The organism is Sphingobium indicum BiD32, from assembly GCF_000382885.1.
Classification (GTDB): domain Bacteria; phylum Pseudomonadota; class Alphaproteobacteria; order Sphingomonadales; family Sphingomonadaceae; genus Sphingobium; species Sphingobium japonicum_C.
Genome location: NZ_CAVK010000152.1, coordinates 1 through 40,844, shown reverse-complemented (window position 1 = coordinate 40,844; position 40,844 = coordinate 1). Strand labels below are relative to the sequence as shown.

Annotated in this window: 32 protein-coding genes; 18 read left to right on the top strand and 14 right to left on the bottom strand. The window is 64.1% G+C overall.

The window, feature by feature from the left end; genetic code table 11:
- Nucleotides 1–36: 36 nt before the first annotated feature.
- Nucleotides 37–1,242, bottom strand: coding sequence for a multidrug effflux MFS transporter (locus EBBID32_RS15610; RefSeq protein WP_006960193.1), 1,206 nt, complete (start codon nucleotides 1,240–1,242; stop codon nucleotides 37–39).
- Between the two features lie 140 nt (nucleotides 1,243–1,382).
- Here EBBID32_RS15610 and EBBID32_RS15605 point away from each other — a divergent pair, with 140 nt between their 5' ends.
- Nucleotides 1,383–2,702, top strand: coding sequence for an MFS transporter (locus EBBID32_RS15605; RefSeq protein WP_006960191.1), 1,320 nt, complete (start codon nucleotides 1,383–1,385; stop codon nucleotides 2,700–2,702).
- A 54-nt stretch (nucleotides 2,703–2,756) separates the two neighbouring features.
- On the opposite strand, the gene EBBID32_RS15600 is transcribed toward EBBID32_RS15605, so the two are convergent.
- Genes EBBID32_RS15600 through EBBID32_RS15585 form a run of 4 tightly spaced genes read right to left on the bottom strand, consistent with a single transcriptional unit; the run spans nucleotide 2,757 to nucleotide 5,725 of the window.
- Nucleotides 2,757–3,113, bottom strand: a complete 357-nt coding sequence (locus tag EBBID32_RS15600) for a dihydroneopterin aldolase (RefSeq protein WP_006960188.1) — start codon at nucleotides 3,111–3,113, stop codon at nucleotides 2,757–2,759.
- A complete protein-coding gene (locus EBBID32_RS15595; RefSeq protein WP_006960187.1) occupies nucleotides 3,106–3,969 on the bottom strand; it encodes a bifunctional methylenetetrahydrofolate dehydrogenase/methenyltetrahydrofolate cyclohydrolase in 864 nt (287 codons plus the stop codon). Before EBBID32_RS15595 ends, EBBID32_RS15600 begins: the two co-directional genes overlap by 8 nt.
- A 2-nt stretch (nucleotides 3,970–3,971) precedes the next feature.
- Nucleotides 3,972–4,826 carry a formyltetrahydrofolate deformylase gene (purU, locus tag EBBID32_RS15590; RefSeq protein ID WP_006960185.1) on the bottom strand — a complete coding sequence of 285 codons (855 nt, stop codon included), beginning with the start codon at nucleotides 4,824–4,826 and terminating at the stop codon, nucleotides 3,972–3,974.
- 29 nt (nucleotides 4,827–4,855) lie between these two features.
- Entirely contained in the window at nucleotides 4,856–5,725 is an 870-nt protein-coding gene (locus tag EBBID32_RS15585) for a methylenetetrahydrofolate reductase (RefSeq protein ID WP_006960183.1), read from the bottom strand.
- A 116-nt stretch (nucleotides 5,726–5,841) separates the two neighbouring features.
- Between EBBID32_RS15585 and EBBID32_RS15580 the strand changes: the two genes are divergently transcribed.
- Both EBBID32_RS15580 and desA read left to right on the top strand, forming a co-directional pair.
- Nucleotides 5,842–6,615 carry an alpha/beta fold hydrolase gene (locus EBBID32_RS15580; RefSeq protein WP_006960181.1) on the top strand — a complete coding sequence of 258 codons (774 nt, stop codon included), beginning with the start codon at nucleotides 5,842–5,844 and terminating at the stop codon, nucleotides 6,613–6,615.
- Nucleotides 6,616–8,016 carry a syringate O-demethylase gene (desA, locus tag EBBID32_RS15575; RefSeq protein WP_006960180.1) on the top strand — a complete coding sequence of 467 codons (1,401 nt, stop codon included), beginning with the start codon at nucleotides 6,616–6,618 and terminating at the stop codon, nucleotides 8,014–8,016.
- A gap of 157 nt (nucleotides 8,017–8,173) precedes the next feature.
- Here desA and EBBID32_RS15570 read toward each other — a convergent pair whose 3' ends face one another.
- From EBBID32_RS15570 to EBBID32_RS15555, 4 genes are all read right to left on the bottom strand, one after another.
- Nucleotides 8,174–8,935, bottom strand: coding sequence for an IclR family transcriptional regulator (locus EBBID32_RS15570; protein ID WP_006960177.1), 762 nt, complete (start codon nucleotides 8,933–8,935; stop codon nucleotides 8,174–8,176).
- A 6-nt stretch (nucleotides 8,936–8,941) separates the two neighbouring features.
- Nucleotides 8,942–9,340, bottom strand: a complete 399-nt coding sequence (locus EBBID32_RS15565; protein ID WP_006960175.1) for a nuclear transport factor 2 family protein — start codon at nucleotides 9,338–9,340, stop codon at nucleotides 8,942–8,944.
- The gene (locus EBBID32_RS15560; protein ID WP_006960173.1) at nucleotides 9,337–10,464 is read right to left on the bottom strand and encodes an epoxyalkane--coenzyme M transferase; all 1,128 of its coding nucleotides are present in this window, start codon (nucleotides 10,462–10,464) and stop codon (nucleotides 9,337–9,339) included. Before EBBID32_RS15560 ends, EBBID32_RS15565 begins: the two co-directional genes overlap by 4 nt.
- A gap of 115 nt (nucleotides 10,465–10,579) precedes the next feature.
- Nucleotides 10,580–11,428, bottom strand: a complete 849-nt coding sequence (locus EBBID32_RS15555; protein ID WP_006960171.1) for a p-hydroxycinnamoyl CoA hydratase/lyase — start codon at nucleotides 11,426–11,428, stop codon at nucleotides 10,580–10,582.
- A gap of 211 nt (nucleotides 11,429–11,639) precedes the next feature.
- On the opposite strand from EBBID32_RS15555, the gene EBBID32_RS15550 reads away from it, so the two are divergent.
- From EBBID32_RS15550 to EBBID32_RS15535, 4 genes are read left to right on the top strand one after another with little or no spacing between them, the layout of a single operon-like run.
- Entirely contained in the window at nucleotides 11,640–12,407 is a 768-nt protein-coding gene (locus EBBID32_RS15550) for an SDR family NAD(P)-dependent oxidoreductase (RefSeq protein ID WP_006960169.1), read from the top strand.
- Between the two features lie 32 nt (nucleotides 12,408–12,439).
- Entirely contained in the window at nucleotides 12,440–13,972 is a 1,533-nt protein-coding gene (locus EBBID32_RS15545) for an FAD-binding oxidoreductase (protein WP_006960167.1), read from the top strand.
- The gene (locus EBBID32_RS15540) at nucleotides 13,969–14,382 is read left to right on the top strand and encodes a c-type cytochrome (RefSeq protein WP_006960165.1); all 414 of its coding nucleotides are present in this window, start codon (nucleotides 13,969–13,971) and stop codon (nucleotides 14,380–14,382) included. Before EBBID32_RS15545 ends, EBBID32_RS15540 begins: the two co-directional genes overlap by 4 nt.
- Complete coding sequence (locus tag EBBID32_RS15535) at nucleotides 14,379–14,897, top strand: hypothetical protein (RefSeq protein WP_006960163.1); 519 nt, start codon at nucleotides 14,379–14,381, stop codon at nucleotides 14,895–14,897. Before EBBID32_RS15540 ends, EBBID32_RS15535 begins: the two co-directional genes overlap by 4 nt.
- 91 nt (nucleotides 14,898–14,988) lie before the next feature.
- On the opposite strand, the gene EBBID32_RS15530 is transcribed toward EBBID32_RS15535, so the two are convergent.
- Nucleotides 14,989–15,486, bottom strand: a complete 498-nt coding sequence (locus EBBID32_RS15530) for a nuclear transport factor 2 family protein (protein WP_006960161.1) — start codon at nucleotides 15,484–15,486, stop codon at nucleotides 14,989–14,991.
- 95 nt (nucleotides 15,487–15,581) lie between these two features.
- Between EBBID32_RS15530 and EBBID32_RS15525 the strand changes: the two genes are divergently transcribed.
- The 5 genes from EBBID32_RS15525 (at nucleotide 15,582) to EBBID32_RS15505 (ending at nucleotide 24,455) form a co-directional block, all read left to right on the top strand.
- Entirely contained in the window at nucleotides 15,582–16,496 is a 915-nt protein-coding gene (locus EBBID32_RS15525) for an SDR family oxidoreductase (RefSeq protein WP_006960158.1), read from the top strand.
- The gene (locus tag EBBID32_RS15520) at nucleotides 16,493–18,664 is read left to right on the top strand and encodes a PQQ-dependent dehydrogenase, methanol/ethanol family (RefSeq protein WP_006960156.1); all 2,172 of its coding nucleotides are present in this window, start codon (nucleotides 16,493–16,495) and stop codon (nucleotides 18,662–18,664) included. The genes EBBID32_RS15525 and EBBID32_RS15520 overlap by 4 nt, the downstream gene beginning before the upstream one ends.
- An 8-nt stretch (nucleotides 18,665–18,672) precedes the next feature.
- The gene (locus EBBID32_RS15515; protein ID WP_006960154.1) at nucleotides 18,673–20,295 is read left to right on the top strand and encodes a GMC family oxidoreductase; all 1,623 of its coding nucleotides are present in this window, start codon (nucleotides 18,673–18,675) and stop codon (nucleotides 20,293–20,295) included.
- Nucleotides 20,296–20,381: 86 nt separating this feature from the next.
- Entirely contained in the window at nucleotides 20,382–21,842 is a 1,461-nt protein-coding gene (locus EBBID32_RS15510; protein WP_006960153.1) for a carotenoid oxygenase family protein, read from the top strand.
- A gap of 219 nt (nucleotides 21,843–22,061) precedes the next feature.
- Nucleotides 22,062–24,455: a TonB-dependent receptor gene (locus tag EBBID32_RS15505; protein ID WP_006960151.1), complete on the top strand. Its 2,394-nt coding sequence runs from the start codon at nucleotides 22,062–22,064 to the stop codon at nucleotides 24,453–24,455.
- Between the two features lie 75 nt (nucleotides 24,456–24,530).
- Here the strand turns inward: EBBID32_RS15505 and EBBID32_RS15500 are convergent, their stop codons facing one another.
- On the bottom strand, nucleotides 24,531–27,335 hold the full coding sequence (locus tag EBBID32_RS15500; protein WP_006960149.1) for a TonB-dependent receptor: 2,805 nt from the start codon (nucleotides 27,333–27,335) through the stop codon (nucleotides 24,531–24,533).
- A gap of 300 nt (nucleotides 27,336–27,635) precedes the next feature.
- Here EBBID32_RS15500 and EBBID32_RS15495 point away from each other — a divergent pair, with 300 nt between their 5' ends.
- Both EBBID32_RS15495 and EBBID32_RS15490 read left to right on the top strand, forming a co-directional pair.
- Nucleotides 27,636–28,976, top strand: a complete 1,341-nt coding sequence (locus EBBID32_RS15495; protein WP_006960147.1) for an MFS transporter — start codon at nucleotides 27,636–27,638, stop codon at nucleotides 28,974–28,976.
- Entirely contained in the window at nucleotides 28,973–30,802 is a 1,830-nt protein-coding gene (locus EBBID32_RS15490; protein ID WP_006960146.1) for a hypothetical protein, read from the top strand. Before EBBID32_RS15495 ends, EBBID32_RS15490 begins: the two co-directional genes overlap by 4 nt.
- A gap of 118 nt (nucleotides 30,803–30,920) precedes the next feature.
- On the opposite strand, the gene EBBID32_RS15485 is transcribed toward EBBID32_RS15490, so the two are convergent.
- Genes EBBID32_RS15485 through kdgD form a run of 3 tightly spaced genes read right to left on the bottom strand, consistent with a single transcriptional unit; the run spans nucleotide 30,921 to nucleotide 34,325 of the window.
- Nucleotides 30,921–32,471, bottom strand: coding sequence for a carboxylesterase/lipase family protein (locus tag EBBID32_RS15485; RefSeq protein ID WP_156022586.1), 1,551 nt, complete (start codon nucleotides 32,469–32,471; stop codon nucleotides 30,921–30,923).
- The gene (locus EBBID32_RS15480; protein ID WP_006960141.1) at nucleotides 32,468–33,358 is read right to left on the bottom strand and encodes a LysR family transcriptional regulator; all 891 of its coding nucleotides are present in this window, start codon (nucleotides 33,356–33,358) and stop codon (nucleotides 32,468–32,470) included. Before EBBID32_RS15480 ends, EBBID32_RS15485 begins: the two co-directional genes overlap by 4 nt.
- Nucleotides 33,359–33,386: 28 nt before the next feature.
- Complete coding sequence (kdgD, locus tag EBBID32_RS15475) at nucleotides 33,387–34,325, bottom strand: 5-dehydro-4-deoxyglucarate dehydratase (protein WP_006960139.1); 939 nt, start codon at nucleotides 34,323–34,325, stop codon at nucleotides 33,387–33,389.
- Nucleotides 34,326–34,642: 317 nt separating this feature from the next.
- Here kdgD and EBBID32_RS15470 point away from each other — a divergent pair, with 317 nt between their 5' ends.
- The 4 genes from EBBID32_RS15470 to EBBID32_RS15455 are packed head-to-tail and all read left to right on the top strand — an operon-like array spanning nucleotide 34,643 to nucleotide 40,736.
- Nucleotides 34,643–35,002, top strand: a complete 360-nt coding sequence (locus EBBID32_RS15470) for a hypothetical protein (RefSeq protein WP_006960135.1) — start codon at nucleotides 34,643–34,645, stop codon at nucleotides 35,000–35,002.
- Between the two features lie 58 nt (nucleotides 35,003–35,060).
- The gene (locus EBBID32_RS15465) at nucleotides 35,061–36,329 is read left to right on the top strand and encodes a TolC family protein (RefSeq protein ID WP_006960133.1); all 1,269 of its coding nucleotides are present in this window, start codon (nucleotides 35,061–35,063) and stop codon (nucleotides 36,327–36,329) included.
- The gene (locus EBBID32_RS15460; protein WP_006960131.1) at nucleotides 36,329–37,573 is read left to right on the top strand and encodes an efflux RND transporter periplasmic adaptor subunit; all 1,245 of its coding nucleotides are present in this window, start codon (nucleotides 36,329–36,331) and stop codon (nucleotides 37,571–37,573) included. Before EBBID32_RS15465 ends, EBBID32_RS15460 begins: the two co-directional genes overlap by 1 nt.
- The gene (locus EBBID32_RS15455; protein WP_006960130.1) at nucleotides 37,563–40,736 is read left to right on the top strand and encodes an efflux RND transporter permease subunit; all 3,174 of its coding nucleotides are present in this window, start codon (nucleotides 37,563–37,565) and stop codon (nucleotides 40,734–40,736) included. Before EBBID32_RS15460 ends, EBBID32_RS15455 begins: the two co-directional genes overlap by 11 nt.
- Nucleotides 40,737–40,844 lie beyond the last annotated feature (108 nt).

Below are 40,844 nucleotides of genomic sequence, written 5' to 3'. Positions count from 1 at the left end.
ACTTCGATCGAAACGAACGGCGAACGGGTTTGTCAATTAGCGTCGTTGCCCCAGCACCATCAGTGCAGCAAAGATGATAACAAACGCCCCCCCCAGCACGCTCACCAGCGGCAGCACCGTAAAGGATGGCAACAGCGACACGACGCCGCTTGCCAGCGCGGTAATCGCCAGTTGCAGCGTGCCCAGCAACCCCGCCGCCGCACCCGCACCGCCCGCCGCCGCATCCAGCGCTGAAATCGCCGCAGGGGTCAGGATCAGGCCCGCAATCGCGAACAAGAGCATGGAATAGATCTGGAACAGCGGCAACGGCATATTCTGTCGCGTCGCCACCAGTGCTATCATGGCCGTCGCAGCAATTGCGACGCTCGCGACGCTCAGCACCAGCCGCCGCGCCCCCAACCGCTGCATCAGTCCCGGCGCAAACTGGGTCGCGACCATCGACGTCACGGCATTGAGCGCCAGCAATAGGCTATATTCGTGCGCGCTCAGGGCAAAGCCGATGCTGAACACAAAGGGCGCTGCGGTCACGAAGGCGAAGGGAATGGTCGTTGCCAGCCCCGCCACCAGCGTCCAGCCGACAAAGGCCGGGGTTGCGAGCAACTGCCCATAGGATTGCAGCATCGACTGGCGCACCACCCGCCGCTCCGGCGGCAGCGTTTCGGGCAGGAACAGCAGCACCGCCGCTATCGCCACCAGGCCGCCGCCCGCCAACAACCCGAACAGCCCGCGCCATGACGTGAGCTGCAACAAATAGCTCCCCGCCAGCGGCGCCAACACCGGCGAAATGCCGATCACCAGAAAAGTGAAGGCCATCAGTTGCGCCGCGCGATGGCCGCTATGCCGGTCGCGGATCATCGCCCGCACGCTCGACGTTCCCGCACAAGCACCCATCCCCTGCAAAAACCGAAAGGCGACCAGCTGCTCCAGACTTGTCGCCAGTGCGCACGCCGTTGACGCGGCGATAAACAGCGCCAGCCCACCGATCAGTGGCCACCGCCGCCCGAACCGGTCACCCAGCGTGCCCAGCGGGATCTGCGCCAGCGCCAGTCCCAGGAAAAAGGCGGACAGGGTGCGCTGCACCGCGCCGCTGTCCGCCGCCATCGCCTGCGCCATACCGGGCATGGCGGGCAGATAGAGGTCGATCGCAAATGGACCAAGCGACGACAGAAAGCCAAAGCCGATCCCCAGCAACAGGCTTGGCTGCGTGGCGTCCCGGCCCGGCACCCGGCTCGCATCGGTCATAAATTATGGCACCCTCTTCCCAATTGATAACGATCGTTACATTTATCATGGGACTGGCGCAAGCAGGGAGGATCGCCTAATTGTGTCATCAGCATACAATAACGCAATTGCGCCGACCCGACGCACAGAAGAGGACATATATGGCCATCGCTACCCTGCCAGCGGATGACCCGCGCAGCATCATGGCCGACAGTCCGATGCGCCTGCCACAGATTGTCGCGGTCGCTGTCTGCTTTCTCCTGAACGCGCTTGATGGCTTTGACGTGCTGGCCGTCACCTTCGCAGCGCCGGGCATTGCGAAGGAATGGGCGATCGGGCCGGGCGCGATCGGTATCATCGTGTCGACGGGCCTGGTCGGCATGGTCATCGGATCGCTGACACTTGGCCAACTGGCCGACCGGATCGGCCGCCGCCGCCAGATATTATTCTGCCTTGGCATCATGACGGTCGGCATGTTCGCCTCCGCCTTTGCCACCGGCTTGGTGTCGCTCGGCCTGCTGCGCGCGCTCACCGGGCTGGGGCTGGGGGCGATGCTGGCGGCGATCAATGCCATGTCGGCGGAGTTTGCCAACCGCCGCCGCCGCGATCTGGCGGTCAGCATCATGGCGGCTGGCTATCCGGTCGGCGGCATCATCGGCGGCTGGGGCGCGGCGCAACTGCTGCGGACACAGGGGTGGGAAGCAATCTTCCTGTTCGGCGGCGTGGCTACGCTCGCCATGGTGCCGCTGGTGCTGGCCTGCCTGCCCGAATCGATCGGCTGGCTGGCGACGCGCGGCGGACCGGACGCGCTGGCGCGCATTAACGCGATATTGCGCCGCCTGGGTCAGCCTCAGGCCGCGCAACTGGTGGCGCTCAATGAACCCAAAGCCTCGATGCGCGCCCTGTTCGCCGATCGCTACCGTGTCACCACCATCGCGCTCATCATCATGTACGGCCTGCATATGATGACCTTTTACTACGCGCTCGGCTGGGCGCCCTCGCTGGTCGTGGCGCTGGGTTTCGATCCGTCGCAGGCGACGATCGTATCGGTGTTCATGAATTCAGGCGGCGCGATCGGCGGCCTGACCCTTGGCCTGCTCTCGCCGCGCCTTGGCCTGCGTCCGCTCGTCATCTTCAGTCTGGCCGGTGCCGCGGCGGCAGTCGCGGTTTTTGGCGCAGTGCCGCCCCAACTGGTCGTGCTTCAGCTTGCCGCCTTCATCCTGGGCTTCCTGTCCAACGGTTCGGTGGTCGGCCTTTATGCGCTCATCGCCAATGTCTATCCCACCACCCTGCGCGCGACCGGCACCGGCGCGGTCATCGGCTTCGGCCGTTTCGGCGCGGCTTTTGGCCCGTTCGCGGCGGGTCAACTGCTCGCGGCAGGGGCAGGGCGGGGCACGACCTCGCTGCTGCTGGCGCTGGGATCAGGCATTGCCGCGCTGGTTCTGCTAGCCTCACGCATCCGGCCTTCGGACGAAAATTGACGTCAAAACACGCAGCCAGGTCATCCTCCCCACAGGGGGGATTGCAAGGTGACGTTACCCCCGCCGCACCGTCACCTCGACCCCCGCCAGCCCCCGCGTCAGCGCGAACGGCTTGTCCACGCAGATCCGTGCCTCGACCACGCAGGCAAATTCCAGGCAGCGCTCGCCCAACTTCTGCGCGAATGTCTCGATCAGCGGGATATGGACCAATGCCAGATCCTCGGCTGCCTGTGCGACCTTGCGATAATCGACCGTGTCGCCAATCCCGTCCACCCGGTCGGCGGACAGCGCCAGATCAACCGAGATGACCAGCGGCTGGCGACGGCCGATCTCGTCGGGGTTGATGCCGATGTCGGCCAGCAAGGGCAGGTCGCGCACCTTCACGCGGGTGGTGCAGATCGTCTCAGGCATCTTGGTTCCTTTCGGCCGCCAGCACGGTGTTGCTCAGCAGGCAGGCGATGGTCATCGGGCCAACCCCGCCCGGCACCGGCGTCACCGCCTTGGCATGGTCCAGTTCATGGGTAGCGCAATCGCCGATAATATGCGTGCTATTGTCGGCCTGGGTAACGCGATTGATACCGACGTCGATCACAATCGCGCCGGGCCGGACCCAATAGCCGCGCACCAGATGCGGCGCGCCTGCGGCGGCAACGATGATGTCGGCCTTGCGCGCAATGTCGGGCAGGTGCAGCGTTTCGATATGGGTGACCGTCACCGTCGCCTCCCGCTCCAGCAACAGCATGGCCACCGGCTTGCCCACAATATTGGACTTGCCGATGACGACCGCGTTCAACCCGCGATAATCGTCGATCACGCTGTCGAGCAGCTTCATGATCCCCAGGGGTGTGCAGGGCACCAGCCCGCCGGTCCCGGTGGATAATCGCCCGACATTGACCGGGTGAAATCCATCCACATCCTTGGCCGGGTCGATCCGGTCCAGCACCAGCGCCGCGTCGATCCCGGCAGGCAGGGGCAGCTGGATCAAGATGCCATGCACCGCCGCGTCCGCGTTCAGCGCGTCGATCAGCGCCAGCAACTCTGCCTGCGGGCAATGGGCGGGCAGCCGATGTTCGATCGATGTGATACCCACGCGCCGACATTCGCTGATCTTGCGCCGCACATAGACATGGCTTGCCGGATCGTCGCCGACCAGCACCACCGCCAGCGCGGGTGGCTGGCCGGTCCGTTCGACCAGCGCCGCCACCCGCGCGGCGGTTTCGTCCGACAGGGCGCGCGCCATCGCGCGCCCGTCAATGATCTGCGCCATGGTCAGGCCTTGAAAACGACGGTACGCGCGCCGTTCAGGAACACCCGACCCTGCAAATGATGCTGCACCGCTGTCGCCAGCACCCGCCGTTCGATATCGCGGCCCTTGCGCACCAGGTCATCGGGCGTATCGGCATGGCCGATGGCCTCGACATCCTGATGGATAATCGGGCCTTCATCCAGGTCCGCGGTCACATAATGCGCCGTCGCGCCGATCATCTTGACCCCGCGTTCATGCGCCTGATGATAGGGCTTGGCTCCCTTGAAGCCGGGCAGGAAACTATGGTGGATATTGATGCACCGGCCGGACACGAACCCGGCCAGATCGTCGCTCAAAATCTGCATGTATCGCGCCAGCACGATCAGGTCCGCACCGGTTTCGTCAACGATCGCCTTGATCTGTGCTTCCTGCTCGGCCTTCGTGTCCTTGGTCACGGGCAGATGGTGGAACGGCACGTCGCCGATCAGCGATATGGTCAGCGCCTCGCGCGGATGGTTGCAGATGATGCCCACCACATCCATGTCCAGTTCGCCGATGCGCCAGCGATACAGCAGGTCGCCCAGACAATGGTCGAACTTGCTGACCAGCAGCAGCACTTTCTGCCGCTCGCTGCGGCGACGCAGGCTCCATTCCATGCCGCGCTTCTGCGCCACATTGGTGAAGGCCGCGCGCAGCCCGTCGACGCTGTCGTCCGCCGCCTCAAATTCCACCCGCATGAAGAAACGGTCGGTCAGCTTGTCGTTAAACTGCTGGGCATCGGTAATATTGCCGCCCTGCTGCGCCAAAAAGCCGGCGACATCGGCCACCAGGCCGGGCCGGTCGTCGCATTGCAGGGTCAGGGTGCAAATCTCGGTCACATCGCTTCTCCGCTCAAGTCGCGCCGCCTTTAGCGGCTTTTCGTATAATCGTTGATCCATTCGACGGTCCGCGCGAGGCCGCCAAATGGATAGAAATGCAATCGCACCTTGCCATGCTGGCTTCCCAGCCCTTTGCCAAGGGCATCGACCAGCTTGTCGGGACCAGCGGTGCCGATCAGCTTGGTGATCGAAATGCCATATTTGGTCAGCACCGACGCCGACGCCCCCACGCCGCAGCGCGCGGCAAAGCGCATCAGCGTCTTGATCCCCGCTGGTCCGGGAATGCCGATCCGCACCGGCGCAACAATGCCGCGCGCGCGTAATTCTGCCAGCCAGGCCAGCACTGGCGCTGCGTCGAAACTGAACTGGGTGACGATCAGCGGGGCCATGCCGCGCGCTTCGATTTCCGCACATTTGGCGATCAATATGTCGAAACACTGGTCGGGCGTCATATTGGGATGGCCTTCGGGATGGCCGCCAATGCCGATCGCCCTGATCCCCGCCCGCTCAAACGCCCCGGTACGGATCAGCGACATGCTGTCAGTATAGGGACCAGCGGCTTCGGGCGGATCGCCCGCGATGATGAAGCAGCGGGTGACACCGGCCTCGCGCACCACGGCGGCCAGATAGGCCTCGAAATCATCGCCCGACTCCAGACGGCGCGCGGAAAAATGCGGCATCGGTTCAAAACCCAGCGCCCGGACCGTGCGCGCCGCCTCGATTCGCGCCTCCAGCGATTCGCCGGGCAGGAAGGTGACGGCGACCGGGGTTTCAGGCGCCATGGCGGGCGCGGCCTCGCGCAGCGCGTCAATGTCTTTCGCCGTGATTTCCAGCGAATAGCCATCGGTCATGCCCTTTGGCGGCAAATCCCAGTTCGGATGGATCGACGGCAAGCTCATGACTCTCTCCCGGTAGCGTTCGATCAGGGGTGGCCCAGGTGAAGAAAGCGGCGTGCCTCTCCCCGGCGCATTTTTCCCCTAGCCTATCCGTAAACATTCGTATAGATGAAAACTTCATGGATACGAAAACATCCGATCAGGGCAGCAAAGCCGCGCCGCTCATCATCCTTCCGGGGTTGATGTGCGATTCGCGCATGTTTGCCGATCTGGTCGATGCTTTCCCCGCCGCCCAGGTGATCGACGGCTTTTACGCCGGGTGCGACCGGATAGAGGCGATGGCCGACTATGCGCTGGCCCGGATGCCCGCGCGGATATCGCTGCTCGGTCATTCCATGGGCGCGCGCGTCGCGCTGGAGCTATTGCGCAAGGCGCCCGACCGGGTTGAGCGACTCGCGCTGGTCGATACCGGCGTTCACAGCCCCAGGCCCGGCGAACGCGAAGCGCGCTACGCGCTGCGCGATATTGGCCGCGATCAGGGCATGGCCGCGCTGGTCGCCGACTGGCTGCCGCCGATGGTCGGCTTTGCGGGTCTGCGCAATGAAGCGCTGATGGACAGCCTCTATACCATGGCCGTCTCGGCGGGACTTTCGACGTTCGAGGCGCAGATTGAAGCGCTGCTCAACCGCCCGTCGGTCGATGCACTGCTGCCAACCATCGCTTGTCCCACGCTCGCCATGGTCGGTCGGCAGGACCAATGGTCCCCGGTTGCCCAGCATGAAGCGATCGTCGCAGCGATTCCCGGCGCGCAGCTGCGCGTCGTCGAAGGCGCGGGCCATATGATGCCCGCCGAAGCGCCACAGGCGTTCAACACGCTGGTGGGGGAATGGCTCGCCATGCCCGCCACACCCGATTTCCGTAACATTTCTTATCATGCCAAAGGAGAGGTTTGAATGACTGACAAGTCCCTGCAACAACTGCTCGTTGAAAAGGGCGACATCGTCGAATTCCTGCGCAACCAGCAGGTCGGCCCCAATGCCTATCCGGGCGTGCCGGGCGAATATAGCAACTGGCGCGACGAACAGCGCAGCTGGGCGGAAAGCTCGGTCCTGTTCAACCAGAGCTTCCACATGGTCGATCTGCTCGTCACCGGTCCCGGCGCATTCGACATGCTGTCCTATCTCGCCCCCAACAGCTTCAAGGGCTTCGTGCCCAACCGCGCCAAGCAGTTCGCGCCCGTCACCCCCGAAGGCTTCGTCATCGGCGACGTCATCCTCTTCTATCTCGAAGAAGAAAAGTTCGAGCTGGTCGGCCGCGCGCCTTCCATCGAATGGGTCGAATATTGGGCCTCGACCGGCAAGTGGGACGTGAAGGTCGAACGCGACGAACGCACCGCCGCCCGCCCGCTCGACCAGCAGGGCTATCGCCGCAACTATCGCTTCCAGCTGCAGGGGCCAAACGCCATGCCCGTGTTGGAAAAGGCGATGGGCCAGACCCCGCCGGACCTCAAATTCTTCCACATGGCGCCGATCATGATCGCGGGCGTCGAAGTGCGCGCGCTGCGTCACGGCATGGCCGGCCAGCCCGGTTACGAGCTGTTTGGTCCCTGGAAGGATTATGACACCGTCCGCAACGCGCTGATCGAAGCGGGCAAGGATTTTGGCCTGACGCTCTGCGGCGGCCGCACCTATTCGTCGAACACGCTGGAATCCGGCTGGATCCCATCGCCGCTGCCCGCCACCTATACCGGCGAAGGCTCCAAGGCGTTCCGCGAATGGCTGCCCGCCAAATCCTATGAAGGCATGTGCTCGCTCGGCGGCAGCTTCGTCTCCGACAATATCGAGGATTATTACCTCAACCCGTGGGAGCTGGGCTATGGCATCATGGTCAAGTTCGACCATGACTTTATCGGCCGCGAAGCGCTGGAAAAGGTCAAGGACAAGCCGCACCGCCAGAAGGTGACGCTGGCCCTCGACAATGAGGATATCGTCCGCGTCATGAGCTCGATGCTCCAGACGGGTGACAAGGCCAAGTTCCTCGAATTCCCCAGCGCGGTCTATTGTATGCACCCCTATGACGCGGTGCTGAAGGACGGCAAGACCATCGGCCTGTCCACCTGGATCGGCTACACCATCAACGCCGGCCGCTTCCTGGCGCTGGCGATGGTCGATGCCGAGTTCGCCGAACCCGGCACCGAAGTGACCCTGCTGTGGGGCGAACCCAATGGCGGCACCTCCAAGCCGACCGTCGAACCCCACGTCCAGACCGAAATCAAGGCGATCGTTTCCTCGGTCCCCTATTCGGAAGCCGCCCGCGACAATTACGCCGACGGCTGGCGCACCAAGAAAGCCTGATCAGACTCTCTGAGCGGGAGGAACGGGGGACACCGAAAGGCGTCCCCCGTTTTCGTTTGGGGGGCAGGTGTGGCCGCCCATCCCGCCTGCGGGTGGGGGTTAAGAAAGCCGACTGTCCGCAATTCACTTATAGCCGCATGCCACTGCCGCCACGCCGCTACTCCGCAGGCACCTCGGCCGCCGCGAACAGTCCGACCGCCTGCTCCAGCCGCGCCACCGCGCGCGCTTCCAGTTCCGCTGTGAAGCGGGGCAGGGGAATGGCGACCGAAAAGGCACCCACTGCGACGCCATCGACCATCGCCGCTATGCCCAGGCCACAAATGCCCGGCGTGTATTCCTCCCGCGTGCGCCCCACGCCCGACGCGCGGATCGCGGCCAGTTCCGCCCGCAACGCCCCCTCGTCTGTCACGCTCTGCGGCGTGAACGGCTCCAGCGCGACCTGCGCGAAATAGGCGTCGATCTCGCTATCGGCCAGCGTCGCCAGCAACGCCTTCCCCGCCGCCAGGCTGTGCATCGGAATCCGCGTCCCCACGCTGATCGAATAGCGCAGCGACTGTTCCGCCGTTTCGGTGACGATCGCCTCCAGCTGCCACCCGTCGCGCACGAAGAAGGACGCCGTTTCATTGGTCTGGGTCCGCAGCGATTTGACCAGAGGCCGCACCTTGTCCGCCAGCGACAGCGCCATGCGCGGCGACGCCAGCCGGGCCAGCGCCGGGCCGGGCAGATAACGCCGTCCCTCCCGCGCCAGATAATGCCGCTCCACCAGCGTCGCGAGCAGATAGGACAGGCTGCTGACCGGAATGGTCAGGCCCGCCGCAATCTCCTGCGCCACCACGCCAGCGGGCCGCGCGACAACATATTCGATGATGTCGATCGTCCGCATCGCCGATTTGACGGTGGACGGCGTGGTGCCATTCATGGGCTGCTAGCTTCCCTGGAAAATCAGGCTGCCCCGCCGTTCGGCAAAGCGCCATCCCGCCGCGCTCAGGATGAAGCGGTCGTGAAACGACCCGACCTTAGGCGCGCTATCGCCCGTGAACAACAGCATCGCGCTTTCCCCCACGGCCTCGGTCGCGCTCACCACGTCGATCACGACATTGGAACAGATATGCCGCGTCACCCGCGCCGGTCGGGCAAGGAAAGCCGCCAGTATCGCCTCGCGCCCCTGCACCCAGTCATCGGGCGCGGTTGGCCGTGCCATTCGCCCGTCCGGCGCGTAGAGATCGGCCACCCCCTGCCAGTCGCCTGCGTCGTTCAAATTGGCATAGAGCGCCACCAGCCGGGCGCAATCCGCCTCGATGGCGCGCCGCTCCTGCGCCGTCACAGTCGCGCGTCCGCCAGATCAGCGCCCGCGCGCAGCGACCGGAGCTTCTTCCAAGTGACCGCCGGGTCGATCTTGCCATAGCCCGCAAAGGTGCCGAACCCGCAATCGGTGCTGCCGATCACCCGGTCCTTGCCGACGATCCGCGCAAAGCGCTCGATCCGCTGGGCGATCAGTTCAGGATGCTCGACATAGTTGGAACAGGTGTCGATCAGGCCGGGCGCCAATATCTTGTGATCGGGAATGGCCGCATCGCGCCACACCGTCCACTCATGCTCATGGCAGGGATTGGCCCCCTCGAACAGCACGGTGGCCGGCCGCGCGGGCAGGATGATGTCGATCACCTTCTCCAGCGGAATGTCATGATCGTGCGGGCCTTCATAATTGCCCCAGCAAATATGCATCCGCATCCGTTCGGGCGGAATATTGGCGGTCGCGGCATTCAATGCCTCGACATTGGCCGCCGCGATCTTCAGAAACTCCTCTTCGCTTGCATCCTGATAGCCAGTGTGCCGCGACATCGCCAAATCCGGGCAATCGAGTTGCAGGTCGAACCCCGCCGCCACGATCGTCTCATATTCCTCGCGCATCGCATCGACCAGATCGGCGAGATAGGCTTCATGGCTGGGATAATGGCGATTGACCTGGAACGCGGTGATCAGCCCCGGCGAAGCGGCATTCATGAACGCCCGCACGCCGTTCCCATGCGGTGCCAGCGCCGTCTTGAACCGGCGAATATCGTCATGCAGCGGGTCCAGCGTTACCTTCCGCACCGGGCCGATGCAGGACGCGCGGGTGAAATCCTGACTGCCCATGATCGCCGCCAGCTTTTGCCGCAGTTCCGGCAGCGGCGCCAGATCGGCGGCGGGGCGTCGGTCGGTATGCCCGCCAAACCCCGACAGCCGCTCGATCATATAGGTGGAGTAGCCGACCTTGCCCAATTCGCCATCGCTGACGATCGACACGCCCGCCTCGATCTGCGCCGTCACGGCCTCCGACACGGCCGCCTGCACCAATGTATCGAACGCCACCGCGTCATAAGGCTCGCCCTTGTCGCGGGCCAGCAGCAGCGGTGTCAGCGCGTCGCCGCGTGGCAGGCTGCCGACATGGGTGGTGGCAATGGGCATGGATATCCTCCTGTTTTGGAGCATCCTGCCACAGTTTCGCGGATATGGATATATCGCGGATATGAAAAAATAGGCGCCGGAGCGCATCCGGCACCTGTCAGGAGGGACGCGGGAATCAGGCCTCGCTGTCGGCCTTTGCCTTGGACAGGTCATAGCTGCCCAGACCCGGCTTGTAACTCTTCTCGTCGATGAACTGGCGGATGCCTTCCTTGCGACCTTCGGTCTTGTCGTGGAAATTGGCTGCTTCCTGCATCCGCACCAGATAATCCTCGGCCTCGTCATAGGTCATGGTGTTGACGCGACGGACGGCATCCTTGGCGAATTTGAGCGCGACCGGATTCTTCGCCAGCAGCTTGTCGGCCACCGCGCGGGTGCGGTCCTTCAACTGGTCGAGCGGCACGCTTTCATTGACCAGCCGCATCGCCGACGCCTGCTGGCCATCGATCAGGTCTCCGGTCAGCGTCAGCCACATCGCGTCGCGCATGGGAAGCAGGTCGACCACCACCTTGGTCACGCCGCCGCCAGGCAATATGCCCCAGTTGATTTCGGACAGCCCGAACTGCGCTTCATCGGCGCAGATGGCCAGATCACAGGCGAAAAGCGGACCAAAACCGCCGCCAAAGCACCAGCCATTGACCATGGCGATGGTCGGCTTCTGGAACCAGCGCAGGCGGCGGAACCAGCCATAGCTTTCACGCTGCGACTTGCGCACGCCGCGCAGGCCGTCAGCCTCGGTCTCGCGGAAATATTCCTTCAAATCCATGCCCGCCGACCAGGCGGTGCCTTCGCCGCTCAGCACCAGAACGCCGACATCGTCGCGAAATTCCAGCTCGTCCAGCACCTCCATCATGCGCCGGTTGAGCGTCGGGCTCATCGCGTTGCGCTTGGCGGGGCGGGCGAAATTCACCCAGGCGATCCGGTCCTCGACATGCACCGACACCACGTCTTTTTCGTTTTCCATCATCCTGCTCCCTGGCTGGTCTTGTGACAGGCGGGCCGGGGGCGGCCTCACCGAATATGTATGCTAGGGATACAATATCGGAGGCGGAATTGGCAAGTGAATTTTATGATGGCGTCAAATGCTGGACATAGCGTTGGCTTGACAACGCCATCGCCCCGTTAGATGATAACGATCGTTATTAAAAATGCCGGCACGACCGGCGGAGTGAGGCGAGATGGATGTGAAGGGCACAGTGGCGCTCGTGACCGGCGGCGCATCGGGCCTGGGCGAAGCGGTGGCGCTGGCCCTGCGCGACGCCGGAGCGCGGGTCGTGGTGCTGGACCGGCAGCTGGCCACACTGACAGACATCGAGTCGATCCCGTGCGACATCACCGATGAAGCGGCCCTTGCAGCCATTATTACCGCCATTGTAGATCGCCATGGCCCGATCGCTATCCTGGCCAATATGGCGGGCATCGGCGGCATTGGTCCCATTGCAACGCCCGCCGGTCCGGGCGACGTTGCCGCTTTTCGTCAGGTGATCGACGTCAACCTGATCGGCGCGCTCGCCGTCACTGCCCATGTCGCCCACGCCATGATCGCCAATGCGCCCGACGGCGCGGATGGCGAACGCGGCGTCATCCTCAATGCCTGCTCGATCGCCTCGTTCGAGGGGCAGGAGGGGATGGGCGCTTATGGCGCGTCGAAGGCGGCGTTGGCTGCACTGACGCTGATTTGGGCGCGCGACCTGTCGCGCCATGCGATCCGCTGCGTCGGGATAGCGCCGGGCTTTTTTGCCACGCCGATGACGGCACATATGCCAAGCGCGTTGGTTGATGAGCTGATCGACGGGATGGAATTTCCCCGCCGCGCTGGCACCGCGCAGGAATTTGCCGACGCCGCGATGTTCCTGATCCGCAGCCCGATGATCAACGCCGAAGTGCTGCGGCTCGACGGCGGCGCACGTCCCCCGGCGCGCACCCGCTGGACGGCGGCGGCCTGAACCCCTTTCCAAGCACAAGGCATATTAGCAGCATGGCCCAACCCCTCCCGCCCGCCACCATCGCCGCCTTCGCCGCGATCGTCGGCAAGGATCATGTGTTTTTCGACGAGGCGGACCAGCTTGCCTATCAGGACAAGTTTGCCATCGACGATGCGCTGCATCACCCCGCCGGTGCGGTCGCCCCCGCCACGGTGGAGCAGGTGCAGGCGATCGTCCGGGTCGCGGCGGAACGCGGCCTGTCGCTCTGGCCGATCAGCCGGGGCAAGAATCTGGGCTATGGCGGCTCCGCCCCACTGCTGGCGGGATCGGTCGTGCTAGACATGAGCCGGATGAAGAAGATCGACTATGACGAGGCGAACGGCACGGTGCTGCTGGAGCCGGGGGTCGGCTTCTACGATCTTTATGATTTCCTGAAGTCCAGGGGCATGAAGCATTGGCTGTCGGTGCCGGGCAACAGCTGGGGATCGGTCGTCGGCAATGCGCTCGACCGGGGCGTCGGCTATACCCCCTATGGCGAACATGCGGCGCGCATCTGCGGTATCGAAGCGGTAATGGCCGATGGGCTGGTCGTGCGCACCGGCATGGGCGCGCTGGACGGCGCACCGACGTGGCAGCTCTATCGCTTCGGCTTTGGTCCCAGTTGGGACCAGATGTTCGTCCAGTCCAATTTCGGCATCGTCACCAAAATGGGCCTGTGGCTGATGCCTGCGCCCGAATCGCTGATGGGCATGGATCTGGAATTTGACCGGCCGGAGGATTTGGGTCCGCTGATCGACGCCATCGCCCCGTTGCGACGGGAAGGGCTGTTGCAGCAGTCGCCCACCATCGGCAACTGGCTGCGCGCCGCCGCCGTGGTGACGACGCGCGACCAGTGGACCGACAAGCCCGGCGCGCTGGCCGATGTTGTGATCGCGGCGATCCGCAAGAAATTCAATGTCGGCTGGTGGGGCGTCAGCCTGCGCCTCTATGGTCGCGAGTCGGTGAACAAGGCGGCCTATGCGGTGCTGGAACAGGCGATGGGCGCATTGAAACCCATGGCGATGCGCCCGACGACATGGAAGGCGGGCGAACCGATGGAGGCGAGCGGCTGGACCGGCACGCCGCTGACCATGCCGATGCAGAACGCCAACTGGCACGGCGGACGCGGCGGCCATGTCGGCTTCTCGCCCATATTGCCGCAATCGGGCGCGGCGGCGATGGCGCAGTTCCAGCGCACCTATGCCCGCTACAAGGAATTTGGCATGGACTATCAGGCCAGCTTTGCGTTCGGCGAACGCCATCTCATCAACGTCAACGCCGTGCTGATCAACAAGGATGATCCCGCGCTGATGGGCCGGGTCGATCCCTTCCTCAAGCAATTGATCACCGATGCCAAGGCCCAGGGCTATGGCGAATATCGCACCCATCTCGACTATATGGATGCGGTCGCCGGCACCTATGATTTCAACAAGGGGGCGCTCTGGCAGATCAACCGCAAGGTCAAGGACGCGCTCGATCCCAACGGTGTGATCGCGCCGGGCAAGAGCGGCATCTGGCCCACCCGCAAAGCAGGAGGCCGGGCATGAGGCGGCGGGGATGGATCGCGCTGGCAGCGTCCGCTTTGGTGCTGGCCGGGGCAGCGTGCGGCCGGGCGAGTGAAAACGCTCCGGCTCCGGCGCAGGCTGCCAAGGGACCGCCTCCCTTGCCAGCGCCTGAAACCCTCTCGTCTCGGCCCCAGGCGGGACCGGGCGAACGGCTTTATCTGGAAAAATGCGCCATGTGCCACGGGCCGGGCGGGATGGGGACCGGACTGCTGGCGCGCCGGACGGAGCAACCGCTGCTCGAAAAGCGCACCGACCTGACGGTCGATTATGTCGTGCAGGCCGCGCGTATGGGTATCGGCAACATGCCTGCCATCCCACGCGGCGAACTGAGCGATGCGGACATGGACCTGATCGCCCGGCATCTGGCGCGGGCCGGGGAGGCGGGGCAATGACCATCGTGACACGGCGCGGCTTTCTGGCGAGCGCTGCGGTGGCGTCCGCTCTGGCAGGATCGGGCGGCGCGATGGCTGCGCGGACCGGCGGGGCGTTACTGCTGCATGATCCCGGCCTTGGCGCAGGACAGCGCTTTGCCGCGCGGGCGGGTGCGCTGGGGGCTGCGTCGCTGGCGCTGGAGGGTGACCGGGTGCGGCAGGTGCGCGGTCTGCTGACCGACGAACCCAGCGCGCTGTTCGGCATCACCCGGCGCAGCGATGAACTGCTGATCGGCGAGATTGCGGCAGAAGCAGGCTATCGCCGCGTCGCGCTGGTCCTGCATCGCGCCGTCGGCGTCATGGTGCCGATCTGCGCGCCCGATGGCGCAACCATTGCCACGCTGGCGCGCCTTGCAGGCGCACGCTGGCCTGAAGCCTTCGCCGAACTGGCGCTGGGCGGGGTGGACCGGTGCGAAATTGCCCCGGTCACGGGAGCAGCGGAACCAGCGCTCAGCTGGGTGCTGGTCCGCCCTTGAAACTCCCCTCCCCTTCAGGGGAGGGGCTGGGGGTGGGGGCTGTCGTCCGATCGACGGGTTGGCCTGATGCTCACCCCAGCTAATCAGCCTGCTACCGCCTGATGATCAGCGACTCCGGCCGCTTGCGCGGCACCCATTCGCCCCGACCGGGGAATTTGCTCAGCACTTGCCCGTCCCACAGCCGCACGGTGCGGCGGCGGAAACGCCACTGGCCGTCCTCGCCCTTGACCGCATGATCGTCATACCAGCCTGTAAAGCGTAGCAGATAGGGCGGCTCGCCCTCACATTCCGTGACGAAGGCGAAGGACCGCATGGTGCAGCTGCCATCCTCCTGCGGCATATATTGAACCTGGGTCACATGATGCTGGCGACCCGGAAAGCCCGGCGCGTTGCGATAATGTTCGGCAATCCCGCGAATCCCCTCATGCCCTTCCCAGATGTCGGGTTCGTCGAACACCTCCTCCACCATGCGCGCATCGGGCGTGAAGCAGGCGACCAGCGCATCGACATCGCCGGTATCCAGCGCCCAGCTATATGCGGCGATCAGATCCTGTAGCGCGATCCGGTCCTCGATGGGCAGGCTTGGCATGATGGTCACTCTCCTGTTTTCACTCTCTTGACGCAACAATAACATTCGTTACTATTATGCGCAACTGGCGATAAGAATGATAGGCGAGAGGGTGCATGGGAAAGATCATCATTTCAGGGGCTTCCGGCGCATTTGGTCGCGCCGCCGCAGCCCTGCTGCTGGACAAGGTCGCGCCGCAGGACGTGATCCTGCTATCGCGCACTCCTGCTAAGTTAGCCGACTTTGCCGCCAAGGGCGCCGACGTCCGCTTCGCCGATTTCGATGATCCCGCGACCCTTCCCGCCGCCATGGAAGGGGGCGAACGGATGCTGCTGATCAGCACCGCCCGCGTCGGCACCCGCGTCGGCCAGCATCGCAATGCGGTGGAGGCGGCGGTCGGCCAAGGGGTGCGCCACATCGTCTATACCTCGATCATTGCCGCCGACGAACCGGGCAATCCCGCCATCGTCAAACATGATCATCGCGCGACCGAGGAAATCATCGAGGCGTCGGGCGCGGCCTGGACCCATTTGCGCGACAGCCAATATGCCGAAGCGGTCGCCGCCGCGATGGTCATCCCCGCGCTGATCGCCGGGACCAAGCCCGACAATTGCGCCGACGGCCCGGTCGCCTTCGTCAGCCGTGACGATTGCGTCGCCACCGCCGTGGGTGTGCTGACCCAGCCGGGTCACGAAAATAAGGCTTATACGCTGACCGGCCCGGACCTCATCACCATTCCGCAGGCGATGGCGATGGCCAGCGACATTGCGGGCAAGCCGATCGTCGTCGAACCGGTCGATGACGAGGCGATGTTTGCCTATTTCGATTCGCTCGGCATCCCCCGCCATGCGTCCGACATCGCGCCCGATGGCCCCATTCCCTGGTCCAGCGATGACATGGTCACTTTCGGCCAGTCGATCCGCGAAGGCTATTTTGCCCAGGCGACCGATTGCGTCGAACGGATCACGGGTCAGAAGCCCAAATCGCTGCACGATGTGATGCTGGCGCACAAGGGGAGTTGGCCGCTGTGAGAGGCGCGATTCTGGCTTTGCTCGCGCTGGCGGGTTGCGCGGCGGGTGACAAAGGCGGGGCAGGCGACGACTGGCCCTTCACCGGCGGTGATGTCGGCGGCAGCCATTTTTCGCGGCTGACCGATATCGACGCGGGCAATATCGCGCGGCTGGGTCTCGCCTGGTCGCATGATCTGGGGACCAGTCGCGTACAGGAAGCCACGCCGGTGATGGTCGATGGCGTGATGTACACCAGCGGCAATCTCGGCCGGGTCTATGCGCTGGACGCCGCGACCGGTGCGTCGCTCTGGACCTTCGAGCCGGAAGTGGACATGCAGGCCAACCGCTCGGCCTGTTGCGACCAGGCCAATCGCGGCGTGGCCGTGGCCGACGGCAAGGTGATGGTCGGCGCGCTCGACGGGATGCTCTATGCGCTGGATGCCAAGAGCGGCGCGATCCTGTGGAAGGTCGATACGGTCACGGATCACACACGCGGCTACACCAGCACGGGCGCGCCCGAAGTGGCGGGCGATCTGGTCATCATCGGCAATGCCGGCGCGGAATATGACACGCGTGGCTATGTCACCGCCTATCGCATCGCCGATGGCAAACAGGCGTGGCGCTTCTTCACGGTGCCGCATGATCCTGCAGCGGGGCCACAGGAAAACCCGGCGCTCGATGCCGCGCTCAAAAGCTGGGACAAGGACAGCCGCTGGGACATTGGCGGCGGCGGCACGGTGTGGGATGCGATCAACTATGATCCCGCCTTCGACACTGTCTATATCGGTGTCGGTAATGGCGGACCCTATGCGATAAAGACGCGCTCGCCCAAGGGCGGGACCAATCTCTATCTCTCCTCCATCGTCGCGCTCGATCGCAAGACCGGTGCAGTCAAATGGCATTATCAGGAAACGCCCGGCGACAGCTGGGATTTTACCGCGACCCAGCCTATGGTGCTGGCCGATGTCGAGGTGGACGGAAAGATCCGCCCCGCCATCCTCCATTCGCCCAAGAACGGCTATCTGTTCGTGATCGACCGCGAAACCGGCAAGCCGCTGCGGATCAATCCGCTCGTTCGCACCAACTGGACCAAGGGGTTCGACAAGGACGGCGTTGCGCAGATGGCGCCCGAAAATGTCGATTACTGGAACGGGCCGCGCATCGTCTATCCAGCCTCGGCGGGCGCGCGCAACTGGTATCCCGCCGCCTATGATCCGACGCGCAAACTCTATTTTGCGCATGTACTGGACATGGGCAACCTCATGTTCGGCCCGCCGCCCGGCACGCCTGAACAAGCCCGCCGTGCCAGGGCGCTCAATGTCCAGACGACCCTGATCTTCACGCCGATGTTGCAACAGGTGCTGCCGACGCTGCCCGCTGCGATCCGCGATCAGGTGGAAAAGCTGCCCGAAATGCAATGGGTGAAGGACAAGCCCTATAGTTCCGAGCTGCGCGCGATCGACCCGCTGACCGGCAAGGCGAAATGGGCCGTGCCGACACAGGGGTGGCAGGACCGGATGGGAACTCTGGCCACCGCTTCGGGACTGGTGTTTCACGGCACGATCGGCGGCAAGCTGATCGTGCGGGACGCCGACACCGGCAAGTTGCTGAAAGAGATCGACACCGGCAGCTCGATCATGGCCGCGCCGATGACCTATCGGGTCAAGGGCGTGCAATATGTCGCGGTCGCGACCGGCTTTGGCGGTGGCGGCTGGAGCTATGTGCCAGACTATGCTGCGGCCTATCGCTATGGCAATGCCAACCGCCTGCTGGTGTTCAAGCTGGATGGCGGGCCGGTCAAAAAGCCCGATCCGCTGCCGCCGCTGGAGGTCGCCTCCGCACCGCCCGCGCAAAAGCCGGGCGTCACCCCCGCGATGATCGCGCAGGGGCAGGGGCTATTCTTCCAGAATTGCGCCATCTGCCACAGCAACCAGTTGCGATCGACCGCACCCGACCTGCGGCGGATGCAGCCTGCGACCCATGAGATGTTCGGCGCGATCGTGCGTGATGGCCTGCTGTTGCCGGGCGGTATGCCGCGCTGGGACGATCTGCTGTCGGTGCAGGATGTCGATGCTATCCACGCCTGGCTGATCGCCGAACAAGGCGCATTGCGGACGCGTGAGACGAAGCTCAAGGCGGCGGGCAAACCGCTCGATGCGCCCAGCATCGCCGTCATGTCCAACTATTAGGATCATCCATGGAAATGACCGACATCATCGTCGTGGGCGGCGGATCGGCCGGGGCTGCGATGACCGGGCGGCTGGCCGAGGCCGGGCTGGCCGTCACCCTGATCGAAGCGGGCAGGACCGACCGGCATATGCGTTCGCGCGTGCCTGCACTGACCAGCGCGATCGTGCAGAACCCGGATTTTGACTGGTGCTATCAGGTCGAACCCGACCCGTCGCTGGGCGGGCGGGCCGATATCTGGCCCGCGGGCAAGCTGCTGGGCGGGGGATCTGCGCTCAACGGCATGATGTTCATTCGCGGCCATCGCTGGGATTATGACCAGTGGGCGGCGATGGGCGCGGACGGTTGGGATTATGCGTCGGTGCTGCCCTATTTCCGGCGGATGGAAGATAATGAGCGTGGGGCTGATGCCTGGCGCGGGACTGGCGGGCCGATCGCCGTGTCGGAAGGACGGGCGCGCTACCCGATCACCGATCAGTGGGTCGCGGCCGCGCAGCAGGCAGGTATCGCGCGTTCGACCGACCTGAATGGCGAAACGGCCGAGGGCGTCGATTATGTGCAGGTGTCGCAACGCAAGGGCACCCGCTGTTCGGCGGCGCGCGGCTATCTGCACGAAAGGCGCGGGGGCAAGGCACCGACGATCCTGCTGGAAGCGCAATTGCTGCGGCTGCTGATCGAGGACAAGCGCGCCGTCGGGATCGTCTATCGTCAGGACGGCGTCGAAAAGACATTGCGCGCGCGCCATGGTGTGGTGCTGTCAGCAGGGGCGATGAATACGCCACGCCTGTTGATGCTGTCGGGTATCGGCCCGGCCGATCATCTGGCGGATATGGGCATAGAGGTTGTGCGCGACCTGCCGGGCGTCGGCCGCAATTTACAGGATCATGTCGGCACCCATGTCGTCAACGAAGTCGACGGCGCGACGCTGAACAGCGATGCGCAGGGGTTGCGCGGGGCTTGGCAGGTGCTGCGCTATGCTCTGGCGAAACGCGGCGCGCTGACCACCGCGATCGGTCATGCGCAGGCGTTTGTCAAAAGCCGGGCCGGTCTGCCCGCGCCGAATCTTCAGATCAGCTTTGCCGCCTTCGCCTTCGACTTTGACGAGCGTGGCCGGTTGATGCTGCGGAAAAATCCGTCCGTTTCCACGCTGGTCGGGTTGATGCGGCCCAGCCATCGCGGGCGGATCACGCTGCGGTCGGCCGATCCGCTCGCGCCGCCGGTGATCGCGCACCGGCAACTCGACAGTGAGCTGGACATAGAGCAGATCGTCGAAGGCATCGGCATCGCCCGCGATATCCTCCGCCAGTCATCCATCGCCGCCCATGTGAAAACCGAGCTGCGGCCTGGCGCGGCGTTTACCGATGCGGCGCAATTGCGCGACTATGTGAAGATGGCGTCGATCCCGCTCTATCATCCGGTCGGCACCGCACGGATCGGGCATCGCGACGATCCCGCCGCAGTGGTCGATGCCGACCTGCGCGTCATCGGCGTGGACGGGCTGTGGGTGGCCGATGCGTCGGTGATGCCATCGCTGCCCGCCGGCAATACCAATGCGACCGCGATCATGATCGGCGACAAGGGCGCGGATCATGTCCTCAAGAGCCTGCGCCGCAACACGCAGCAGGCGGCATAAAGGTTGCCCCGGCATACATTCTGTGCTTGCAATAATAGTAACGAATGTTAGTATAAGGCTCAGGAGAGAATAAGGAACCAAGGGCGATGCCAAGCTATCCCCAGACCATCCATTTCGTCGGGTTGAACACACCGGTGGGCATTGAATGGTCCGCGCGCAATCTGGACGTGATCGGCACAATCCCTGCCGAGATTGACGGCGCTTTCTTCCGCGCCGTGCCCGACCCTGCCCATCCGCCGATGTTCGACGATGATATCGTGCTGTCGGGCGACGGCATGGTCGCGAAATTCGCGATCCATGACGGCAAGGTCGATTATGCGATCCGCTATGTCGAAACCGAGCGCTACCAGCTGGAAAAGGATGCGCGGCGCGCCCTGTTCGGCCAATATCGCAACCCTTTCACCGACGACGCCAGCGTCGCCGGGCGGGACCGCACCGTCGCCAATACCACACCGGTCTGGCACGGCGGGCGGCTGTTCATGACCAAGGAAGATGGGCTGGGCTATCAGGTCGATCCCAACACGCTGGAGACGCTGGGGCGCTGGGACTATTATGGCGCGCTCCGGTCGCAAACCTTTACCGCCCATCCGCGCATCGATCCGGAAACGGGCGAGATGTTCTTCTTCGGCTATGAGGCCGACGGATTATGTTCGACCAAGATTTCCTATGCGATCGCGGATCGCGACGGCAAATTGATCTCCGAACAATGGTTCGACCAGCCCTATTGCTCGACCATCCATGATTTCGCGATCACCCAAAATTACGCGATTTTTCCGATCTTCCCGACCACAGCCGATCTCGACCGGCTGAAAGCTGGCGGGGCGCACTGGGCGCACCAGCAGGATCTGGAAAGCTGGGTCGGCATCATGCCGCGCTATGGCAAGGTGGAGGAGATGCGCTGGTTCAAGGGGCGCAAGGGCGTGTCCGCTTTCCATTTGCTCAACGCTTATGAAGAGGATGGCTTCGTCCATCTGGACCTTTGCCTGTCGGACACCAATGCGTTCGGCTTCATGCGGGAAGCTGGCGGCATCCACCGCGACCAGCGTGACATTCAGGGCGGACTGACGCGCTGGACCTTCGACCTGTCGAAGGAGGGTGAGACGTTCGAGGAGCGTGTGGTCGGGCCACCCGGCGACATGCCGCGCTTGCGCGATTCAGATCAGGGGCGGCCCTATCGGGCAGCCTGGTATCTGTCGATGAACCCGCAGGGCGGCCCGCCGCTGCCGGGCGGCCCGGTCGGCGTCGCGTTCAATGCCTTGCTTCGGATCGAGCCGGGCAATGGTCGCATCGACATGATGGGGCTGGAGCCGGGCATGGCAATCAGCGAACCGGCCCATGTGCCATCCGTGCAGGAAGGGCATGATGGCTGGCTGCTGATGGTCGTCGACAGGCAGGCTGGCGAGGCGGACTTCAAGTCGGAACTCTGGGTTGTCGAGGCAGGCGCGATCGCTGCCGGGCCGATCGCTCGTGTACCGATGCCATTGCCGATGCGGGCGCAGGTCCATGGTGCCTGGGTGTCGGCCAGGCAGCTTGCGGACGCTGCTTGACAAATAGTAACGATCGTTATCTAATGTTGGAGAGGGTCGGGGCCGTAACGGTCCCATCCCCCTCCAAAAAATACTGGCAATGCAGAACAGCCTGACGAGCAGGATCAGAGGATGGCAGCAAAGGCAGGCGCATAAACGTCGCCGGACCGGTATCGCCCTTGGGGCGGTCCAGTGTCGTCCTCCCCGCGCCCTCCGGGCTGACAATAGGGAGGAAAAAATATGACACATATCTGGAAAACCGCATTTAGCAGCAGCACCGCCGGCCTGGCACTGGTGGCGGCGATGATCGCGACGCCCGCCCTGGCACAGGACGCAACCGCGCCTGCGCAGGCCGCCGATCAGTCCGGCCAGCCCGCCGACATCATCGTCACCGCCCAGTTCCGCGCGCAGAATTTGCAGGACACGCCCATCGCGATCACCGCTGTGTCGAGCGAAACGCTAGCCGCGCGCAGCCAGACCAGCGTCACCGATCTTGGCCAGTTCGCCCCAAATGTGGCGTTGGCCCCGGCGACCAGCCTTCAGGGCAATTCGGTCGCGGCCTTCATCCGTGGCGTGGGCCAGCTCGATTCCAGCTTTGCGCTGGAGCCGGGCGTGGGCATCTATATCGACGATATCTATTATGGCACCACCTATGGCGCGGTGATGGACCTGACCGATCTGGAGCGGGTCGAGGTGCTGCGCGGGCCGCAGGGAACGCTGGCGGGCAAGAACAGCGTCGGCGGCGCGGTCAAGCTGTTCAGCAAGAAGCCGGATGCGACGGCGGGCGGCTTTATCGAGGCGACCTATGGCAGCTATGACAAGCTGGAACTGCGCGGCAGCGCCAATATTCCGCTGACCGAAAGCCTGTTCCTGCGCGTGTCGGGCGTGTCGAAAAATGTCGATGGCTATATGAAACTGCTCGACTATGGCTGCGTCAATCCCGCATCGGGCATTGCGCCCACCGGCACCAATGAAAAGGGATGCCAGATAGGCACCGAAGGCGGCATCGACGTCATGGCCCTGCGCGCCGCACTGCGTTACGCGCCTGCTGGATCTCCGCTGGAAATCAACATCGTCGCCGACGTGTCCAAGGATAATAGCGAAGCGGTCGCGACCAAATTGCTCTACGCCAACAACCCTGGGGTGCGCAGTTATGTGCCGGGGGATCCGACCGCCGGTATCCCGTTTGACAGCCGCTTCATCACCGCGTCCAAAAGCTACACCTCCTATGCCACTTATGCCGCGGGCGGCAATTTTACGACGGTGTTCGGCATCCCGACCCAGGTTGCCCCCGGCGGCTTTTCGGCCAACCCGACCAGTTCTGTGAAGAGCTGGGGCATTGCCGGAACGATCGATTATGACCTGTCCGACATGCTCAAGCTTAAGTCGATCACTGGCTATCGCAAGGCGGACGGCACCAGCGCGATCGACGCCGACGGTGCGCCGCTCACCATCCTGTTGCAACAGTTCAACTATGGCCATGAACAATTCACGCAGGAATTGCGCCTGAGCGCCAATTTCAACGATGTGGTCGACCTGACCGTTGGCGGCTTCTATTACAAGGCGACCGATCTGCTGACCGGCCGCAGCGCCATCCCCACGCTGTTGTTCGACTTCCTGGTCGACGACGTCGTCAAAAATCGCAGCGCATCGGCCTTCGCCCATGCTGAATTCCATGTCAGTGATGCGTTCAACGTGATTGCGGGCCTGCGCTACACCGACGACAAGAAGACCTATGATTATTCACGTCGGAATGTTGACGGCACCCTGCCTAGCGGCGCTTTCTTCACCCCCAATTTCCTCCTCGCGGGGCTGGACGGCCTGTCGGGCACGTTCAAGGGCAGCCGCCTCGATTACCGTCTGGGCGTCAATTATCGCTGGAGCGACCAGTTGATGACCTATGCACAGGTGTCCACCGGCTTCAAGGGCGGCGGCATCAATCCGCGCCCGTCTGCGCCCGATCAGGTGCAGACATTCGGCCCGGAAAAGCTGACCACCTATGAAGCCGGATTCAAGGCCGATCTGATGGACCGGATGGTGCGCCTGAACGGCGCTGTGTTCCTGAATGATTACAAGGATATGCAGCTCGTCCGCTATCAGTGCCCGGAAAGCGTGGTATTCTCTTGCTCGGTGCCGTCCAACGCGGGCGACGCCCGCGTGTTCGGCTGGGAACTGGAAGCCTCGCTCCATCCCACCGACGGCCTGTCGATCGACGCATCGGCCGGTTATCTGGACTTTGACTATAGGAAGATCACCAACCCCGCGACGCTGGTGACCAAGGACATGATCGCGCCCTTCATCAGCAAATGGCAGCTGTCGGCGGGTATCCAGTATGAAGCGGATCTGGGTGGGTCTGGCACGCTGACCCCGCGGATCGACTGGTCCTGGCGTTCCAACTATTTTTACAACGCCATCAACAACCCGTTCAACCAGAACAACGCGCCCCATCTGGTCAATGCGCGCCTGACCTATCAGGGACCGGACAAGGACTGGTCGCTCAGCCTTGGCGTCACCAACCTGCTCGACAGCTATTATTATGCGGGCAAGGCGGAAAATGTCGGCAGCTTTGGCGTCGTGACCGGTGTGGTCGGACGGCCGCGCGAATGGTCGCTCACCGCGAAGAAGAGCTTCTGACGCGCCACTAAAAAATGGCCAGTTGCCGTGCAGGGCAACTGGCCATCAGGGCGCTCCGCTTTCAGGAAGGGCGGGTTAGAAGGCGTAGCGCATACCGAAGTTGAACTGGCGACCGCTGTGGGTCAACACGTTCAGACGATTGGTTTCATCCACAAACTGGTCGTTCTTGGTGTCGGTCAGGTTGATCGCCTCGATGCTCAGCTTCATCTTTTCCGTGATGTTGTAGCTGGCTTGCGCATCGACGTTGATGGTGCGGTTGGTGCCATTATAGGCGTTGCCCTCCGTCCCCGGCACGGCGGTCAGATATTTCGACCGATAGGCCACAGACCCGCGGATCTGGAACTTCTTGGTTTCATAATAGAGGGTCGCGTTGGCGGCGTGCCGGGACAGGCCGACCAGTGGCGCGGTCACCGACGTGCTGCCATTGGCGGCGGTCAGATACTCAATGTCGGACTTCACGAACGTATAGTTGGCCAGCACGCCGAAATTGGACAGGATACCTGGCAGGAAGCTGAAGGGCTGCTGGATATTGACTTCAAACCCTTTCAGGATGCCGCCCGAAGAATTGACCGGCTGGCTGACGATGAACACGTCGGTGGGCGATGCGGTGGTGCCGTCGAGCAGCGAATTGGGCAGGCCCAGGCTGGCATAGGGCACACCCACGCTCAGCGTCTGGACAAAGGTGCCGATATCCTTGCGGAAGGCGGCCAGCGCATAGATCGCCCCTTGCGTCGGATACCATTCGATCGACACGTCGAGATTCTTCGATGAGGTCGGCTTGAGATCGGGGTTGCCGGACGAGAAGCTGCGATTGCCACCCGACACGTTGAGGTTGCCACCGGGCGTCAGCGACGAGATGCCCGCGCGCGCCAGCGTCTTGGCAGCCGCGAAGCGGACCTGCAGGTCGTCGGTGATATTGCCGACCAGGTTGATCGAGGGCAGCCAGCGCTTGTAGGTGCGATCCGCGCTTACCAGATTGGTTGCCGTGCCCCGGCTGGCATAGCCGGTCGAAAACTGGTCGGTCTTGACATAGCGTATGCCCAGGTCGCCGCGGATCGGCAGGCCCGCATCGGCCAGGTTGAACTGGGTCATGCCCCAGATGCCGAGATCTTCTTCCTTCACGGTGACATAGGAACCGCGCGCGGTCGCATTCTCGACCCCGCCAGTGGCATAGATCGGATTGCCGTAAATATTGCCCTGACTGATGAAGGCAGCCAGATTGGGGATGATCCATGCGGTCGGCGTGCCGGTGGGGATGTTCAGCCCCTTGCCGAACCCGTCGAACAGGGTGGTCATGCTCGCCAGTTCGGCAGCGGTCAGCGGCGCGACCACCGTTTCGCCCGACAGGCGGCGACGCTCGGTCGAATCATATTCAAACTTCCGCCAGTCGGCACCGGCTTTCAGGGTCACCATGTCATTGGCTTCCCATTCGACGAAGCCCTTGGCCGTGGTGAAGGCATTGTCGACTGTCTGCGGCCGGATGCGCACTTCCGACGTGCCGTTGACAAAGCTCCAGGTCGCTGGATTGGCGACATCCACGCCCGGCGCGATGGTCGGGAAACGGCTGGTGAAATCATATTGGAAATTGCCGGTATTGACTGCGTCGATCGTCACCGTGGTCTGGATCGGGTTTTTGAACTCCGACTTCGCGTGGCCGCCCATGATGTTGATCTTCACCCGGTCGCCCAGCTGCTGGTCGATCGTTCCGTTGACCTGATAAAATTCGGTCTTGAGCACGTCGTAGCGGGCTTGCGAGCGCATATCGACATTGTCGAACGTGCCGGTGATGATGTTGTTGTCGCCATCGACCGTACCGTCGCGGATGACTGTCTGTGGCTTGCCACTGCCCGACCGGCTGAAGCTGATCGCCTGGAGCTGGGCTTCCTTGCGGGTGCCATCCAGCCGCGAAAAAAGGCTGTCGATTGAAATGGTGGTGCGGTCGGTCGGCTTGAACTGGACAGATGCCGCCGCGCCCAGACGCTTCTGCGCGATGTCGTAGCTGACAAGGCCGGGAATACGCGGATGGAACAGGGCGGTGCCGGGATTGGCGTCGTTGATCTGCGCGATTGTCTTGCCGGGCAGGGTCGATGTCGGGGCAAACCCGCCGTTGAACCCGCCATAGGTCCAGCGGGTGATGTTCGCGCCTTCCTCGACGATCTTGCGCTCTTCATAGGCGACCGACAGCAGCACGCCGAAGCGGCCATCGTCGGTCTGGGTCGCGACCAGTCCCGACAGGCGCGGGGTCGTCTTGCCGCTCAGGTCGTTGTAGCTGGCGGCCGCCGACAGGACGGCGGTAGGCTTCTTGTAATCAAGCGGACGTGCGGTTTGCAGGTCCACGACGCCGCCCAGCGAGCCTTCTTCCACATCGGCCGTCGCGGTCTTGCGCACCGACAGGTTGCTGAACAGGTCGGACGAGAAAATGTTGAAGTCGAAGCCACGACCACGATTGACGCCGCCCGAATTGTCGGTGCCGCCGGTCGTGCCGATCGCTTCCATGCCGTTGATGCGCACGCGGGTATATTCCGGGCCAAGGCCGCGCACCGTGACGTTGCGGCCTTCGCCGTTCACGCGGCTGATGGCGACGCCGGGAATACGCTGGAGCGATTCGGCCAGATTCAGGTCAGGGAATTCGGCAATATCTTCCGCCTTGATCGCGTCGACCGATGCGGTCTCGTTGCGCTTGATGTTCAGCGCGCTGTTCAGGCTGGCGCGAAATCCGGTGACGACGATGTCGGCGGCGGCAGGTTCCTCCTGCGGCAGAGCGGTGGCTGGCGATGCAGTCCCCGCATCGCTCTGTGCCAGGGCCATCGGCGCCAGGGCAATCGTTGCGATGGCGCTGGACAGGCTCAGGATCGCTTTGGTTCGACGGGTGGCGTTCATGGCCCTATCACTCCCCTAATGTTTGCGGCTTGCGCTTATGATGTCCGGCATTGATTACCGGATCGGCCCTACTTCGATAGCGCTGGAACGGGCCAAGATGCCAACCTCAATGCCGCATGGATCAATGCACGGCTTGCACTGATCGGCGGCAGCGTTGCGGAGTGGCTGCGGCATCAAGCCAAGATGGGACTGGATCATGGCGGATTTCGGCTTGGACCGGCCCGGCCTGTCCCGCTAGCGTCGGTCCTTGCCATTTCGACCGTTCCGACAGATGGACGGCACCGTTGAGGAGAGCCATTCGTGATCCGTCCTGTCACCGCGAACGCCACCGCCGTCGATCGTCCCAGCCATGTGCGCTATCGCATCATTGCGCTGATCTTCCTGATCACGTCGATCAACTATGCCGACCGCGCAACCTTCTCGATCGCGGGCAATGCGGCGTCGGGCGAACTGGGCATTTCCCCGGTGCAGACCGGCTTCATCCTCTCTGCCTTCGCCTGGGCCTATGTATTGGGGCAGATACCGGGCGGCGCGCTGCTCGACCGCTTCGGCACCAAGCGCATTTATGCAGGCGCCATCGCGCTCTGGTCCATCTTTACCGCGATGCAGGGCACGGTCGGGCTGATCGCGGGCCTGCCCGTGGTGGCGACGCTGTTTGCGATGCGTTTCATGGTCGGCTTTGCTGAATCTCCGTCCTTCCCCGGCAATGCCCGTCTGGTCGCGGCGTGGTTTCCTGGCGCGGAGCGTGGCACGGCGTCCGCCATTTTCAACAGCGCGCAATATTTCTCGCTCGTCGCCTTCGCCCCGCTGATGGGCTGGCTGGTCCACAGCTTTGGCTGGCGCGCGGTATTCTGGGTCATGGGCGCGCTGGGGCTGGCGGCGACCGCCCTGTTCCTGCGCTATATCCACAGTCCGGACCGGCATCCGTCGATCAACGCCGCCGAACTGGCGCATATCGAGGCGGGCGGCGGTCTTATCCATATGGAAGATGGCGCCGCGCAGGCGGCGCGCGCGCCGACCTTCACCTGGACCAACATCCGGCAATTGCTGGCCAACCGCATGATGCTGGGCATTTATCTGGGCCAATATTGCATCAATGTGCTGACCTATTTCTTCGTCACCTGGTTTCCCATCTATCTGGTCAAGGAACGCGGCCTCAACATCATGGAGGCGGGCTTTGCCGCCGCCGTGCCGGCGCTGTGCGGCTTTGCCGGGGGTCTTGCGGGTGGCTATGGTTCCGACCTCATCCTGCGCCGCACCGGCTCGCTCGATCTGGCGCGCAAGACGCCGCTGGTTGCCGGGATGCTGCTTGCCACCCTGATCATCGCCTGCGTCTGGGCGGAATCCGAAGCATGGGTCATTACCTTCATGGCGCTGGCCTTCTTCGGCAAGGGCGTGGCCTCGCTCGGCTGGGCGATCATGGCCGATGTCGCGCCCAAGCAGCTGGCCGGGCTGTCGGGCGGCGTGTTCAACATGTTCGGCAATATCGCCGGGATCGTCACGCCAATCGTGGTGGGCTTCATCGTCGCGGCGACCGGGTCGTTCGATTGGGCGCTCATCTTCGTGGGCGCACATTGCCTGCTCACCATTTTCGCTTTCCTGGTCATCGTCGGCCCGATCCGCAGGCTGGAGCTGGCATGATGCGCATAGGTCGTCGCGCTTTCGTAACCGGCGCTGCCGCACTCGCCTTGCCAGCCCAGGCCCGAACACGCGCACCACTTGTCGCCAGCACGCCGATGCCGCCGCCGCGCTGGGCCGTGCTGCAACGCCAGTTGCTCGCCGCCAATGAAGCGGCCTGCGTCGACTTCTATAAACAATATGTCGACCGGCGCGACCGGCTGCGCGTGTTCGAGCGCTGGGGCGCGAACGACGGTCCCGATGATGCTGCCGAAGCGACCAATGACTGGTTCCTGCTCCACGCGCTGGGCGGGGGAGAGCGCATCCGCGACCTTGCCGCCCGTTTCTGGGAAGGCCATCTGCGCCAGTTTGCTGCCGCCCGCACCATCGACGTGCCGATCGCGCGGCGGGGCATGTATCACCGCGAATTTCCCGTCCAGATGGACTGGCAGCATAATGCGGAGGGGCTGACCAGCTTCAACGTCATGGGCCTGTCCATGCCCCGCGACACGGCGCTGCGCGCCCGCACCGCCCGCTATGCCGATTTCTACACCGGCCGGGACAGGTCTGCCCCCAATTATGACCCGAAACTGCGGATGATGCGCAGCCTGATGAACGGCAGCCGCGGCCCGATGCTGCGCCCCGCGACCCCGCTCGACTGGGCGGGCGATCCTTTCGACCCGACGCCCTTCCACATGGAACATGGCGAAACCAATTATCAGGAAACGCTCGATCATTATGCCGAATATGGCGATGTAGTCGGCGACAATCCCCTGAACCTGCAATCGACGACGCTGGGCCTCAACGCCTATGCGCTTGGGGGAGGGGAGCGGTTCCGCCGCTGGGCGCTCGACTATCTCGACGCCTGGGTGGAGCGCGCCGCGCGCAACGGCGATGTCTTGCCCAGCCATGTCCGCCCCGACGGCACGGTCGGCAAGGATTGGTGGGCGGGCGTCTATGGCTGGGGCTTTTCCCCCCGCGTACCGCAGACCGGGGTGCGGGAGGATCGCAACCGCGTTCCCCGCTCGATAACCGCCTTCATGGGCGCGCTGCTGATGAGCGGCGACCAACGCTATATCGACCTGTGGCGGCGACAGAATGCGCGGATCAACGCCGCCGCGCGGATCATCGACGGCGTGTCCCACGCGCCGACCATGTATGGCGCGGACGGCTGGTATGGCTGGAAGCCCGGTCCCTACCGCACCAACGGCTTTGAAATCTGGTATATGTCGCAGCGCGCCGAAGATCGCGCAACCGCTGGCGATCATCCCTGGATCGGCTTTCTGGAGGGGCGCGATCCCACTTATGCCGAACGTGCGATCGAAGCGGACCTCAAGCGCGTGGCCGACCGCGTAGCCCTGCGCGAAGGCGACACGACCACGCCGCAGACCCGTCTGGCTGACTGGCCGATCGGCATTAACCCCGCCAGCGTCACGAGCCTTGTCCAGTTGATGACGGGCGGCCTGCACATTGCCCGTCCGCCCTGGTCCAAAACGTCGCCGCCGCAAGGGGGCGTGCCGCTCCATTGCCGCCTGCGCTATTTCGATCCCGCCGCCCGCCGCGCCGGGGTGCCGCCGCAGGTCGCGGCGCTGGTTCACAGCCTGTCGGACAATGCGACGGAGGTCACGCTGGTCAATCTCGACCCCCAAACCGCGCGCAATATCATCGTGCAGGGGGGTGCCTATGGCGAACATCGCATCGACAGCCTGACGATCGACGGGCGTACCGTCGCTGCGGGTGGGCGCGACGTGACGGTGCGGCTGGAAGCGGGCTGCGGCGTGCGCCTGCGTCTGGCGATGACGCGCTATGCGCTGCGCCCGACGCTCAGCTTCCCGTGGGACCGGGTATAGAGCGAAGTACGTGCCTTGATCCGTTCGTTTCGAGCGAAGTCGAGAAACGTCATGCGCAGGTTTCTCGACTTCGCTCGAAACGAATGGATGTTGGAGATTCAACTGGAAGTCATGGGGTCTAACCGCCCGGCTTGATATAGGGCGCGACCGCGAACAACAGCCTCTCCTCCCGGCGCGGATCATGTTCGATCCGCACGTCCCGGTCGAAGATCATCGTAGGGCGCTGCGTCAGCTCAAAATGCGGCCAGCGCGGCAACGCCCCGCCATTGGGATCGCCCGTCCGTGCCAGCGCGATGAAGGCGTCGGCCATCATTCCCGCCAGCCGCCGCGCTTCGGTGCTCACCCCCGTCCGCGCACCCGGTGCATCGACATTGTCGAACACCAGCGGAATGTCGAGCGTATGGAACGCGCCCAATATCCCGCCCGCGTCGGGGCAGGGGAAATCCAGCTGATACATCCAGGTCGGCGCGCCGATCCGCGCGCGCTCCTCCGCCTGGATCAAATGCCCCGGCCAGGATCGCCCGGCGGTGGAAGCGGCCAGCAATATCTGCCCCGGCGTCCGGTCAGGATAAAGCTGGCGATAGCGCGCAATCACATGGTCGGGGGCCAGATCCTTGACCATCTGCCGCGCCAGCCGGTCGGGCAGATTGTCCCATGTCGTATCGCCCGCGCGCAGCGTCTTTTCGATCCACAGCGCGGTTTCGTCATGGGTATTGCCGATGATCAGCGGGATATGCGCCGCCTCGCGCGGGGCGTCCGGCACGAAGGGATGCCGCGTCAGCACATGATGATCCAGCGTGGAGGTGAAGCTGATCTCGCCCTTGCCCTCCAGCGGATCGGTCATCGCCATCGCCTCGACCAGTTGGCCAATCGGCAGACGCGCCAGCGTCGCCACGTCCGCCGCGCCTGCCCTGGTCATCCACGCCTGCGCCCGCGCGGTCGCATGGTTCGGCCCGGCGGCGGTGACATGCTGCCCGCTCATCGTCGCAGCGGCGTGGAACAGGGGGCGGGCCTCCGCCATTGCCATCAGCGTGACGACCTTCGCCCCGCCGCCCGACTGGCCAAAAATCATCACCCGTGCCGGATCGCCGCCGAACCCTGCAATATTGTCGCGCACCCATTGCAGCGCCAGGATGATGTCCAGATTGCCGGCATTGCCCGATTCCGCCGGGCCGCCCAATTGCGCCAGATAGGCATAGCCCAGCGCCGCCAGCCGATGGTTGAGCGTCACCACCACCACATCGCCGCGCCGCACCAGATTGCCGCCATCATAGAGCGGATCGCTGCCCGACCCATGGGCGTGCGCGCCGCCGTGCAGATAGACCATGACCGGCCGCCGCCCCTTGTCCAGCGCGGGCGTCCAGACGTTGAGGAACAGGCAATCTTCCGAGGTCTGCTCCTCTGGCCTGGTCTGCGGTGCGGCAGGGCCGTAGCGGGTGGCGTCGGCAATGCCTTGCCATGGCGCAGGCGGCAAAGCCCGCTGGAAGCGGCGCGGGGCGGCATCGGCACCATAGCGGATGCCGCGAAACGCCAGCACATTCCGCTCGATCGTCCCGCGCACCCGCCCGTGCCGCGTCGTCGCAACCGGACTGGAGGGCGCCCGCGCAGCCACGACCAGCGGTGCTGCGGCCAGACTGCCGATCAGCGCGCGCCGGTTGATCTCGCTCATCCGGTCGCTTCGGTGCATAGCTGCCGCATCGCGGGCAGCGCCGGATTGGCATTGTCCCGCCGCCAGGCCATGTGCAGCTCGACCGGCTTGTCGATCGGCGTCATCAGGCGGCGGAACTGCACGTCCATCATGTGCAGCCCGGTCGCGCTTTCCGGCACGATTGCCGCCGCAACCCCGGCATGGACCAGCCCCAGCATCGAATGAATCTGCGTCACATGCTGGACATAGAGGGGCGCGACCTGCGCCTCGTCGAACAGGCGCACCAGCATATTGTGAAAATAGCTCGCCCCCTGACGCGAATACATGATCAGCGGCTGGCCATCGAAATCGGCCGGTTCCAGCGCCGCTTTCGACTGGCGCGGATCGCCCGGCGGCAGGGCGACGAACAAGGGTTCGTGCAGCACGCAACTCGTCTCAAACTCATGCCGGTCGACCGGCGGGCGGACGAAGCCGATGTCGATCAGCCCGGTGAGCAGGGCATCGACCTGTTCGCTCGACACCATCTCGCGCAATTCCAGCTCGATATTGGGCAGCGCCGCGCGCGCCTGCGCCACGATGCGCGGCACGACATTATAGCCTGATACGGCGGTAAAGCCGAGCGCCACCCGTCCCGCATCTCCCTTCGCTACGCGCCGCGCGGATAGGGCCGCGCTGTCGGACAGGCGCACGATCCGCCGCGCCTCGATCAGGAATACGCTGCCCGCCGGGGTCAGGCTGACCTGACGGCTGGTGCGTTCCAGCAATTGTACGTCCAATATCCGTTCGAGCAGCTGGATCTGTCGGCTGAGCGGCGATTGCGTCATGTTGAGGCGCTGCGCCGCGCGGCCGAAGTGGAGTTCTTCGGCGGCGGCGACGAAGCAGCGGAGCTGGCTGAGTTCAAACATCATCACCAAATAGCCCGGCCCTGCGCGCAAGTCACGCAGCGGCGGACAATGATCCTGGCGATACCGCTTCGATCAGCACGCGCAGTTCGGCCTCCTCAGCCGCCGACAGATCGGTCAGCGGCGACCGCACCGGCCCGGCATCCCGGCCGATGACCCGCATCCCGGCCTTGACGATCGATACGGCATAGCCCTGTCCCTTGTTGCGCAGGGCAATGTAGGGGAGCACGAACCGGCGCAGCCCGTCCATGACATGGGCCTGATCACCCGCGCGCACCGCCTTGTAAAAGGCCAGCGCCCATTCCGGCATGAAGTTGAAGATCGCCGACGAATAAGTGGTGACGCCCATGGTGAGGTATGGCGTGGCGAAGGTTTCCGCCGTTGGCAGCCCGCCAATATAGGTCAGCCGGTCGCCCATCCGCGCATAGATGCGCGTCATCAGTTCGATGTCGCCCACGCCATCCTTGAATCCAACCAGATTGGCGTTGCGCTCGCACAGGCGGGCGAGGGTTTCGTCGTTGATGACGGCATTGTCGCGATTATAGACGATGACGCCCAGACCGGTGGAGCGGCACACTGCCTCGATATGATCGGCCAGCCCTTCCTGCTTGGCGTGCATCAGATAGGGGGGCAGCAGCAGCAGGCCGTCCGCGCCAGCCTTCTCCGCGTCGCGTGCAATGCCGGTGGCGATCGCCGTGCCATAGCCGCAGCCGGAGATGACCGGCGTCTTGCCGCCGCCTTCCGCTACGGCTGCCGCGACCACCGTGGTAACCTCGGCCGGGGTGAGCGAGAAAAATTCGCCGGTGCCGCCCGCTGCAAACAGGCCGGTCAGTTCATGACCCAGCATCCATGCGCAATGCTCGCGATAGGGACCTTCCAAAAATGCGCCATCGGCATCGAAGTGGGTGACCGGAAAGGACAACAGCCCTTCGCCCAGATGCCGGGCCATATCGGTGGGGCTGTAGTGGCTCATAAGCGCTGCTCTCCTCTCCACGGCGGGACATTCCACGCCTGTGCCTGAAAGGGGAAATAGGCGCGTTGGGGGTCATGCGTCCAAACCAAAGACGCGCATGATCGATGCAAAAGCTGGCATGATCGTCCAATGCTATGGCGGGGGGGCGGTTTGTGCGGGTGCAGCAGAATATGCTGATTCCGTGTCAGGAAAAGGAACATGGGATCGCGGTTTGCGATGAACTGATGCTTGTGCCGTTACGCCTGCTTGGATAGGCTGTGCCAATGCCCGCTTTGCGCCCCTCCCCAAATTCTCGCCTGGGTGCATTATTGTGCATTGTGCTGCTGGCGCTGTTTGCGGGCATGAGCCTGTCGCGGATGATCGATCAGGTCCAGCACGCGCCCGGTATGACACAAGGCCACGGGCATCTGCTGTTCAGCGCTCTATCGGTTGAGGAAGCGCATGACGCCGACCATGATGTGCGCGGTGAAGAACGGGATGGTCAGCCCGATCGCCTGCCTGGCAGCCATCACCATCATGGCGACAGTGGGTCAGGCGTCATCCTGCTCGGACAGGCCGGGATTGCCGTGCCACCGTCGCGCTCTGCGCCGCCCGTCATAGTGATTGATCGGGTGGAGCCGGACTCCGTCTCGCAGGGGCCAGAACGCCCACCCAGGCTGATCGCACTTCGCGTCTGAACCTGCCGCCGCCATGCGGCGCGGGTTGGTCCACGTCGCATAGCGAAAGCCTGTTTTCATGTTTCCATCTGTTCGTCCGCGCGGCTTGCCGCGCCTGACCCTCGCGTTGCTGGTCAGCGCCCTATTCCCGACCCTGCCTTTATCGGCGCAACTGCTGTCACTCACCGACGCCCTGTCGCGTATCGCGCAGGCCGATCCCGGCGTCGCTGTCACCGCCGCCCAGCGTGACGCGGCGACCGCCGCCATGCGTCAGGCGGAGGTCCGGCCGCAGGATGTCGTCACCGTCGATGTCGAGGATATTGCCCGCAGCGGCCCTTATACTCTGGTCGCCAGTTCACAGACTACCGCCTGGTATGAGCGGACATGGGAGCGCGGCGGCAAGCGGGAGGCGCGGGTCGGCGCGGCCCGGCTGAACCGCGACGTGACCGAACAACGCGGCCGTCTGCGCCAGCTCGACATATTGGCGCAGGCGCAGGCTGCCTGGGTCGAAGCGCTGGCCGCCGAGGCCGCAATCCCCGTGGCGCTGGAGCGGCTGACGCTGGCCCAAAGGCTGGAACGCGAAGTCGCGCGCCGGGTCGGGCGCGCGCTCGATCCCTTGTTTGCGCTGGAACGCGCCCGCACTGCCGTCGCGCAGGCTCGCATTGCCCATGAACAGGCGATCGAAGCCGCCCGGATCGCGCGCCTGTCATTGGCCGCTTGGTGGGGAGCGGACAGTGACGTGCAGATCGACACCAGCAGCTTTTCCCGCCTCGCTCCCGACCCGGCAGCCGACGCGCAGCCCATCGATGTCGCCCTGCTCGACGCGGAACGTGACGCGGCAGCGGCGCGGGCGCGGCTGGCGGAGGCGAACAGCGCCACCGACCCCACGCTGCGCGCTGGCCTGCGCCATTATGGTCAGGGCAATGATGTCAGCATCGTGGTCGGCGGTTCCATCCCGCTTGGCGGTCGTCGCGCCCAGCGCGGCAATATAGAGCAGGCCGAAGCAGAACGCCGCGTTGCCGAAGCGGAAATCGCGGTACTGCGGGTGCAGGTCAAACGCGACATGGACCGGCTGCTGGCGCAGCGCGCGGCGATCGTGCGCGAAATCAACCGGATCGACAGCGCAGTGCTGCCCAGTGCCGAACGCGCGGTCATGCTGGTGCGCGAGGGCTATAATCGCGGCGGCACCGCCTTCACCTTCCTGGAAGTGACGCAGGCGCAGGAAGCCATGATCGACGCCTATGATCGCCGCATCACCCTGCTCAAATCCTATCATCTCGACGGCGCACGGCTCGACCGGCTGACTGGCCGCCACGCCCCCCTTCTTGCCAGCGCGGAGAATCGCTGATGTCCCCTTTCCTGAAAATGGCAGCCCTGCTGCTCGTCCCCACCATGTTCGCCGGTTGCAGCGAAACCCCGCCAGCCGAGGATCAAGGCGACCATGGCGCTAAAGAGGCCGAGGAAGCGCGCGGTCCCCATCGCGGGCGGATGCTGCGTGACGGCAATTTCGCGGTCGAAGTCACCATCTTTGAAGATGGGGTAGACCCCGAATTCCACATCTACGCCTATCGCGATGACAAGCCGGTCAGGCCGCAAGATGTTCAGCTTAGTGTCGAGCTTGTCCGCCTGGGCGGCAAGATCGATCGCTTCGCCTTCACCCCGCAGGAGGATTATCTGCGTGGTGGCGGTGTCGTCACAGAACCGCACAGTTTCGATGTGAAGGTCAAAGCGGTCGAAGGGGGCCGCACCCACACATGGAGCTACGCCTCCTATGAAGGCCGCACCACCATCGCTGCTGACGCCGCACGGGCGGGCGGCGTGCGATCCGAACGGGCCGGGCCAACCTCCATCGCAGAACTGATCGACATGTCGGGCCGCATCGAAATCACGCCGGAAGGCAAGGCGGATGTCCGCGCCCGCCTGCCCGGCCAGATCATGTCGATGACCGGCGAACTGGGGCAGACGGTGCGGCGGGGCCAGACCCTGCTGCGGGTCGAATCCAGCCATTCGCTCCAGACCTACATAATCACCGCGCCGATCAGCGGCACCATCGTTGAAAAAAATGCCAATGTCGGTGACATGACCGGCGACCGGGCACTGTTCGTGATCGCCGATCCAAGCAAATTGCACGCCGAATTTTTCGTCTATCCCCGCGACGCGGAGCGGGTGAAGGTGGGGCAACCTGTTTCCCTGCGCAGCCTGTCGGATGAAGCGCGTTTGACCGGTACGGTCGAGGCGATCCTGCCGACCGCCGACCTCGCCAGCCAGACCCTGCTGGCACACGTCCATCTGCCTGAATCGGCAGCCGGGCAATTCCGCCCCGGCATGGGCGTGGAAGGTGTGTTTTCGGTTGCCGAAACCCAGGCACCGCTGGCGGTGCGGAGCAAGGCGATCCAGCGTTTCCGCGACTTCGATGTCGTCTATGCCAAGGTCGGCAACAGCTATGAAGTGCGGATGCTCGAACTGGGGCGCAAGACGCCAGAATGGACCGAAGTGCTGGGCGGACTGGAGCCGGGCACCGAATATGTGACCGACGGCGCGTTCCTGATCCGGGCGGACATCGACAAGTCGGGAGCCAGCCATGACCATTGAGGCCATTGTCGACACCCGCCCCGCCTTGCTCGAACGCATCATCGCTGCTGCCATCCGCCTGCGCTGGGCGGTGCTGGCCATTGTCCTGCTGCTCTGCGCCATCGGCATCTGGAGCTTCCAGCGCCTGCCGATCGACGCAACGCCCGACATCACCAATGTCCAGGTGCAGATCAACAGCGAAGCGGAGGGCTTCTCGCCGCTGGAGGCGGAACAGCGCGTCACCTTCCCGGTCGAAACCGCGATCGCGGGCCTGCCGGGGCTGGAATATACCCGCTCCATCTCTCGCTATGGCCTGTCGCAGGTTACCGCGGTCTTTGCCGACGGCACCGACATTTATTTCGCGCGCCAGCTGATCAACGAACGGTTGCAGACCGCACGATCGCAACTGCCGCCTGGCGTCGAACCGGAAATGGGGCCGATCGCCACCGGCCTTGGCGAAATCTTCATGTACACGCTGGAGGCCAAACCCGGCGCGCGCAAGGCGGACGGTACGCTCTATACTGCGGAAGACCTGCGCACATTGCAGGACTGGGTGATCCGGCCGCAGCTGCGCAACACGCCCGGCGTGACCGAAGTGAACAGCATCGGCGGCTTTGAACGGCAATATCATGTCACCCCGCTGCCCGACCGGATGGCCGCCTATGGCCTGGCGCTCGACGATGTGATGGAGGCGCTGGGCCGCAACAACGCCAATGTCGGCGCTGGATATGTCGAACGCTATGGCGAACAATATCTGGTCCGGGTGCCGGGGCAGGCGAGGGACGTCGATGATCTGAAATCCATCATTGTCACCAATCGCGGCGGCGTGTCGATCCGCATCAATGATGTGGCCGATGTCGGCATGGGGCAGGAATTGCGCACCGGGGCCGCGACCGAGAACGGGCAGGAAGTGGTGCTGGGCACCGTCGTCATGCTGGCGGGCGAGAACAGCCGTATCGTCGCCCGCGCGGCGGCCGAGCGGCTGGAGCAGGCGGCCAAGGCATTACCCGCAGGCGTCGAAGCCGTTGCCATTTACGATCGCACCGATCTGGTCGAACGGGCGATCTGGACGGTCGAGAAAAATCTGCTCGAAGGCGCGTTGCTCGTCATCGTCGTGCTGTTCCTGCTGCTTGGCAATGTCCGCGCCGCACTCATCACCGCCGCCGTCATCCCCGTCGCCATGCTGATGACCATCACCGGCATGGTGCAGGCGGGCGTATCGGGCAATCTCATGAGTCTGGGCGCGCTCGATTTCGGCCTGATCGTCGATGGCGCGGTCATCATCGTGGAAAACTGCCTGCGCCGCTATGGCGAGGCACAGCATAGGCTGGGGCGTCTGCTGGATCGCGACGAACGGTTCGCGCTGGCGGCGTCGGCCACGTCGGAGGTGATCCGACCGTCGCTGTTCGGCGTCCTGATCATCGCTCTGGTCTATGTCCCCATCTTCGCGCTGACCGGGGTAGAGGGCAAGATGTTCCACCCCATGGCCATCACCGTCGTCATGGCGCTGACCGCCGCGCTCATCCTCTCACTCACTTTCGTCCCCGCCGCGATTGCCCTGTTCGTTACCGGCAAGGTCGAGGAAAAGGAAAGCCGCCTCATGCTATGGGCGCGGCAGGTCTATGAACCGGCGCTGGAACGGGCGCTGCAATTGCGCAAAGCGATTGTCGCACTCGCTGTCGGTTTAGTGCTGGTCGCAGGTTTCGCTGCCAGTCGGATGGGATCGGAATTCGTCCCCAATCTGGACGAGGGCGACATCGCCATGCACGCCCTGCGTATCCCCGGCACCAGCCTGACCCAGGCGATCGGGATGCAAAAATCGGTCGAGGCGCGGCTCAAGCGCTTCCCCGAAGTCGAGCGTGTCGTCGCCAAGATCGGCACGGCGGAAGTCGCGACCGACCCGATGCCACCCTCGGTCGCCGATACTTTCATCATGCTCAAGGACCGCAAGGACTGGCCCGACCCGCGCAAGCCCCGCACCCAGCTGGTCGCCGAAATGCAGGAAGCGGTCGAACAGATACCGGGCAATAATTACGAGTTCACTCAACCGATCCAGATGCGTTTCAACGAACTGCTGTCGGGCGTCCGCGCTGATGTCGCGATCAAGATATTCGGTGACGATCTCGACGAATTGCTCCGCATCGGTCAGTCGATCGAGGAGGTCGTGGGTCGTATCGACGGCGCGGCCGATGTCGGCATCGAGCAGGTAACCGGCCTGCCGGTGCTGCAAATCACCCCCGATCGCGCAGCGCTGGCGCGGCTGGGTCTCAACGTTGGTGATGTGCAGAATGTCGTCGCCATCTCGATCGGCGGCAAGGAAGCGGGCGAGATGTCCGAGGGCGACCGCCGCTTCCCGGTGATCGTCCGTCTGCCCGAAGATATCCGCCGCAAGGTGGACGAGATCGGTCGCCTGCGCATCCCGCTGCCGGGGAATGAGGATGAAGTACGCGGATTTGTGCCGGTCCAGGATGTCGCCAAGGTGGAGGTCATCATCGGTCCCAACCAGATCAGCCGCGAAGACGGCAAGCGCCGCGTCGTCGTGACCGCCAACGTCCGGGGCCGTGACCTTGGCAGTTTCGTGCAGGAATTGCGCGAAAGGGTCGAAAGGGACGTGGAGCCACCAGCGGGTTACTGGATCAGCTATGGCGGGACGTTCGAGCAGCTGATCTCGGCCGCAGAACGACTGCAACTGGTGGTCCCGGCCGCACTGTTGCTGATCTTCGGCCTGCTCTACGGCCTGTTCCGATCGGCCAAGGATGCGGCGATCGTCTTTTCCGGCGTGCCGCTGGCGCTGACCGGCGGGGTCGCGGCGCTGCTGCTGCGGGGCTTGCCGCTGTCCATTTCAGCGGGGATCGGCTTCATCGCCCTGTCCGGCGTCGCGGTGCTGAACGGGGTGGTGATGCTCAGCTTCATCCGCACCTTGCTGGCAGAGGGGCGGCCGCTGGAGGACGCGATCCGCGAGGGCGCGCTCACCCGGCTGCGGCCAGTGCTGATGACTGCGCTGGTGGCGAGCCTGGGCTTCGTGCCGATGGCGTTCAATGTCGGGGCTGGTGCGGAGGTACAGCGTCCATTGGCAACAGTGGTGATCGGTGGAATCGTCTCATCGACATTGCTGACATTGCTGGTGCTGCCGGCCCTCTATCGGCTGATGCATGGGGGACGTCGGGAGAGGCAAAAGGCATGAAACCCGGTGTTTTCGGGCCTTCGCGGACAATTTGGACGAAAAATTGCCATTACCGTGAAAAACCCTGTTGACCGAATCTGCGTGTCTACCTAGAGGGCTGTTCACCGG

Bases quoted from the DNA above. Each gene is read 5' to 3' on its own strand.
- EBBID32_RS15485 (WP_156022586.1), bottom strand. From the start codon at position 32,471: ATGAGCGAGATCAACCGGCGCGCGCTGATCGGCAGTCTGGCCGCAGCA.
- EBBID32_RS15560 (WP_006960173.1), bottom strand. From the start codon at position 10,464: ATGCCCATTGCCACCACCCATGTCGGCAGCCTGCCACGCGGCGACGCG.
- EBBID32_RS15540 (WP_006960165.1), top strand. From the start codon at position 13,969: ATGAGGCGGCGGGGATGGATCGCGCTGGCAGCGTCCGCTTTGGTGCTG.
- EBBID32_RS15500 (WP_006960149.1), bottom strand. From the start codon at position 27,335: ATGAACGCCACCCGTCGAACCAAAGCGATCCTGAGCCTGTCCAGCGCC.
- EBBID32_RS15460 (WP_006960131.1), top strand. From the start codon at position 36,329: ATGTCCCCTTTCCTGAAAATGGCAGCCCTGCTGCTCGTCCCCACCATG.
- desA (WP_006960180.1), top strand. From the start codon at position 6,616: ATGACTGACAAGTCCCTGCAACAACTGCTCGTTGAAAAGGGCGACATC.
- EBBID32_RS15605 (WP_006960191.1), top strand. From the start codon at position 1,383: ATGGCCATCGCTACCCTGCCAGCGGATGACCCGCGCAGCATCATGGCC.
- EBBID32_RS15455 (WP_006960130.1), top strand. From the start codon at position 37,563: ATGACCATTGAGGCCATTGTCGACACCCGCCCCGCCTTGCTCGAACGC.
- EBBID32_RS15585 (WP_006960183.1), bottom strand. From the start codon at position 5,725: ATGAGCTTGCCGTCGATCCATCCGAACTGGGATTTGCCGCCAAAGGGC.
- EBBID32_RS15480 (WP_006960141.1), bottom strand. From the start codon at position 33,358: ATGATGTTTGAACTCAGCCAGCTCCGCTGCTTCGTCGCCGCCGCCGAA.
- EBBID32_RS15530 (WP_006960161.1), bottom strand. From the start codon at position 15,486: ATGCCAAGCCTGCCCATCGAGGACCGGATCGCGCTACAGGATCTGATC.
- kdgD (WP_006960139.1), bottom strand. From the start codon at position 34,325: ATGAGCCACTACAGCCCCACCGATATGGCCCGGCATCTGGGCGAAGGG.
- EBBID32_RS15535 (WP_006960163.1), top strand. From the start codon at position 14,379: ATGACCATCGTGACACGGCGCGGCTTTCTGGCGAGCGCTGCGGTGGCG.
- EBBID32_RS15580 (WP_006960181.1), top strand. From the start codon at position 5,842: ATGGATACGAAAACATCCGATCAGGGCAGCAAAGCCGCGCCGCTCATC.
- EBBID32_RS15545 (WP_006960167.1), top strand. From the start codon at position 12,440: ATGGCCCAACCCCTCCCGCCCGCCACCATCGCCGCCTTCGCCGCGATC.
- EBBID32_RS15600 (WP_006960188.1), bottom strand. From the start codon at position 3,113: ATGCCTGAGACGATCTGCACCACCCGCGTGAAGGTGCGCGACCTGCCC.
- EBBID32_RS15510 (WP_006960153.1), top strand. From the start codon at position 20,382: ATGCCAAGCTATCCCCAGACCATCCATTTCGTCGGGTTGAACACACCG.
- EBBID32_RS15505 (WP_006960151.1), top strand. From the start codon at position 22,062: ATGACACATATCTGGAAAACCGCATTTAGCAGCAGCACCGCCGGCCTG.
- EBBID32_RS15595 (WP_006960187.1), bottom strand. From the start codon at position 3,969: ATGGCGCAGATCATTGACGGGCGCGCGATGGCGCGCGCCCTGTCGGAC.
- EBBID32_RS15570 (WP_006960177.1), bottom strand. From the start codon at position 8,935: ATGAATGGCACCACGCCGTCCACCGTCAAATCGGCGATGCGGACGATC.
- EBBID32_RS15610 (WP_006960193.1), bottom strand. From the start codon at position 1,242: ATGACCGATGCGAGCCGGGTGCCGGGCCGGGACGCCACGCAGCCAAGC.
- EBBID32_RS15490 (WP_006960146.1), top strand. From the start codon at position 28,973: ATGATGCGCATAGGTCGTCGCGCTTTCGTAACCGGCGCTGCCGCACTC.
- EBBID32_RS15555 (WP_006960171.1), bottom strand. From the start codon at position 11,428: ATGATGGAAAACGAAAAAGACGTGGTGTCGGTGCATGTCGAGGACCGG.
- EBBID32_RS15465 (WP_006960133.1), top strand. From the start codon at position 35,061: ATGTTTCCATCTGTTCGTCCGCGCGGCTTGCCGCGCCTGACCCTCGCG.
- EBBID32_RS15525 (WP_006960158.1), top strand. From the start codon at position 15,582: ATGGGAAAGATCATCATTTCAGGGGCTTCCGGCGCATTTGGTCGCGCC.
- EBBID32_RS15550 (WP_006960169.1), top strand. From the start codon at position 11,640: ATGGATGTGAAGGGCACAGTGGCGCTCGTGACCGGCGGCGCATCGGGC.
- EBBID32_RS15515 (WP_006960154.1), top strand. From the start codon at position 18,673: ATGGAAATGACCGACATCATCGTCGTGGGCGGCGGATCGGCCGGGGCT.